We start from the raw sequence: 55,222 nt of genomic DNA, 5'->3' as shown, positions 1-55,222 counted from the left end.
TCCGTGCGTCTGCACCGTCTCGGCGAATTCCGAGCCCTTGGTCGCGGCGGTGTCGCCGAGCGACTTGGCGCGCACCGCGACGTCGTGCGCGTGCTGGCGCAGCGATTCACCGGTCGAGCTGTCCGCGGCGCCGAACGGCAGCGCCGCCGAGACCGTGGCCGCCGCGCTGCGGGCAGCGCGCTTGCCGCGCCAGCCGAGCGACGGCTTGCCCTCGGTGTCGGCGCTGGCGATCAGCAGTCCGCCGAGCAGGCTCATGTCCTTGAGGAAGGCCGCGCGCTTGGCGGCTTTCCGGTCCGGGTCCTGTTCGGCCCAGAAGTCCTGTTCGGTGACCGTGGCGGGGACGACCGTGGCCGCGAGCACGAGCGAGGCGAGGCGAGGCGCCTTGCCGAGCGCGAGCAGCACCCCACCCGAGACCTGCGCGATGGCGTTGATTCGAACCACGGTCGCCGGATCGGCGGGCAGCTTCGCGGCGATGTTGTCCGGCAGCGAACGCTCACCGCGCTCGACCAGGCTCGCGGCGGACTTCGCGCGCGGTTCGGGATGGATCAGGGTATCGACCCCGTCGGCGACGAAAGCGGTCGCCAGCAGCGGTCGGGCAAGTCGGCGCAGCAACATGAACGTCAACCCTTTCCTCGATGGCTTATCGACCGGGTTCCCGTGGCATAGAACGCCAAACACCAAGATCAGCATACGCCCGTGCATGGTCGTGCCGAGAGGAAAGTGCACGTCAGCGAGTCGACGGTGCGCGCTCCGGCCGTTTCCGGATCGGAGCGCGTCCGACCGCGCCGGTCAGGAACTCCGTGGCAACGAGGTGTCCGTGTGCGGACGGCGAGCGCCGTGCGCACGGATCTCGGGGGCGGCGAGGAAGTCCGTGATCACCGTTGTCACCGCGGTCGGGTCCTCCACCATCGGGAGGTGGCCGCAATCCGGCAGGACCACGCTGGTGTGCGGGTGCAGCGTGCGATCCAGCACGGCGCCCGCCGAAGCGGAGAGGATGTGGTTCTGCTTGCCCCAGATCGTGCAGATCGGCGGGAAGGCGGCTCCGGGGGTGAACTCGTCGAGGACGCGGAACGACGGGAAGTCCTGCACGAGACCGTGCAGGGCCTGCAACCGACCACGATCGCTCCAGTGCGCCTTGAGCCGTCGCGAATGCTGTAGGCCGAGGCGCTTGCCGCGCGCGCCGAGCTGATTGGCGATGATCAGCGAGACCACCGGATCGGGCAGGGCGAGCCGCTTGGCCAGTGGCGCGAGCGGCAGCTTGCCGTCCACCCAGGCCAGGCCGGCCTGTTCGCCCTTGCGCACGGTGTTGCGGGTGAGCGGGCTGACCAGCACCAGTGCGCGCACGTTCGACGGATGCGCCATGGCGTATCCCAGCGAGGTGGCGCTGCCGAGGCAGTTGCCGATCAGAATCACGTCGGACAGGTCGTGCGCGTCGAGGAAAGCGCCGAGCATGCGCACGTAGTCTTCGAGCCGGTAGCCCGCGGCCGGTTGGTCGGATTCGCCGTAGCCGGGCAGGTCGAGTGCGAAGACTTCGTGGTCGCGCCGGAGCACCGCCACTTGGTCGTCCCAGATATGTCGCTGCGTTCCCGCGTTGTGCAGCAGCACGATCGGCGGTCCGCTGCCGGTGCGATCGAAGACTACGGTCCGGCCCTGGTGCGCGAAAGTCGCCACGTCGCCTCCTTGCGAGTGGTGCGGCGTGCGATGTGCACGCCTGATTCACCAAGGTAGACCTCTATATGGTGGCGGGTCGAGACCTCGGCCCCAGGGCAAGCGGACCGGTCGGTTTGCCCGAATTCTCCGAGCAAACCGGACGACGTCATCCCTTCACGTCGGAGAGCGCTTCGGCAATGCCCGCGCGAACGACCTTTCCGGTCGCGTTGCGGGTCAGCGGTGCGGTGGTTAGTCGCCAGAGCGCGGGCACCTTGTAGTAGGCCAGCCGTTCCCCGGCGAACGCGCGCAAGTCCGCCTCGGTGACCGTCGCGCCCTCGTCCACCACCACGAGGGCGGCGACCTGCTGACCCAGATCGGCGTCCGGCACGCCGACGACGGCGCTCTCCCTCACCTCGGGGTGCTCGTCGAGGCACTGCTCGATCTCGGTCGGGTAGACGTTCTCCCCGCCGCGCAGGATCAGATCCGATCGCCTGCCGGACAGTCGCAGCCTGCCCTCCTCCACGATGCCGATGTCGCCGGTGCGCAGCCAGCGATCCGGGGTGATGGCCGCCGCGGTGGCCTCCGGATCGTTCCAGTAACCGAGCATCACGTAGGGGCTGCGCACCCAGATCTCGCCCTCGACGCCCTCGCCGACCGGTTCGCCGAGCGGGTCGCGGATCTCCAGGCTCACCCCGATCACCGGGCGGCCCACCGTGTCAGGGAACGCGGCGAGTTCGGCGGGCGCGGCGATGGTGGCGGCGGTCGAGCACTCGGTCATGCCGTAGCTGGTCACCAGCGCGGTCCGCGCGACCGGCAACCGCTCCCGCAATCGGTGTTGCAGCGCGGCCGAGGAGGGCGCGGAGTTGAGCGAGAAGGCGGCCAGCGAGGAGACGTCGTAGGCGGAGAGGTCCACCTCGAGCAGCCGGGTGGCCATGGTGGGCATCGCGCCCCAGTTGCTGATGCGTTCGCGTTCGATCAGCCGGAGCACCCGATCGGCGTCGAACGCGCCCTGATAGATGACAGCCGTGTCGCCGGTGGCCATCCGCGGCAGCACCAGGTTGTGCAGGCTGGCGATATGGAACAGCGGCGAGGTGAGCAGGAAGCGTCGCCCTTTGGGGCCGCCGTCGTCGACGCCGCCCGCGAAGGCCGCGGCGAGCGCGTCGTTGAAGCGGTGGTAGTCGATGACGGCCAGCAGATTTCGGTGTGTGTGCACCGCGCCTTTGGGTCGCCCGCTGGTGCCGCTGGTGTACAGGATGACGGCGGGATCGTCCTCGGCGACGGCGGCATCGGGCAGCTCGCCCGCGGCGTACTCGGCCACCAGATCCGGGATGTCGCGCTCCATCGTCAGCACCGGGACGTCGACGCCGAGAGCGGCGACCTGCGCGGCCCGCTTGGCGTCCACGATCAGCACCGTGGGCGTGGCGTGCCCGAGTCCGTAGGCGATCTCGCGCGGCGCCCACCACGCGTTGTAACCGACCGCGATCGCGCCGAGGCACTGCGTGGCCCAGAACGCCACCACCCATTCGGGCGTGTTCGCCGCCAGGATGCCGACGCGGTCGCCCTTGCCGACGCCGTAACGGTCGCGCAGCGCCCTGGCCAGCGCGCCCACCTCGGCCGCGTGCTCGGCGTAGGACAGGCGCCGATCCTCGGTCACCAGGTACTCGCGGTCGCCGAGTGCGGCAGACGCGGCGAGCACCTCGCGCAGCGCGCGGCCCCGGTGCTTCATTACCGGCAGCGGCGCGCCGAGCACGTCCTCGACAGTCATCTCGAAGGCGCCGCCCGGTCCGGTGAGCCGTCCGATGACGGTCGCCGCCAGCGCCTGCGGATCCATGGATTTCGTCATTCGATGTTCCTCGTCGTTCGTGCGCGGTTCGGGTTCACGGGATCAGTACCGCTCGCCCGCGGATCCGCCCGTCCGCCAGGCGATCGAGCGCTTCGCGGCCGTCGTCGAGCGCGAAGATCTCGACCTCGACCCGGAGTCTGCCCGATCGAGCCAGCGCCACGGACTCGATCAGATCGGATTTGGTGCCGCCGTAAGACTTTCGCACCGTGGCTCCCCACGGCCAGCCGGGTCCGCCCGCGGGGGCCGCGGTGAGTTCCGGTGCGCCGCCGCCGAGCCCGACCATCCGGTACGCGCCGTTGGGCGCGACGGACTCGACCGCGAGGCGCGCGGTCTGCTCGACGCCGACGAAGTCGAACACCGCGTCCGCGCCGCGTCCGCCGGTCCGTTCCAGGATGGCCGCGGCGGTCCCCGCGTCGGCGAGCAGTCCTTCGTCGGCGCCGCACGCGTCCGCCACCGCCAGCTTGTCCGCGCCGACGTCCACCGCGATCACCTTGGCGGCGGTGGTCGCGGCGAGGATCTGCACCGCGACGTGCCCGAGCCCGCCGACCCCGATGACGACGGCCGTCGCGCCCGGCCGCAGCTGGTCGCGCGCGCCGTCGATCGCGTGATAACTCGTCAGCGCGGCGTCGGCGAGCGGCGCGGCCTGGGCGAAGTCCAGCTCGCCGATCGGCACGAACGCCGACGCGGGGATGCGGATGTACTCCGCCATGCCGCCGTCGGGACCGAGTCCTGGGCACGGCGGCATCGCCGTGCGCCCCGCGGCCAGGCATACGTTCTCGTTGCCGCGCACACATTCCCGGCAGACGCCGCACGACCAGCACAGGTAGACGACACCGCGGTCGCCGATCCGATGGCCCGCGACCCGGTCGCCGATCTCGACGATCGTGCCCGCCACCTCGTGGCCGAGCGTCAGCGGATCCGCGCGCAGCTGGAACGGAATCTCCAGCACGTGCAGGTCGGAATGGCAGATGCCCGCCGCGCCGACCCGCAGCAGCAGATCGTCGGGGCCGATCGACGGCACCGGCACCTCGCGCAGCTCCAGCGTGCCTGGTCCGGTCAACTGGAGCGCTCGCATCGTGTCGCGCCCGGTCATGCCGCCACCTCCCGCACGGCCGCGTAGGTCGCGCGCAAATAGGCATCGGCGCGGGCCGAGCCCATGATGCCGGGCTCCATCTTGTTCATGGTGTAGGCGAACGTGAGGCGGTGGTCCAGGTCGTTCACGACGATCGCCCCGCCGTAGCCGGCCCACCAGCAGACCCGGCCCTCTGGCACCGCGGGCGCGGTCTGCCGATGCGGCAGGCCGTAGCCGATGCCGAAGCGCAGCGGCGCAAGCAGCGCCTGGTCGACGCCGTCGGACTGCTGCTCGAAGATCAGGTCGATGGTCTTGTCCGACAACAGCTTCCGTCCGTCCAGCGTGCCCCCGCAGGACACCACGGACTGCACCCGCGCCACCGAACGCGCGTTGCCATGGCCGTTGACCGCGCCGATCTCGGCCTCCTGCCACCCGGCGGTGGCGGTCTCGGCGACGTCGAGCAGCGGATTCGTGAGGGTCTTGACCAGGATGCTGTCCTGGTCCAGCGCCGACATGTCGAACTGCAAGGCGGGCGGCGGAATCAGCGGCGCGATGCGCGGGCGGTGCTCGGGTCCGGTGCCGATGTGGAAATCGGCGCCGAGCGGCCCGGCGAGTTCCTCGGCGAAGAAACGGCCGAGGCTGCGCCCGGTGACGCGATGAACCACCTCGCCGACCAGGTGCCCATAGTTGAGCGCGTGATAGCCCGAGGCGGTGCCGGGCTCCCACCAAGGCGGCTGGGCGGCCAGGCGCTCGGCGGCCGCGCGCGCGTCGTAGATGTCGGTCAGTTCGATCGGCGGCTGCCACCCGGACACGCCGGAGGTGTGCCCGAGGATGTGCCGAATCTCGATGTCGCCCTTGCCGTTCGCGCCGAATTCCGGCCAGTAGTGCGCGACCTTCTCGTACACGTCCAGCTCGCCGCGCTCGACCAGCAGCAGCGCGCACAGCGCGGTCATGGTCTTGCTGATGGAGAAGACGTTCACGAGGGTGTCGCGCTGCCACGGGTCGGTGCGGTCCTCGTCGAGGTGCCCGCCCCACAGGTCGACCACCGGCTCGCCGTCGACGGTCACGCAGACGGACGCGCCGAGCTCGGCGCCGGAGGCCAGCTGATTCTCCAATTCCTGTCGCACGCCGCCGAAGGGTTCGGCGCAGTAGCCCGAGGTGTTCGTCATGGCCTCACACCCGTTCCAGAGCTCGGGCGGGCACCGGCAGCGCGTGACCGGCCGCGGCCGCGCGCTTGGCGCCCCTGGCCATCTCCCGCTTCATATCGCGCACGTAGGCCTCGAACTCGACCTGGATCGTGTGCCGCGGCGAGTCGTAGTAGCGGCCCGTGCGCGCTTCCTCCGCGGCGCGGATGTTCTCGCGCATCCCGTCCGGATCCGGCGGCAGGTACCGCCCGGTCAGGTACGCCGCGACCAGCTTGCTCTGCTGTTCGGCGAAGTTGACCAGCGTCGGGAGCGGCTGGGCGAGACCGAGATAGAAGAGATTGTCGATGCCGGGTTTCATCATCTGCTTGAACAGCGGCAGCCGATTCTCGTTGTCCGGCAGCAGTTGCGGATCGGTGAAGAAGGGGAAGCTGATGTGATAGCCGGTGGCGCAGACGATCACGTCGGCTTCCTGCACGCTGCCGTCTGCGAAGCGCACCCGCTGCCCCTCGAGCGCGGTGATGGCCGGCTTGAACGTGATGTCGCCGCAGCCCGCGCGGTGCAGGAATTCCTCGCTGGCCGACGGATGCGCCTCGAAGGGCTTGTGATCGGGCGCGGGCAGACCGTAGAACTCCATGTCGCCGCGGAACTTGCGGACGAAGCGCTGCTTCAGTTTGAGTGCGAGCTTGCGCGGAATCCACGGCGGCACACTCCGTTTGTCGCCAACCATGCCGTGCACGTATTTCGGCAGCACCCACACGCCGCGCCGCGCCGAGACCGTCAGCTTCGCGGCGAGGAAACGCTGGGACAGCTCGGAGGCGATGTCCAGACCGGAATTGCCCATACCGACGACGATCACGCGTTTGCCGCGCATGTCGATCGGGTCGAACGGGTCGTTGTAGGCGTGGCTGTGCATGAGCACCCCGTCGAATTCGCCCGGGTAATCGGGCATCCGGGGGTCCCAGTGATGGCCGTTGCACACCACCAGCGCGTCGTAGGCGCGGGTGCGGCCGTCCGAGGCGGTCACCAGCCAGCGGCCGTCGGGCTGGCGTTCGGCCGCGGTGACCTTGGTGCCGAACAATATCTTGTCGCGCAAGCCGAAGTGGTCGACGTAGTTCTTGAAGTACTCGAACAGCTGCGAATGGTGTGGGAAGTCGGGCCATTCCTCGGGTACCGGATAGTCCTCGAAAGCCAAGCGCCACTTGGACGTATCGATGTGCAGGCTCTGGTAGCAGGCCGACATGCCGTTCGGGTTCTTGAAATACCAGTTGCCGCCGACCTCGTCGCTCGCCTCGAAACAGTCGAACGGAATGCCGTGGTCTTGCAGGCGTTTGGCGGCGGTGATCCCCGACGGTCCTGCGCCGATGACACATACCAGGGGAAGTTGCTGTGGAGTCAAAGTCGATGTCCTCGTCTCGAGCTGCCGGCGACGGCGGGCGCGGAGAAAGTGGCCGCGAGCACCGCGGGAAGCCGTCCGTCACCGAAGTGACGTACGCAACAAATTAACACTCGCTAGACTTGCTGTCTAGTGAGTGACAAGATGTCTACTGGAAGTGCCGACGAGACGGAGTTACCGTTCACCATGCCGACCAAATCGAACCAAGCCGGGCTGAGCCTGCGCGACGAACAGAAGCTGCAGACCAGGGCCAAACTGCTGGAGGCAGCCAAGACGCTGTTCGGCGCCAACGGGTACGCCGCGGTGCGAGTCGACGAGATCGCCGCTGCGGTCGGGTGTAGCCGTGCCACCTTCTACCTGCACTTCACCGGCAAGCTGGACATCCTGCGCGCGGTCGCCGCGCAGTCCACCGCGCCTACCGCGCTGCACTTCTACGAGGATCTGGACCGGGTGCTCGATGTCGGCACGCGCGAGGCCTTCGTCGGCTGGATGAACAGGGCCATCGTCTGGTTCCACGAATACAAGGACCTGCTGCCCGCCTGGGACGAGGCGACCACGCTGGAACCGGAGTTCCGCGAGATCGCCAGGCAGGGCATCGCGGCACTGCCCAACGCGATGACCTCCTATCTGGCCCGCTGGCCCGTCGAGCGCAGGGACGAGGCCCGGCTGCGCGTGGAACTGCTTGTCGCGCAACTGGAGCGGTTCTTCACCCGGTGGGCGATGCAGGGCACCATCGATGTCGACGCAGACCAGGCGGCCGAGGTGCTCACCGACATCTGGTTCCCCGCGCTGCAAGCGCCGTGACCATCGCGCGGCAGGGCATGACGTATCCGCTGTAGCCCGGTGTTTGCTGCGAAGCGTGAGCCGGGTTGCGGCGGTACGAATTCGCGACGCCGTGAGAATCTGTCGGTGGCGTGCGGCATCATCTGTGCACGCAGACATCAACGAAGCCCGCTCGGAGTGCCCCATGCCGTCGCCAAGAACCAAGCCCAAGCCGTTGTCCGACATCGAGATCGAGCAGATCGCCACGGAGATCGCGGGTGGCCGCCCGCCCATGGTCTGGTTCACCGCCGCGGCCGTCGGTGTGCCCGAAGGTCGTTCGGGCAAGGTGGTCGCACTGGGTGATCCCGCCGACGGCGACTTCCTGCAAGTGCGGCCGACCGGTTCGAAGGATGTACTGTCCTTTTCTCCGACCGAAGTGACGTTGACCAAGCCGTCGCGGGACAAGGCGGCGACCGCACCAGCCAGCCAGCCGAAGTCGACAACCAGGAAGGACTCCACTGTGACCCAGCCGTCGACCACGACGACCGCACCGGCGCCGACCGTCAGCCCCGCGCCTGCTCCGCCTGCGCCGAAACCCGTTGCGCCGGTGACGGAGTCGAGCGCCCCGGCCGCGACGCCCAAGCCGGCGGGCGCGCCGAAGCCCGCGAAGGCGGCCGCGCGCAAGCCGAAGTCGGCGGAGGTCACGGTAACGCTGTCCGGCACCGCCGACGGCGAGTGGACGGTCGAGGTGGTCAACGGCAAGAAGCGCTCGGTGCGCGGGCTTCCGGTGAACAGTTCGGCGGTCGCGCAGGCGGCGAAGATCCTGCACCCCGAGGTGGCCGAGGTGGTCTCCGGAGTGCTGGAGGCGGCGCGCGGCGCGCAGCGCGCCAAGGTCGAGCAGTTGCAGGCCGAGCTCGAGGAGGCCAGGCGGCTGCTGGAGGAACTGGCCGACTGAGCCGAATCCGGGTGTGGCGCATCGCGCCGCGATGCTCGATCGCCCGGCGTTCGCGGTATCAGACCGCGGTGCTCTCCGCGTTGGAGCGCCAATTCCGTGATCGAGTCTCGGATGCGGCGACGGGGCGGCCCGCGGGCAGATGCGGGTGCCGCAGATCGTCGTGGAAGGCGTAACCGAGCGAATACTCCTTGGCGTGGTACATCGCCGAATCCGCGTCCCTGATCAGGTCGTAGACGGTGGCCTGGGGGTCGCGTGGACTGTCGCACGCGATCCCGACGCTCGCGGTGATCGGCACTTCGCCCGCGCTCAGGTCGAAGGGGCGGACGAAGGCGCCGAGCAGTCGTTCGGCGAGCACGGCCGCGTCCTGCTTGGTCAGCGAAGCCAGCACCACGAACTCGTCGCCGCCGTATCGGGCGACCGCGTCGTCGCGGCGCACCACCCGCCGGATTCGGGAGGCGGCGTTGGCGATCAGCTCGTCGCCGACGGCGTGACCGTAACTGTCGTTGACCATCTTGAAGCCGTCCAGGTCGATGAACAGCAGGCACCGCGGCTGAGCGTGCCAATGCGCGCTGTTGCGGTCGATCACGCGGAGCAGGGCCGACCGGTTGAGCAGACCGGTGAGCATGTCGTGATCGGCCTGGTACTGCGCCCGCCGCTCGCTGCGCGCGCTGCGCTGGATGGCCCGTTCGCTGCGTACCAGCACGCCGATGAGCAGCAGCGCGGAAAGCGAGGACACCACCACCCGGTCCACCGTGCCGAGGCTGGAGCCGACCACCGGCGCCAGCGAGGCCACGATCAGCGCCACCGCGATGGAGCTGGCGCGCTGCCGGGAATGGTGTGGATGGATCTGGCGCGGTGCGCCCAGGCTCGCCATGGTCGGGTGCAGCGCGGCGATACCGACCGTGGCGTAGGCGATCAGCAGCGGCGTCAGCAGCACCTCGTGCCCGATAGTTGCGGTGCCCGCGGTGTCGAGGCTGTTGCCGAGATCGCCGACCAGCACGGCGACCATGGCCAGGTGCAGCAGCCGCAGCGAAGTCTCCGAGCGGGTGGTCGTGGCGACCGAATGAGCGACCAGGGTCAGCAGCAGGGCGTCGAGGATCGGATACGCGGCCGCGACCACCATGGTCATGGTGGCCGTGCGCGATTGCAGGATCGGGGAGATGAGAAAGGTCCACGAGGTCAGCAGTGCGCCGAGGCCGATCAGCGTCGAGTCGAGCAGCAGGTCGTAGTTGCCGCGCACCTGCCGGGGCCGCAGCCACACCGTCGCGGCCACCCCGATGCCCAGATACCCGGCCAGCGTGCAGATGTCATCGAGCGGGCTGATCGAGTCGTCGGTGAAATCGCGCAGCGCGGTGCCGAGCGCGAAGAGCACCGCCGACAGTGACAGCAGATACCAGGGCAGCGGTTGGACGGGGCGATGGCGCAGCAGCCCGCTGCCGATCATGGTGAGCGCCCCCGCGACCACCGCCAGCATCGTCAGGAGGGTGAGGGCACGTGACTCGAACACCAGCGGCACCGAGATCAGTGCTGTCCAACCCCCGAGAAGCGCTACGCACCAGATGTTTCCGGTACAGTAGCCGTGGTCGCTCGCCTGCTCTTCGCTGGATGCCATCAGCCCCCCTCGGTCGCTCCGTCCCTGGTGAACTGTGCGGCGTAGTACGTCTGTGAATCCTCCACCGCGACTTCGACGTCGATATGCTCATCGAGCACCGCGCGGATACTGTCGGCGAACGAGAGCTGAGTGTTGTTGTACGAGCAGATGTCCCAGCCGACCGCAGCGCGCTCGGCGACCAAAATCTGGACAACTGATTTGATCATGGCATGGAACGCGGCCCCTTGTCGTGCACTTGGCGCAACGAGGGTGAATCCCGCGTAGTAGATCGCGTCGCGGGCGGTGCGCTCGAGCATGGCGCGCGGAGGGATCACCGACGACAGGCGAATCAAGTTCGCATCACCCACTCCCAACTCGCGCAGGGCCGCATCGAAGGCCGACATCGCCGTCGGGCCCACCCCTGTCGCCGCGCCGATCTCGATCCTCCGTGGCGCCCGGCGGTCTGCCGGTCGTCACGCTCCGGCTGCCCGGGGCGGGAATAGTAGTCGATCGATCCACTGTAGGCCGAGCAGGCCGCGAAGTGGGTGGTGTGAATCATAGTGCCCTCCCAGACCTCTCGGCTCGATTTGCGGGCCGATATTGCTTCGGATTCGACTGTGCGGCAGGAGCGCGAATCGCGCACCCGCACCGGCCGAAAGCGATGCCGGGGCGGCGCGTCTCGTAACGTGTGCCGCGACGGGCGAGCTCCGAGTCGACAGAGCGAGGCAGCAGTGCGGACATGGGTGGCGCCGGGCCGGGTGAACATCATCGGCGAGCACACCGACTACAACGACGGTTTCGTGCTGCCCATAGCGTTGCCCCTGGTGACGCGGTGCGCGGCCGAGACGACCGCCGACGGAATCGTCCGCGTCGAGTCACGGCAGCGGCCGGGGGAGACGGTGCGGGCCGGGGTCGACGAGCTCGCCGCGGCGCGGGACCGGCTGCCGGGTTGGGCGCGGTATCCGCTCGGCGTGGTCGCCGAGTTCGTGCGGCGCGGGCATTCCGTTCCCGGTTTGATGCTCGAGCTCGACGGCGCGGTGCCGATCGGCGCGGGGTTGTCGAGTTCGGCGGCGCTGTCGTGTTCGGTGGCGATCGCGCTGCGAGATCTGTGCGCGCCGAGCGTCGCCGATCGTGAACTGATCGACATCGCGCGCGCGGCCGAGAACGACTACGCGGGCGCCCCGACGGGTGTGCTCGACCAGTCGGCCGCCGTGCTGTGCACCGCGGGGCACGCGCTGTTCCTCGACGTGCGGCGTTTCACCGCGGGCGCCGCGGGCTACGAGCACATTCCTTTCGACCTGGCCGCATTCGGTCTCGAGCTATTGGTCATCGATACCGGGCAGCCGCACGAACTGGTGGACGGCGGCTACGCCCGGCGGCGCGACCAGTGCGAGGCGGCGGCGGCCGAACTAGGTGTGCCCGCGCTGCGCGACGTCGTCACGGAGGCCGACCTGGCGCGGATCGCGGACCCGGTCGTCCGTCGCCGGGCGCGGCACGTGGTCGCTGAGAACGCCCGCGTCGTAGCGGTTGCCGACAAATTGCGGCATGGTGCGGACCCGCGCGCGATCGGCCCGATCCTGGTCGCGGGACACACCTCGCTGCGCGACGATTTCGAGGTCTCGACGGCCGCGCTGGACACGGCGGTGGCGGCCGCTCTCGACGCGGGCGCGCACGGCGCGCGGATGGTCGGCGGCGGCTTCGGCGGCAGCGCCATCGCGCTCGTCGACTGCGAGCGGACCGAGGCGGTGGCCGCCGCGGTCGGCGAACGTTTCGCCGATTCGGGTTTCGCCGAGCCACGCACGTTCGTCGTGGTTCCCGCCGACGGAGCGCGCCGGGAATCCTGAGTGCGGCGCGCGTGCGGTTCGCCCCGCGGCGAATCCTCGGACCGATCGACTCGCTGAGCAACCGTCCAAGATTTGTGCGCGATTGTGCCCCACCGGTGCGGCACAATCACGCACAGTGGATGCCACGGACACCGTACGAAGCAGGACCTAGCTCGACGCCCGGTTGCACGCCAGGAGGGACGACGCTGTGCCGCTTGCCGATTCATCTTTCCTCAGCTCCGTGTGGCCGCCGGCGGGTGAACCTTCCGGCGCGACGCCGCTGCGTTTCGAGGCGGCCACGCAGCTGCGACTGGACGCGGAACCCGTCGACTACGCCCTGGTAGCCCTGTATTTCCTGTTCGTGCTCGGCATCGGTCTGCTGGCCAGGCAGCGGGTGTCGTCCAGCATCGATTTCTTCCTGTCCGGCCGTTCGCTGCCCGCGTGGGTCACCGGTCTCGCGTTCATCTCGGCCAATCTCGGCGCGGTCGAGATCATGGGCATGTCGGCCAACGGCGCCGAGTACGGCTTCCCGACCTTCCACTACTTCTGGATCGGCGCGGTGCCCGCCATGCTTTTCCTCGGCGTGGTGATGATGCCGTTCTACTACGGCTCCAAGGTGCGCAGCGTGCCGGAGTTCATGCGCAGGCGCTTCGGCACCGGCGCGCACCTGGTGAACGCGCTGAGCTTCGCGACGGCCCAGATCCTCATCGCCGGGGTGAACCTCTATCTGCTCGGCTCCATCGTCAACGTGCTGCTCGGCTGGCCGCTGTGGGTGTCGGTGATCGTGGCGGCGGTGATCGTGCTGTCCTACATCACCCTCGGCGGGCTCTCGGCCGCCATCTACAACGAGGTGCTGCAATTCTTCGTCATCGTCGCGGCGCTGCTGCCGCTCACGTTGGTCGGCCTGCACAAGGTCGGCGGCTGGGATGGGTTGCGGGACAAGGTGGCAGCGTCACCCGGCGGCGCGGAGCAGTTGGAGTCGTGGCCGGGCAACGCACTGACCGGGTTCGGCAACGACTTCCTCTCGGTGCTCGGCATCGTGTTCGGCCTGGGGTTCGTGCTCTCCTTCGGGTATTGGACGACCAATTTTGTGGAGGTTCAAAGAGCTCTGGCGACGCACTCCATCTCAGCGGCCCGGCGCACCCCGATCATCGGCGCCTACCCGAAGATGTTCATTCCGCTGATCGTCGTCATCCCCGGCATGATCAGCGCGGTGCTCGTGCCGCAGATGGTCGAGTACAAGCAGGCGGTGACCGCCGATCCGGACTACACCGACGACGTCACCTACAACCAAGCGCTGCTCTATCTGATGAAAGACGTGCTGCCCAACGGCCTGTTGGGAGTCGGGCTGGCGGGTCTGCTCGCGGCGTTCATGGCGGGCATGGCCGCCAACGTCTCGGCGTTCAACACCGTCTTCAGCTTCGACCTGTGGCAGCAATACGTGATCAAGGACCGCTCCGACGGGTACTACCTGACCGTCGGCCGCGTCGCCACCGTCGGCGCCACGGTCGCGGCCATCTTCACCGCGTTCATCGCGAGCAGCTTCAGCAACATGATGGACTACCTGCAGACGCTGTTCAGCTTCTTCAACGCGCCGTTGTTCGCTACGTTCATCCTCGGCATGTTCTGGAAGCGGATGACGCCGACCGCGGGCTGGACGGGTCTGGTCGCCGGAACCGGTTCGGCCATAGCCATTTTCCTCCTGCACGAAGCAGGCGTCTTCGAATTGTCCGGGCAGGGAGCGAGTTTCGTGGCCGCGGGCGCGGCGTTCGTGGTCGATATCCTGGTCAGCGTCGCGGTCACTCACGTGACCCGCCCGAAACCCGCGGCCGACCTCATCGGCCTGGTCTACTCGGAGACCCCCGCGTCCATGCGCACCGACCCGGAGGCCGACACGCTGCCCTGGTATCAGCGGCCGGTTCTGCTCGCGGGGATCGCGCTGGTGCTCGTCATAGCCCTGAACATCTTCGTCGGATAAGGAAGACCGCTCATGCTGTTCGATATCCGGACAATCGTCGGGGCCCTGCTCGGCTGCTACGGCGTGATCCTGGTGATCACCGGCTTGGTCCACGACACCGCGGAGGAGGAGGCCAAGACGGGCGGCGTCGACGTCAACATCTGGGCGGGCGTAGGCATGATCGCCGTCGCCCTGGCCTTCCTCACGTGGGTCTTGCTGCGTCCGGTCAAGCCGGCGGAACCGCCTCGCGCAGAAGGCAAGCCAGCCCCGCCGGAGTGATCTGCTCAGGAACCCGGACGGGGGATATCGCCGCGCCAGGCGCCTGTTTCGTGGCCCTTGCCTTCGATGAACTTCTTGAAACGCTTCATGTCGCGGTCGACGCGGTGCTCGAGCACGCCGAGTTTGTCGGCGACGTTCTCCACGAATCCTTCGGGATCCACGTCCATTTGGGCGGTCACCCGGGTGGTGGTGTCGTTCAGGCGGTGGAAGGTGATCACGCCCGCGTGCCGGGGTCCGCTGTCGGACTTCCACGCGACGCGCTCGTCGGGATGCTGTTCGGTGATGGTCGCGTCGAATTCGCGTGTCGACGGTCCGACGTGGACGCGCCAGTGGGTGTGCCGGTCATCGATCTGCTCGACGGTCTCGACACCCTCCATGAACTGCGGGAAGGTCTCGAACTGCGTCCACTGGTTGTAGGCGGTGTGGACCGGTACGTCGACGTCCACGGTGGCGGCCATTGTGCTCATGAGTTTCCTTTCTTCTTTCTCGGGTCAGTTCAGCAATCCGGTGTGTCTGCGGCCTTCGGTCAAGCGGGGCAGTGCGAAGCCGAGGACGACCATGCCGACCCCGAGCCCGAAGTGCAGCCAGTTGTCGGCGGTGTTGACCGGAACGAAGTTCGCGCTGCTGGCCTGATCGACGATCAACCCGTACAGCCACAGGGCCAGATAGATCACGCCGCCGCCGATCAGGAAGCCCACGGCGGCGTTCGCCGTTCGGGACGCGAGCAGACCCGCGGCGCCGAAGGCGAGGTGAACGATGTTGTGCAGGATGGACACCTGGAAGACTCCGAGGAGCATGGCTTCGGAATCGTGCCCGGCCCAATCCATGGTGTCGTAGCCGGTGGTGATGCCCGGGATGAAACCGAGAACGCCGACCAGCAAAAAGACCGCGCCGACCGCGAAAGCGGCGATTCGCACGGGGGACCACAAGTTGGTCCGCGTGGTGGCGTCGAACGTTGCCATGGCAAAGCCTCTCTGTGTGCAGGCAACTGATACACCGGTCGCATACCCGGGGCATGCGGGTGCAAACGGACGGCCCGGGACGCGGCGAACCCCGCCCGGCCGTCGGCCGAACGGGGTTCGCGCAGGTGAAGCGTAGTTTCTTCAGCGGCTCACTTGCCCGGGGTGAAGGGCGAGTTGATGGTGGTGAAGTACTGGATGGCCGCACCGATCGCCACCGGAGCCGTGATGAAGATCTGGCCCGCGATGGCGCCGACCGGGCCCATCACCACCGCGCCCGCGACGCAGCCGACGGCGGCGGCGGGCAGGAAGGGGCCGAGCAGCCCGACGATGGTGCCGCCGACCGCGGCGCCGCCGATGATGCCGCCGAGCACGCAGCCGACCGCAGCGCCGCCCAGACCGCCGACCAGCGTGGCGATGCTCGCGCCCATGCTGATGGTGCTGGTCATGCGGGACCAGGCGTCCTTCTCCCTGTCGTATTCGCTCTTCCACGGCGCCTTGTCCTCGAAGGGCAGCGCGACCGGCTTGTAGACGGCCTTGTCCATGGAGATCTGCGGGGTCATCGTGACGGTGCGGCCGGAAATGTCTGCGGCGATGGGGAATTCGAACTCGTCGATGCGCAGGGTGAGCGGGGTGCCCGCGACGACTGCGCCGTCGGCGGCCTTGATCTTCAGGACGTTGTCCTCGACCACGAGCGAGCCCTCGTCGATCGAGACGATCGAGGAGGTCGCCGTGGTGTTCGCCGTGTAGCCGATCGCGGCGGGGGCGTCGTCGGCGAGCGGCGCGGCCGAGCTCGTGCCTGCGGCGATGCCGATCGCGCTGGTCATGAAGGCGGCGGCGATGGCGAACTTCGTGATCTTCATGGTGCTGTGAATTCCTTGTGTGTTGTCTGGGTGTCGCGGGCGCGACAGGACGACGGCCATACCTACGACGAACGGGAAGGCCGTGATGTGATGCGCCGGGATGGTCCGCCCGGCGGGGTTTTCAGCGGGGAATCAGGACGCGGTGGCGCGCAGCCGTCCGACGAGCCCGACCGTGAGGTCCACGGCCAGGAACGCGAGCAGGCTCAGGCCGACCAGCGGCACGAACCAGCCGACGACCGCCGCGGCGGCCAGCGCGGGCAGCGCGAGCCACGGCGAGGTGGCGCGCAACGCGCCGCGGCGCGGAGCCCGGCCGAGCGCGAAACGCGATCCGCGGGTCGGGCGACGACGCCACCACATCAGGTAGCCGAAGACGATCACCACGATCAGTCCGATCATCGCCGCGAGCAGCAGCAGCTGATTCGGCAGACCGAACAGCAGGCCCATGTGGAACGCGATGCCCCAGTTGGTGAGCTTGGCCATCAGCGGCCAGTCGGCGTAGGCCAACCGGTCGGTGATGCTGCCGGTGGCGCCGTCCACCGCGACCGCGTCGACGGTGTAGATGCCAGGCATGCGCCGTTCCTTCACCGCGAACGCCTTGTCGGGCTTCGCCGGAATCGCGATCTCCACCGCCTGGGTCACGCCCGCGGCGCGAGCGGCCTCGTACACCCGATCCAGCTGCGCGATGCGGGTCTGCGGGTCGGCGGACTGCGGCGCCGGTGCGTGCCCGCCGCCGTGGTGGTCGCCGCCCGAAGAGTGATCCGGCGCGGACGCGCCGGGCATGGCGGTGCTCACGGCAGGCGTGGTCCAGCTGAGTTGCTTGCGCAACTCGGTGATGTTCTCGCCCGCGTAGGTCGACCAGGTCATGCCGGTGGCCGAGAGCAGCAGGATCAGCGGCAGGATCCAGACGCCGATGACGCCGTGCCAGTTCATCGTCCGGCCGCGGCCGCCCTTGGAGCGGTCGGGGGCGAACAGCCAGGCGGCCGAGTTGCGCTGCCTGCGAGCGCGGACGCGGCGGAACCACAGCACCAGACCGGCCAGCCCGATGACCCACAGCCAGGAGGCGGCGAGCTCGCTGTAGATCCGGCCCGGCTCGCCGAGGTGCAGATCGCGGTGCAGCTTGTCGATCCAGGTGCGCAGCGGCAGCGCTCCCGAGCTGCCGTAGACGACGGATTCGCCGACCGGCTGGGCGGTGTAGGGGTCGACGAAGACCGCCCGGCGCTCGGATTCGCCCAGCGAAGGGTCGGTGAAGATGACCCGCGTGGTGTCCTCCGGTCCCGGCGCGGGCGAGACCGCGGCGAGCGCCAGGTCCGGCCGGGTCGCCACCGCGGCGGCGACCTGCTCGGAGAGCGGCTTCGCCGTTTCACCCGGCTCGACCGTCAGCAGGTCGCGGGAGACGAACGCCTCCAAGGTCGGGGAGATGGCGTAGAGCGCGCCGGTGACGGCCGCGATCAGGATGAAGGGCGCCACGAAGACGCCCGCGTAGAAGTGCAGCCGCATGGCCAGCGCCTGCAGGCCGCTCCGGGCCGAAGGCTTACGCCGCTCGGCGGGTTCGGGTGGCGGCGCCGAGGATTCGGCGTCGGGGGTGATGGTTTCTGTTGTGCTCACGGTCGTTTCGTTTCTGAGGTTCTGGAACCCGGTGCGCGAGACACCGCATGACGGCGCGCGGCGCATGCCGACAGCACCGAGGAGTGCTCGGCGTGCGCGAAATGTGACGTCGCCCGGGGCGAAAGCCCGGACCGGCGTGGCCGCCCCGCATCGAAGCGCGGGACGACGGCAGCACACGAACAGCGCGTTCGTGCACCGGGTGAGGGTGAAATCAGACGTGAACGAGCAGCGGCGGGCCGCGGGTGCGCAGCGTCTCGGCGGCGAGAATCCGCAGGATGACGCGGTCGCGATGGATGGTGCGCAGCGGAGCCGCGTCGGGAACGACGGGTACCCGGTGGCGCACCGGGAGCACACGGGCCAGGACGGCGGTGCCGATCCGATAGGCCGCCTCGGCGCCGCGGATGACCACCGCGGCCACGCAGGCGGCGACGATGTGCGCGGCGAGCATCTGCGGGGTCAGCTGGGAGTCGCCGTGATGCAGATGCCCGGAGCTGAAGCCCATGGCGACGTGGCCGAGCAGCTGACCGCCGACCAGCGCCGTGATCAGACCCGCCGAGGTGTCGCGCAACGGCGCGAGCCCGGCGACGAGCGCGCCGACGACCGCGGAGGCGGCGGCGAGCAGCGCGAGGGTGGTGCTGTCGGGTGCCATGCCGCCCGACGCCCAGCCGTGGGCCGCGATGGAGACGGTTCCCGAGATCGCCCCGGCCGACCCGCCGCGCAGCCGCGCGACGGCGCTGCGACGTCCCGCAGCCGACCGGTCGAACTCGATTCTCACCCGCTGATGATAACGGACCTGTTACCGGTTCCCGACCACCTCGGTGCGTTCCCGGAAGTCGGCCTCGACCAGGCATTTCCGCCTGGAATCTCGGAGGCTCAGCTCCGGTCGGCCTTGTACTGATTGATAGGGCCCTTGTCCATCCGCACCTCGACGCGGCCGTCGGGTTTCAGGGACGCCGCGGGCCGGAACTCGGAGAACCGCTTGCTGTAGAGCTCGAGGCGTTCGATGAGCACGCCCTCGGGGCGGTTGTAGACGATGCCGGGCACGCAGGTGAAGATCCAGCTGGACTTCTTCGCCTGATCGGCGGGGATCGCCACCTGGTCGGCCCCGTTCTCGATGGCGAGGGTGACCCGGTATTTGAAGAACGATCCGGTGCCGTTGTTGATCGCCGAGTACGCCACAGGCACGATCGCGACGATCTCGGGAGCGAAGCGGACCTCGATGATCTCCTCGGTCTGCCCGCCGCCGCGACGGACGTGACCACGGCCGCGGTCGCCCAGATGACGAACCAGATCGCGGTACTGCGGGTTGGCCGGGGTGTCTTTGGCGTCGAAGGTGGCCACGTGCACCACCTCGCCGGTCTTCAGCACGACCAGCGCGTAGGCCTCGTAGTCGGTGCCGCTGGCCCAGGCCACCCGTAGTCGGATCACGGGAGCCTTCTCCAGCAGGACCGGCGGGGCGTTCTTCGTCAGCGTCACCGCGCCCTTGGTGAAATTCACGCCGGGTGGCGGGGGCGGCGTCATTGGGTGGGGTGGCATCACCGGTTGCTGCGGCGGCATCGTCCCCGGCGGAGGAGCGGGTGACATCTGCGCGGGCGGGGGTGGAAACGATTGCGCGACAGAAGGAATCGCTTGCGCTGCGGGCTCGTCGTCGACAGAGATTCCGAAATCCGTTGCCAGCCCGGCCAATCCGCTGGCATAACCCTGCGCCACATTGCGTAGCTTCCAGCCGTTCGCGCGGCGATACACCTCGCCGAGGATGACCGTCGTCTCCGAGCTCAGGCCGGTGATGGGCAGATCGTGGGCGAGCCCGCCGTCCTCGGTGATGCGGACCGCGAGCGGGATGCCGCCGAACACACCGTTGTCCACCGACGCCGCGACCACCAGCCGGTCGGTCACCGCGCCGACGCTCGGTAGGTCGATGCAGATCGCGCCGTCGGTCAGGCGCACCGCACCGTCCGGCGAGACGGGCTGGTTGTAGAAGACGAATTCGCTGTCGTCGCCGACCTTCCCGTGATCGCGAACGCAAAGCACCGAGAGATCGATACCGGCGGGCGCCACGGTGACGTGCAATCGCCCGCCACCCAGCGCGACGTTCCCACCCTTGCTGATCACGCTGGACATCGGCGCCCCTGTCCTCGAATTGCCCTCCGCGCAAGCCTAATACGAGCCAACGGCGACGGTCGACGGCTCGCGCGGCGCCCGCGCTCGGTGAACACGGGCGCCGCGCGCGACATCAGCGCGAAGGTGCGCCGCTCAGCCCTCGATCTCCATCTCGATCAACGGCTTGCGCAGCAGCTTGCCGGTGGCGTTGCGCGGCAGTTCGTCGAGGAAGATCACCTCGCGCGGCACCTTGTAGCGGGCCAGGTTCGCCTTGACGTAGTCCTTGATCTCCTGCGGATCACGCTTGGAGTCCGGGCCCGGCACGACGAACGCGCGCAGCCGCTTTCCGTAGTCGCGGTCGTCGACGCCGACCACCGCGGCCTCGAAGATGTCCTCGCGCCCTGCGATCAGGTTCTCCACCTCGAGCGGGAAGACGTTCTCGCCGCCGGAGACGATCATGTCGTCGTCGCGGCCGTCGATGTAGAGCAGGCCGTCGGCATCGAAGTGCCCGACGTCGCCGCTGGACATCATGCCGTCGACGATCTCCTTGGTGCGTCCGTCGGTGTAGCCGGTGAACGCGAAACCGTTGTCCACGAAGATGGTTCCGGTGACGTTCGGCTCGGTGATCGGCTTGCGGTTCTCGTCCAGCAGCACGATGCGGATCCCGACCGGCGCGCGGCCCGCGGTGGTCGGCGCCTTGCGCAGATCCTCGGGGGTGGCCACGGTCATCACCGCGCACTCGGTGGAGCCGTACAGGTTGTAGAGGCTGTCGTTGAAGTGGTCGAGGGTGCGGGTGACCACGTCCGGCGCGATGGCCGAGCCCGCCGCGAAGATCACCTTGATGCTGCGCACGTCGTACTTGGCGAGCACGTCGTCGTCGAGGTCGAGGACGCGCTGGAGCATGGTCGGCACGACCACCAGCGAATCGGCCTGGTACTTCTCGATATTGGCCAGCGTCTTCTCGGGGTCGAAGCGGCGCTGCTGGAAGACGACCCGGTTGCCCAGCGCGAGACCGAGGGTGAACTGGGAGAGGCCGGTGCCGTGGAAGATCGGCGCGGCCATGATCATCGTGCCGTCGGCGGGCAGCGGAACCCGGTCGATGAACTGCGCCGAGGCGAACGGGCTGACCCGGTCGCGCGGCGCGCCCTTCGGGGTGCCGGTGGTGCCGCTGGTCAGGATGACCATGCCGCCCGGCTTCTCCGGCGCGGGCAGCGGCGCGGTGGAGCGGCCCGCGGACAGCGATTCGACGGTCGGAATCGACGGGTCGGCGTCGTCCTTCTCGTCGACCCAGGTGAGGATGCGCGGGATCTCGGCGGGAATGGCGCTCATCAGGTCGAGGAACTCGCTGTCGTGCAGCACGGCCTTGACCTTCTCGCGCGCGGCTACATCGGCGAACTGCGGCTTGGCGAAGCCGGTGTTCATCAGCACCGCGCGCACGCCCAGCTTGCCCGCGGCCAGCAGGCTCAGCACCATGCCGCGGTGATCGCGCGCCAGCACCGCGACCACGTCGCCGGTCCGGATGCCCTGCGCTTCCAGCCCGCGCGCGAAGGCGTTGGACTGCTCGTTCAGCTGACCGAAGGTCAACTCGCCGCGCTCGTCCACGATGGCGGCCGCCTGCGGCCTGTTCTGCGCCGCGTGCATGACGACGCCCGCGAACGGACCGAACTTCAGCACGTTGAACGCCGAGCGGGCGGCGTGGTCCGGGCGCAGCGGGTTGAACAGGCCCCGCTTGACCATGACGTTCACGCCCAGCGCGAGGTCACCGGCCTTGCGAACGGAACCGCCTAGCGCGGGAAAGGACAAAGACATAGAGGACAACTTTCCGCAGTCCATCCACCGGGACTCGGGGTGGTGTGGACCGCAACTTCGAGATCCAGTGCTGGTGCTAACAATAGCAAGCAACCGGCCTCGAATGTGTCATGCATCTCACTGCCCAGCAGTCTTGCCTTCCCGGCGGCATGCGGGTCGCGAATCCGATTGCGCCGCAACGCCCTCCGATTCGCGACCCGGCCTCGGTCACGCGTCGACCTGGTACTCCACCAGCACCCGGCGCAGCAGCTTTCCGGTGGGGTTGCGCGGCAGGTCGTCGAGGAAGACTACTTCGCGCGGCACCTTGTACCTGGCCAAGTTGTCCTTGACGTAAGCCTTGAGCTCCTCGCCGTCGGGCGAGTGGCCGGGCTCGGGAACGACGAACGCGCGCAACCGCTTGCCGAATTCCACGTCGTCCACGCCGATCACCGCCGCGTCGAACACGTCGGGGCGTTCCAGCAGCAGGTTCTCCACCTCCTGCGGGAAGACGTTCTCGCCGCCCGAGACGATCATGTCGTCGTCGCGGCCGTCCACCATCAGCAGGCCGTTGTCGTCGAAGTGGCCCACATCGCCGCTGGACATGTAGCCGTCGAGGATCTGCTTGTTCCTGCCGTCGGTGTAGCCCTCGAACGGCGCGCCGCTGCGCACGAAGATCCGCGCGGTGACATTGCGGTCGGTGACCAGCTGGTCGTTGTCGTCGTAGAGCCGCACGTCGCAGGTGATCGGCGGACGCCCGACGGTGCCCGGCGCCTTCGCCAGCTCCTCCGGCTTGGCGACGGTGGCGATCGCGACCTCGGTCGAGCCGTACAGGTTGTGCAGCACGGGGCCGAACACCTCGGCGGCGCGGACGCACAGCTCGGGCGACAGCGCGGAACCGGCCAGCACGATGGCCTTCAGCGAGGAGGTGTCGTACTTGGCGCGCACCTCATCGGGCAGCTCGACCATGCGGTGCAGCATGGTCGGCACCGCGACCAGCATGTCGGCCTTGTGGTCGGCCACCGCCTTCAGGGTGGCCTCGGCGTCGAAGCGGCGGCGCATCACGATCTTGTTGGACAGCACCGTGCCGACCAGCCAGGTGCCGAGTCCGGTGCTGTGGAAGATCGGCGAGACGATCACCATCGTGCCGAACTTCTGGAACGGCATGCGGTCGAGGAACTGCGCGGTGGCCATCGGGGTCACCTTGGTGCGCGGCGCGCCCTTGGGCAGGCCGGTGGTGCCGCTGGTCAGGATGATGAAGCCGCCGGACTTGGTCGGCGCGGGCAGCGGCTCGCTCGAGTTCGAGGCGATCAGGTCATCGAAGGTCTTGGCGCCCTCGGGCAGCTGGGCGCCCTCGTCCACCCAGGTCAGGTACCGCGGCAGGTCCGCGGGCAGCGCGTCGAGCAGCCCGAGGAACTCGCTGTCGTGCAGCACCGCCTTGACCTTCTCGCGGACGCACACCTCGGCGAACTGCGGCTTGGCGAAGCCGGTGTTCATCAACGCGACCCGGGCGCCTAGTTTGCCCGCGGCGATCATCGACATGATCAGGCCGCGGTGGTCGCGCGCCAGCACGGCGATCACGGTGCCCTGGGTGATCCCGGCGGCGTGCAGCCCGCGGGCGACGGCGGTGGACTGCTCGTCCAGCTGGCGATAGGTCAGCTCGCCGCGTTCGTCCGCGAGGGCGATCCGGTCGGGCGCCACACGGGCGGAATGCCGGACCAGGCCCGCCTGCGGGCCGTAGATCCTGGTTTCGCGCATAGTGCGCAGCGTCTCCAGCGGCGCCTTGGGATCACTCACTCCGCGAGACCTCAGCAGTCCCAAAGCTTTCACGGTTTCCAGCGCACGCGCCACGCTCACCTCGAACACCTCCACTGACCTTCGCGGCGACACTCGACGACGCGAACTCGGCTATGTGGATGCCTACCGTAGCAGCGAACGTGGTCTGGGTCACAAGTTGAAGCCGACAAAGCGGACAATGGTGCTAGCGGACAATGGTGCTAGGTGACGGGCTCAGCGGGCGCGGGTCCCTCCCGGCGGCGCAGTGTCCTGCGCCTACGACCTCGCCACCCGCCCGAACTGCCGTACGACGCCTGCCGCCAGGAAGAGCAACGAGCATGTCGAAGAACCTGACCCAACTGGAACTGCTGATCGAGCTGGAACCGGTCGCCGAGCGCGAGCTGAACCGCCACCTGGCGACGGCCAAGAACTGGCATCCGCACGAGTACGTGCCGTGGAGCGAGGGACGCAATTTCGCGGCCATGGGCGGCGCCGACTGGGAGCCGGGCCAGTCGCGGCTGTCCGAGGTGGCCAAGGCCGCCATGGTGGTCAACCTGCTCACCGAGGACAATCTGCCGTCCTATCACCGCGAGATCGCCGAGAACTTCTCCAGGGACGGGGCGTGGGGTAGCTGGGTCGGCCGGTGGACCGCCGAGGAGAACCGGCACGGCATCACGATGCGCGACTACCTGGTGGTCACCAGGGGCGTCGATCCGGTCGCGCTGGAACACGCGCGCATGGTGCACATGACCAAAGGCGCCGACACCCCGGCAACCTGGGACGACACCAACGTCCTCTACGGACTGGCGTACGTGACGTTCCAGGAGCTGGCCACGCGGGTCAGCCATCGCAACACCGGGAGGGTGTGCGACGACCCGATCGCGGACAAGATGCTGCAACGCATCGCCGCCGACGAGAACCTGCACATGGTCTTCTACCGCAACATGTGCGGTGCCGCATTGGATCTCGCGCCGGACCAGGCGTTGGAGGCGATCGCGATGATCGTGCGGAAGTTCCAGATGCCCGGCATCGGTATGCCCGACTTCCGGCGCAAGGCCGTGCTCATCGCCAAACACGGTATCTACGATCCGCGTCAGCATATGGACGACGTGCTGCTGCCGGTGTTGCGCCGCTGGAATGTGTTCGACCGCAACGATTTCAGCGCTCGCGGTGAACGGTGCCGGGAGGAGCTCGGCGCCTTCGTGGAGAAGCTGGAGCGTGATGCGGCGCGGTTCGAGGAACGGCGCGATCGCATTCTGATGGCGGAGGAGGCCCGTCGGTTGTCGGCCGAAGCGGGCGATTCCGGTCGCATCTGAGAAGACCTGGCGCGGAGGCGATTTCATGCGCCGCGGCGGCGTTGTGCCCGGCCGCCGCGACACACGAAGGGATCAGTTGTAGATGGCGCCCATCGAGGGGATGGAGATGGTGCCGCGCTGGTACTGGTAGCCGTCCGGGTTGGCGTCGCTGACGGGGACAGACCAACGGTGCCACAGGGTTCCGTACACGGCCGAGACGATCATGCCGGGGCCGAGGTCGAGCGCGCGCGAGCGGATGGTGGTGTCCACCGGGACGTCGTTGTGGTCGTAGAGCACCTCGGTGCCGCTGCGGCCGTTGGACAGGTTGACCCACAGCGCTTCCAGCTTCGCGCCGCCCTGGTTCGGCGAGATGGTGCCTGGGCCGCCGAAGAAGGCGAGGCGGAAGCCGTCGACGCCGAGCGCGATGCCCGACCCGTACACGCCGGGCCCTTGACCGCGCCCGATGTCGGACTGGGCCGGGATCTGGAACGGTTGGGCGGGCAGCGCGACCCGGCTGTTCGCTGGTATCCGGCGGGGCAACGCGAGCAGACGATCGATCGCCTCCTCCGCCATCGGATCGCCCTCCGCGGCCTCGCGCAGCTTCTGCACCGCGATGCCCCAATCCACGGCCGGAAGCTCGGGCTCCGCCGCTGCACTTCCGCTGAACACCGTCGCGATAACGGCCGAAACGACCGCCGCCGCGGTGAGATGACGCTTGAAACTCAGTCGACGCATAACCAATCTCCTTGCCAGAGTCCTTGGTACAGCACTTACTGAAATTCGCCCGCAGATCGCGGTAATGCTCGAGACCCTAGCCGATCCCCGACCTCCCACCACAACCCCACCCCGAAAGCGGAAAACCGGTGCGGGGCCACCCAACCCCGCACCGGTTCCGGCGTGTTCGTCGCTAGCGCGTCACTTCAGCTCGGCGCTGGTCTTGCCCAGCACCCGGCGGGCGACGATGAGCTGCTGGATCTGCTGGGTGCCTTCGAAGATGTCCAAGATCTTGTGGACGGTCTGGGGCGAGCTGGGACGATAGATCGAATCTGAACTGCACAGTTCATGCTCAGCTCTTCTCGCCAATTCCGGGCCGTTTCCAACCGTCCACGGCCTGGAGACAGCCTGCTCCACCCGCAGCGCTAGAAGGGCGGGTTCGCAGTCCATTTCGCCCAATTCATCGTGATCAGCGGACCGGGTTGGGTAGCCAGTTTCGCGCGAAAATCGTCCTTCCGTCCCCACCAGTCGTTGATCTCAAAGTGGATCTTGGGATCGCCCCAGTCCAAGTACTGGCCGTCCGCGACTCGCTGGTCGATGTTCACGGGCTCGACGACTGCGACGGCGATCAGCGCGAAGATCGTGTTCCACGGGAGCCGGACCTTGCCTTGTTCAACGTGAAGCTGACTCGCGATTCCGATGTGGTCGGCCCACAGTGCAATGTCTCCTGGGAGTTCGTCGCCATGGCCGTGAGCACATCGGTGCTGAACATAGATGAGGTCCGCAGTGTCGGGCCATACATTCCTCCCGAGTGTCGATTTGATCCGTACGGGCCACCGGGTCTCCGCAGTGTTCACCCCTCTGAGGGCCATTGGACCGAAGATTTCGTCGTTGTCTCGAATCAGCGCGGTGAATCGGTCACCGACCCGCCTTGTGGGATATACCTTCTTGGCGGTGCCGTCGACGGCGTTGCAAGCATGGAGCATCGCGGCTTCGATTTCGCCGCGGCCGAAGTCATCGATCGCCAAACGGATCGAATCGCCTACCTTCATGAGCAGGCAGGATACGGTCGTGTGGGTCAATCTCCCAATCGATTTCCCTATTATCAGGCAACCGGACACCGATTCAGTCTCCTGCTTCCCCCTTCTGCTCCGGAGGCAGGCTCGGACTGACTTCAGAGGTATCGGGCTGCCGTTGAAGTCGCGTGTCTTGGCGGTTCGGTACTCGGCTGTCCGGCTGTGTACGGGGCTCTTGTGTCACTCTGGTGGCATCGTCACCACGGCATGGCCCTGCTGGGTGGTGGGCTGCACACACCGGGGGCTGGCTCACCGCCTGCCCAGAAGGCCTGCCCTTCGCGCGTAGAGGCTCCGCGGTCAAGGGTGGCGAATGCCATCAGCGAAGCTGACGCCGCAGGCGCCCTTGACGGTGGAGGGCCGCGGGAACACAATGCAGGCCACCGCCCAGGAGGGCCACGCGACCGTAGGTCGCAAAGATCATCGTCACCAGGTGCTACCACACGATCGAGGAGAGTTTGGTGTCGCGACTTGAATGGACTCGTTTCAATGGAGATGACGTTGAGGCGGTAGTTTCAATGTTTGTCTGCCGCGAAAGGGAGAAGGCCTTTCGAATCCGCCCGTCTCAAGGCGATGGCGGAATAGATGTTTGCGTTCCTATTTCGCCAGGACACGTCGAGATCTACCAGGTGAAGAAATTTGCCAGCAACTTGGAATCCAACGAAAAGCGCCAGATTGAAAAGTCGCACAAGCGCATTCAAGAATACGCCAAGAGGCGTAACTGGGTTGTGGATAATTGGTACCTAACCATGCCGCTGGATAGGACGCCAGAGAACGATGAGTGGTTTAACGAACTTGAAGATGGCGGACCGTTTCCATGCACATGGTTAGGCCTTACCGAGGTTGAAAATTGGGTCTCCGCACATCCTGATATTGTGGACTATTACTTACGCGATGGGAAAGCTCGCCTCATTGAAGAAGTTGCACGCTTCTCTGCAATCGCAGGACTGTCCCTGCCGGGGATTCCGGCAGTCACGCCCGATCAGTTCGCCGGACTTGAGCCAGCAATGATTTCGCAACGACTTGCTGCGTTGCGGACAGCGCTCAATGACCGCGATCCCCATTTCTTGTATGACGTGGCGATTGGGCGTGAACCAGTTGTTCCGCAGTCGAAGGCCAAAGGATACCCAGCCTTGGCGGCCGTCAACTCGCAATGGTTTGGAGACACTTGCGTCACGTTCCACATATTTGCACGATGTGCTGAGTCGCTGCACGAACGGCCGATCGAGTTCCGTGGGACACTGGTGGCCGAAGCTGGTTCGGATGCACAGCGCGAGATCGAAGAATTCTTTCGTTACGGCAGAACTCCTTCGATTCCCCTGGAGATGCGCAACCTAGATGCCAACCTGCCCGGGGGCCTGGGCGGGCGCTCCGATGTCGTTAGGGTACGAATCGGGCAAGCCTCCGGCAATGGAGTTGAAGAAACATTCGAGCGTATATATGCAATAATCTCACCCGGCGGTGAATCATTGGCAGAATTGGAGGTCTCCGTTAGCGCCGCAGCCATTAGCATAGACCGGAAGGGACTCTGCAATAGAGGTAGCGATGCTTCGGGAATCTTCAACATAGAGATTCTATCGTTGCTAAACGAAGATGGTACGAACGATACGACCGTTCGCGTAAACCGCGGGGACGTTACTGGAAAGTTTCCGGACGACGCGGAACAACCGTTGGCGTTTATGCAATACTTCCACAGCCCAAACAAGCTTAAGATCGGATCCAAGCGCGCGCGTCGCCAACACGTCTTGCAGGACATTCCTACCGGCATGCGAGATGAAGAGGCGGCCCAATGGAACGAGTTCCTGCTTCGCTACGTACGGGCGCTGAGAAAGATTCAGGACTTCTCGATTGAGGAAATAGTGATACCAGATCTTGACACTGAGCCTCGCGCACAGATCGAGCAAGTCTTTCGAGCAGCTCGGCTTCTGAACGGAGAGAGCATAGCGGTGAGATGGAACACCGTTCAATTGTCGATGTATTCTGCTCTGCCGGAAACGGACGGACCATTTCCAGTTGAGTTTACCGAGCCATACACCATTAAGATCGGTTCTCAGAACATAGAACTGGGATCTCTCCGTACTTCTATCGAATCAGCACAGTTGACGCGGATTTGGGACGCCGACGAAGGCGTTAAGGTAGTCGAATTGATTCCTGGTGGATCATCGGCCGTGGCACAGTTGTCATGGCATGGTGAAACTTCGCTGGAAGCTGAGGGCGCAGAGGATTTGGGCGTGGTCTGACGGCGGGCCATCGGTGTCGACGCTCCCCGCGGCGAGTTCTGCGGGTGACGATCGGCTGGGACTTCGACTCCGACGAGTTCTTCGAACGGGACCACGGCCAGGCCGCACGAACGATGCCGGCCGATTCGGGCTCGGCTGCGGAAGGTCGGCCCGGTAGGGCAGGCGGCGTGCCCAGCACTGCTCGATCGTTACGGAAAGCGATCAGACAGGAATGGGTGCCGTGCTACCCCGTCGCCAAAGCGGATGCCGTTGACGCTGAACAGGACCCACTGCGCCCGCGGCGGCGCGTAGCGCCGCCACCGCGCTCTTGAATCTCGGATTTATCCGGCGTTCGGCAATCTTCCGGTGGGGCGCATTCTCGCGTCCACGGTGCGTGATCGGGTGAGTGAGCTGGAGGAACGGAAGTACTCCGACAACTACATGGCTGTGCTGTTCGACATCGTCGCCAGCGTTATGGACACAGCTGTAGATGACAAGTTGATTCGGCAGAACCCGTGCAATGCGAAGACTGTGCGCCGACCTGTGCGGCGTAGTCCGAAGGTCGTCGTGTGGGCCGATGACCGTGTGACGGCTGTGCGACGTGGGCTGAGCAGCGTGGGGGAGCGGTATTCGATCGTGATCCCGGTCGGTGTGGGGCTGGGGCTACAGCAAGGCGAATAGCTCGGGCTCTCGCCTGACGATATTGATCGAGAGGCCATGACGATGCATATCCGGCGTCAGGTGAAGTACGTCAAGGGAACGCTGATGTTCGCGCTTCCGAAGCGGGAGAAGACCCGCTATGTCCCGCTGCCCAGGGCGGTGCTCGCTGCGATGGACCAGCACATGGAGTTGTTCCCGCCGCCGTCGGTGACGCTGCCGTGGGGTTCAGCCGATGGTGATCCGGCCACGGTTCGGCTGCTGATCGTGAACGAGCAAGGCGGCACGATGAGTGGGGACCTATTCACCAAGATCGTGTGGAAACCGGCGTTCGGCAAAGCTGGGTTGGACTACAAGAATCGGGCGGACGGGATGCATTCCGGGCTTCGGCATCTGTACGCGTCCAAGTTGCTCGCGCGTGGAGTGTCGGTCAAGGAGCTGGCTGACTACCTCGGGCATGAAGATCCGGGATTCACTCTCCGGGTCTACACGCACCTGCTTCCCTCCAGTCATGAGCGCGCTCGCCAGGCCGTGGACGAGGCGGCCCGAATCGGGGAGCTTCCCGGCGATGACGGCCTACAGGCGGCCTGAGCGAGCGGTGGACCGATGAGCCCAGTGTCGGACACGAAAAAACCGGTGCGAGTTGATGAGCGGACTCACACCGGTTTTCTGTTGTCTACCAGGTCACTTCAGTTCGGCGCTGGTCTTGCCCAGCACCCGGCGCGCGACGATGAGCTGCTGGATCTGCTGGGTGCCTTCGAAGATGTCCAGGATCTTCGAGTCGCGGCCCCACTTCTCCAGCAGGGTGCGCTGGGAGTAGCCGATGGTGCCCGCCAGTTCGACGGCCTTGAGGGTGACGTCGGTGCCGGTGCGGCCCGCCTTGGCCTTCGACATGGAGGCTTCCAGCGAGTTGGGCTTCTTGTTGTCGGCCATCCACGCCGCGCGCAGCGCGAGCAGGTAGGCGGACTCGTAATCGGCTTCCATGCGCAGGAATTCGGCCGCGGCGGCGTGCTGGTTGATCGCCGGGGTGTCGTAGGAGATCTCGATGCCGGCGCCGGTCAGGATGGCGCGCAGCTCCTCGAGCGCGGCGCGCGCCACGCCGACCGCCATGGCGGCAACCAGCGGACGGGTGTTGTCGAAGGTCTGCATGACCCCGGCGAAACCCTTCTCCACATTGACTTCCGGGCTGCCGAGAATGTTGTCGGCGGGAATCCGGCAGTCCTGCAAGAGGAGCACGGCGGTGTCGGAGGCCTTGATGCCGAGCTTGTGCTCGAGCCGCGCCACCGACAGACCGGGAGCGTCCCGGGGCACGACGAACGACTTGATCGCCGCGCGGCCGAGGCTCTTGTCGACGCTCGCCCACACCACGATGTGGGTGGCGCGCTGGCCCGCGGTGACGAAGATCTTCTCGCCGTTGAGCACCCACTCGTCACCGTCGCGCACGGCGGTGGTGGTGACGGCGGCGGAGTCGGAGCCGAAGGACGGCTCGGTGATCGCCATCGCGGCCCACACCTTGCCGAACCGCTTCAGCTGCTCGTCGGTGGCGACCGCCGCGATGGCCGCGTTGCCCAGGCCCTGGTAGGGGATGGACAGCATCAGGCCGACGTCGCCCCAGGAGGTCTCCAGCGCGTTCAGCAGCGCGGACATGTTGCCGCCGTTGGTGTTTCCGAGCAGCTCGGTGGCGTGCGGGTCGGACTGGTCGGAGCGGCCGCCCGCGGCGCCGCCGATCTTCTGGGTGCCGGAGTCGGCGAGGCCCTCGACCATGGCGGCCATGGTGTCCAGCTCGACCGGGTACTCGTGCTCGGCGAGGTCGTACTTGCGCGAGATCGGCCGGAAGATCTCCGAGGCGACCTGGTGGGCCTGGTTGGCGCTGGCCCGCAGCTTCTTGGGGAGTTCGAGATTGATCATGGTTGAAGGTCTCCTGAGGAAAGGAACGAGCCGGTCAGATGAGCACGACACCCTCGGCGACGCCGATGGCCCGCAGATCGCGGTACCAGCGCTCGACCGGGTGTTCCTTGGTGAAGCCGTGGCCGCCGAGCAGTTGCACGCCGTCCAGGCCGATCTGCATGCCCTTGTCGGTGGCCAGCTTGCGGGCAAGCGCCGCCTCACGGCCGAAGGAAAGGCCCTGCTCGGCGCGTGACGCACCCCGCAGGGTCACGAGCCGCAGACCGTCGAGTTCGATGGCGATGTTGGCGACCATGAACGCGACCGCCTGGCGGTGCGAGATCGGCTCGCCGAACGCCTCGCGCTCGTTGACGTAGGGGATCACGTAGTCGAGCACGGCCTGACCGGTGCCCGCGGCGAGCGAAGCCCAGCCGAGGCGCGCGAGGCGCACCGCGTCGGCGTACTCCTCGGCGCGGGTCGTGGCGTCGCCGTCTCCGAGCACGGCCTCCGTGCCGACGGCCACGTCGTTCAGCAACAGACGGCCGATGCCTGCGGCGCGCAGACCCATGCTCGGGTCGGCCTCGACGACCAGACCCGGCGCGTTGGACTCGACGATGAACAGGGCGGGGCGGCCGTCGAGTTCGGCGGCGATCAGGAACAGCTCGGCGTCCGCCGCGGCGGGCACCAGGCTCTTGACGCCGTTGAGGCGGTAGCCGCTCGGTGAGCGGGTGGCCTTGGTCTGCAAGGCGAACGGGTCGAACAGCGCGCGCGGCTCGTTGATCACGACCGAGGCCTGCGGCACGTTCTCGCCGGTGAAGGCGGGCAGGTAGGTTTTCTGCTGGGAGTCGGTGCCCCACTGGGAGAGCGCGACCGCGACGCCGCTCGGCGCCAGGATCGGCAGCGCGAGGCCCATGTCGCCGTGCGCGAGCGCCTCGGCGACCATCGAGTTGGTGACCGCGCCGCGTTCGGAGGCCGCACCCTCGAGCTCCTCGGGCACGTTGATCAGGGTGATGCCGAGTTCGGCCGCGCGCTCGAGCAGGTCGCGCGGCGCCTCGGCGGAGTTGTCGGCCTCGTAGGCCGCGGGACGCAGGATCTCGGCGGCGAATTCGCGCACCGTCTGGACGATCATCTGCTGCTCGTCGGACGGGGTGATGTCGAAGAGGTCCTTCTTCTTCGACTCGTTGTCCGCGAGCCGCTTCGGCGCGCCGCCGCCCGCGATTTTGTTGAACGCGCGGGTGGCCGCACCGAGGGTGCGGAAGCCGGTCTTGGTGCTTTCGTAGGTGACTCGCTCGATCGGCTTGCGCAAGTTGTACTTCTCGGCGAGCTCCGACCCGGTGAGGGTTGTCATGGCCCGCATCGCCGCGCCCATCCAGTCCCGCTTGGGCTGGTTGAGGCCGACGGCGGACGTGTCTGGACGTCGCGTCGTTGCGCTGTCTCGAGTGCTCATCATCACCTGTTTTCTCGGATGGGTGGGGTGGTCTTGTCCCAGCTATCTTACTCCTGAGTAAGACGACCTTACTCCAGAGTAAGAAGACCGTCGAGCGGCCGTCAACCCGATGCTGCCCGAGGTTGGCGGTGGTCGGCGATCCGGTAGCCGAATCGTGTCTCTATCCCAGGTGCCTGGCCGATTTTCCGTGACGGTTCACGATTGCCAAGTAGTGAAACGAATCTACTTCACAATGCCCGAGATTCGGCTACGGTGTCGACACGTTTGTCTGCCCCCGAGATGGAGGTCTTGTTCATGAAGCGGCTTGTGGTATTGGCCGGGTTCGCGGTGGCGGTGGGATTGGGCGCACCGGCGGCGGTCGCCGCGCCCGGATTGCCGCTGGTGCCCATCGATGTGGATCCGGGCGGGCCGCCGCGGGTCGATTTCGGTTCCGGCGCACCGGTGCTGGACTTCGGCTCCGGTGAGGCGGGGACGGGCATCGACCTCGGTTCCGGCGAGGTCGGTTTCCCGTCCGGGTCGGCTGGCTCGGGCTCGGGCGGGTCCGGTTCCGCCTCGGGATCGGGCACCGGCTCCGCGCGGCCCGGTAGCGCGGGCTGACAGGGCGCCCCGCGAGACTGCCGGGTCGGATGACGCGGTGGTCTCGCGGAGTGGTGTCGTGGAGTCCGTGTTGCCGGGTCGCTCTGATTCCCGGGCCGCTGTGGTCGGTGAGTCACGAGCGGCCGTCGAGGCCGTGCTGGACGGCCCGATGTTCGGCTCTGTGTCATGGTGGCGAGATGTACTGGGTGGCGGGACTTTTCGCCGCCGTGCTGGTCGCGTTCTCGAATCGGTACGGCTACCACCGCGATGAGCTGTACTTTCTCGCGGCGGGCAGGCATCCCGCGTGGGGTTATGCGGATCAGCCGCCTTTGACGCCGCTGGTGGCCAGGGCGATGGCGGCGATCGATCCCGAATCGTTACCGCTGCTGCGGGCGCCCGCCGTGCTCGCGGCGACCCTCGTCGTGGTCTGCGCCGGGCTGATGGCCGGGGAATTCGGCGGTGGTCGCGCGGCGCGGGGGCTGGCCGCGGCGGCGGTCGCGAGCGCCGCGCTGGTGCAGGGCGCGGGGCATCTGCTGAGCACGGCGGTGTTCGATCTGGCGGCATGGTCGGTGCTGGGGTTGTTGCTCTTGCGGTTGCTGCGTTACCCCGCTCGGCCCGGCCCCGGCGCGAAATCCGTGACGGTCGCGCGATATGCGGGCCCGGTCGCTGTGGCGGACCCAGCCGTCGTGGAATCCGCCGATGCGCTCATAGTCGCGGAATCGGCCGTCGACGGCGCGGCGATCGACCTTCGTGCTGATCCCCGCTGGTGGCTTGCGATCGGGCTGGTGGCCGGGCTCGGCCTGCTGAACAAGTCGCTGCTGATCTTTCCTGCCGCGGCGCTTGTGGTCGCGCTGCTCGTGGGCGGTCCGCGAAAAGTCCTGGCGACCAGATACTTTCCGGCAGCAGTCGGGCTCGCGGCCGTGCTCTGGCTGCCGTATCTGTGGTGGCAGGCGCGCAACGGCTGGCCACAGTGGGACGTCGGGCGGGCGATCGCGGGCGGGTCGTCCGGCACGTCCGATTCGCCGATCATGTTCGTGCTGTTGCAATTCGGGCTGATGGGTCCGCTGCTGACGCCGCTGTGGATCTACGTACTCTGGCGGCTCTGGCGGGAACCGCGCTATCGCGCTTTCCCCGTCGCTTACGGTCTGCTGTTCGTCGTCTTCTTGCTGACCGGCGGGAAGGCCTATTACCTGGGCGGGATGTATCCGATCCTGCTCGCGGCGGGCGCGGCGCCGCTGGCCGCCCTGCTCGGTCGGCGGCGTGGGCGCTGGGCCGCGGCCTGCGCGGTCGTGACGGTGAACGCGATCGGCTCGGCCGTGTTGTTCCTTCCGGTCCTCCCGGTCTCGTCGCTGCCGGGATCGCCGGCGCTCGCGGTGAACTACGACGCGGGGGAGACCATCGGATGGCCGGAGATCGTCCGCCGAATCGGCTCAGTACGTGCGGATTTGGGGCGCGATGTAGCCGTGCTCACCGCCAACTACGGCGAGGCGGGCGCGATCGAGCGTTTCGGCGCGCCCTACGACCTGCCGACACCGCACTCCGGCCACAACGCCTACTGGTGGTGGGGCCCACCACCAGACACCGCAACCGAGGTGCTCACCGTCGGAATCGAGCGCGACGAGCTGGCCGAACTGTGTGCCGTCGTCGAACCGGCGGGCCGCATCGACAACGGCCTCGGCATCGACAACGACGAGCAGGGCGAGCCGCTGTTCGTCTGTCGCGGGCCGCGCGTGCCGTGGCACGAACTCTGGGCGCGCGCAAAGCATCTCGGCTGAACCTACAGCCGATATCGACGCACAGCGCTGCCGAACTCGGCAAGAAGATCGCCGAACTCGGCAGACAGCGGGTTCTGCTCGCGGTGCAGCGCGACGCCGCCAGGGACCGGCGTCGCCGAGAAGTGATTCGAGCGATGCGATTTCGGCCAGGTCATCAGCTGTGCGGCGGTGTTAGCGTATGCCGCATGCTTTCCGGGATAGGGAGTAAGCGTTTCAGCTCCACGGTCTTGATGATCGCGGCTGGAGTGATGATCGGATCACCTACGGCGCGAGCCGATTTCGTGCCCGCATCGTGCGCTCAGGGATGGGTCGCGGAGACCGTGGTCGAGGGCGTGGGCAATCTGGAGAATCTCGACAGCGACGGGGCGGGCGGTTTCTACGTCACCGGCATCGCCGATGGATTCTTCGCCCACGTCGACGCGTCCGGCCACTTCGAACCGCTGCTCACCGGCCTCGATCACCCAGCGGGCGTACGTGTGGTCGGCCGCTCGGTGTACTTCCTGACCGGTGACGGTTTGGACGCCCCGCCCGGCACGTTACAGCGCTACGACCTCGACACCGGCGCGGTCGAGGTGCTGCTGACCGACCTCAACGGACCGAACGGCCTGCTGGTACTTCCCGACGGTGACCTGCTGTTCACCACCCTCGGCATCAAGTCCGCGCCGACCGGCATCGCGCGCTACCGTCCGTCCACCCGCGAGTACACCAAAACGTGGTCGCCGCTGCCGCTGACCAACGGACTGGCGCTGGCGCCCGACGGCCGGTCCGTGTTCACCGACAGCCTGGAGCTGAAGGTCTTCCGTATCCCGCTGGACGCCCCTCGCGACTGGACCGTCGTCTCGGGCATTCCGCAGCTGCTCGCGCTACCCGACGACATGGAGGCCACCCGTGACGGTCAGCTGTTCGTCGCCGACCACGCGCTCGGCGCCGTCTATCGGGTCGACACCGCGACCGGCGTGGCCTGCGCCATCATCACCGGACTGATCAAGCCGAGCCCGTTGCGCAACCCGCCGGACGGCGCGACCTCGGTGCGCATCGTGCGTGAGGCCGGCGGCTGGGCGCTGTACGTGACGAGCATGGACGGCGCACTGCGCCGATTGCGTCCGCCTGCCGGGCTCGACCTAACTCCCGCCGACGAACGGCGACGATAGCCGGGAACACGCGCCCCGGGCGGCAGTAGGTTGGCTGGCATGGTGGATTCCCGCGCGCTCGAACCCCTCGACATGGTTCCGGCGACCACGGCCGACGCCGCCCCCCTCATCGCCCTGCGCGACGGCTTGGCGCGCTGGATGGTGGCCAACGGCATCAGGCAGTGGCTACCCGGTGAGTATCCCGTCGCGATTCTCGCGCGGGAGGCGACCCGCGGCGAGTGGTACGTCCGACGTGAGCCGACCGGCGAGGTGGTGGCGGCCGTGCGGCTGGTCTGGCGCGATCCCGACTTCTGGGGCGAGGGCGAGATCGAGGCCGGGTACGTGCACGGACTCATGGTCGCGCCCGGCCACCGCGGTCACGGCCTCGGCGCGCGGGTGCTCGCGTTCTGCGCCGAACGCACCCGCGCGCGTGGGCTCGACCGGCAGCGCCTCGATACCGCCGCGGACAACCGGGCGCTCCGGAAGTATTACGCCGAACAAGGTTTCACCGAGCTGCGGGAGACGACGCTGCCGCCGCAGTTCCACGGCACCGACCGCGTGGTGCTGATGGAGAAGCTGCTCTAGCGCGCGAAGCGGGACAGCACCGCCTCGTGCAGCAGACCGTTGCTGGCGACGGCGTCGCCGCCGTGCGGACCCGGCGCCCCGGACAGCGACGTGAACACGCCGCCCGCCTCGCGGACCAGGATGTCGAGGGCGGCCAGATCCCACAGCGACACTTCGGGTTCGGTCGCGATGTCGACCGCGCCCTCGGCGAGCAAGCAGTAGCTGAAGAAATCGCCGTACCCGCGCACCCGCCACACGTCGTCGGTGAGCGCGAGGAAGTCCTCGCGCATCCCGCGCTCGCGCCAGCCGGAGAGGCTGGAGAAAGCCAGGCTCGCCGAGTCGAGCTCCGCGACGGCGGACACCGAAATCGGGTGGGGCGCACCGGGATGGAAGGTGGTCCACGCGCCCGAACCCGCCGCCGCCCACCAGCGCCGCGCCAGCGCGGGCGCGCTCACCACGCCCACCACCGGAACGCCGTCTTCCAGCAGCGCGATCAGGCTGGCCCAGATCGGCACACCGCGTACGAAGTTCTTGGTGCCGTCGATCGGGTCGACCACCCACTGGCGTCCGCGGAATTCCGCGTCGCCGCCGAACTCCTCGCCGAGCACCGAGTCCTCCGGCCGCTCGTGCGTCAGCATCTGGCGGATCGCCCGCTCCACCGCGAGGTCGGCGTCCGAGACCGGCGTCAGGTCCGGCTTCGCGTCGACCTTCAGATCCAGCGCGCCGAACCGCGCCTTGGTGATCGTGTCGGCCGCGTCGGCCAGCCGCAACGCGAGCTCGAGGTCAGAGGAGTGAGCAGCCACGTCAGCAAACCCTAGTGGACAGAGCCGGACGCGGTCCGCCGACAGCCCGCGCGCGGCCGAGCGCTTCAGGCGGCGACCGACGCCGTCCGGGCGGCGGCAAGCGCCTCCGCCCACCAGTGCAACCGGTCGAGCATCGTCTGCGCCGCGGCCGCGGGCTCGTTCGGTTCGCGCAGCCGGCCCTCCTCGTCGAAGAGCAGGTAGTAGCGCGGGAACGAGACGTATTCGCGGACCGTGTGCGCGTTCAGTTCGTTGAAGACCTGCCGCAGGTGCTCGATCGCGAGCAGGCCGCCGCTTGCTCCGCTGTATCCGACGAATCCGATCGTCTTGGCGTCCCACTGGGTGAAGTGCCAGTCGATGGCGGCTTTCAGCGCGGCCGGGTAGCTGCGGTTGTAGTCGGGCGTGACGATGACGAACGCGTCGGCGGCGGCCAGTCGCGCGCTGAGATCGACCATGCCCTCGGGGCGCGGCGGGTTCGGTTCCATGGCGGGCGGGATCGCGGGCAGTGCGAGCGGCAGGTCCGCGTCGGCGAGATCGATCACGTCGACCTCGAAGCCGCCGTGCCGGGCGGCCTGTTCGGCGAACCAGGCGGCCACCGTCGAACCGAACCGTCCCTCGCGGACGCTGCCGATGATCACCGCGAGCTTGAGTGACGACATGGTGTTCTCCTTCGATCGAGTGCGGCCGGTGCGACCGCCGCATCCCAATCTGCTGCGCGAGAGCGTCGGGCTGGTAGACCGCGCGGAGAGTGGTAGTGCCAGGGCCACTCTCGCGTCGGGGCCGTCCTTGTACCGTTCGAAGGGTGAGCGACAACGAGCTTGGCCTGTTTCTGCGGAGCAGGCGCGAGGCGGTCAGTCCGGCGCGGGTCGGCCTGCCCGCGGGGCCGCGCAGGCGCACGCCCGGCCTGCGCCGCGCCGAACTGGCCACCGTGGCCGGGGTGAGCGTCGAATACATCACCCGGCTGGAGCAGGGGCGCGACCGTCATCCCTCGCCGCCGGTGCTTTCCGCGCTGGCCGACGCGCTTCAGCTCACGCCGAGCGAACGCATCCATCTGCATCGCCTGACCAAGTCCGCCGACCCCGGGTTCAGCTGCATGGGCGGCGCGTCGCCGACGCGCCAGGTGCGCCCGACCGTGCGCGCCGTTCTCGATCATCTGGACCCGGCGGCCGCGGTCGTGGTCAACCGGCTCGGCGAGGTGCTCGCCTGCACCGAGGGCTACCGCAGGTTGATGGGCCCGACCGGGCTGCTCGACGACGACCCGCCGGCCAATCTCGCGCGCTTCGTCTTCGCCGATCCGCGCGCCCGTGCCGTCTATCCCGACTGGGACGACGTGGCCGATCAGCGGGTCGCGGCCCTCAAGCAGGGCCCGTTCCGCGCCGACCCGGCCATCGCCGCGCTCGCCGACGAACTCACCGTGATCGCGGGCGAGGAGTTCACCCGGCGCGTGGAGAGTGTGCCGAGCCTGCCCGCCGCCACCGGCATCACCCGGCTCGCCCACCCGGCGGCGGGCGCACTGCGCTTGGCCTACGAAACCCTCGACCTGTTCGCCGACGACGACCAGCAGCTCGTCGTCCACCTGCCGGCCGACGACGCAACGGCCGCGGCGCTGGACGAGCTGGCGGGCCGCCGCCCAGGGCAGCTGCGGGCGGTCTCCGGCTGAGGAATCCCTCCGCAATCGGCGGGCGCGCGTTTTCCCGCCTCGGCGGGGCCGGTAGCCTAGTACATCGTGCATCCTGACGTTTCCGCTGATCTCGCCGAACTCGACGCCACGCTGAAGACGGTCGAGTCGGTCCTCGACATCGAGGAACTGCGCCGCCGCATCGATGAGCTCGAGCACCAGGCGGCCGATCCCGAGCTGTGGAACAACCAGGACCACGCCCAGCAGGTGACCAGCCAGTTGTCCCACGCGCAGGGCGAGCTGCGCCGGGTCGAGGAGCTGCGCCAGCGGCTCGAGGACCTGCCCGTGCTCTACGAACTCGCCGAGGGCGAGGAGGGCGAGGCCCGCACCCAGGCGCTCACCGAGGCCGACGCCGAACGCGCCGCGCTACACGCCGACGTGGAGGCGATGGAGGTCCGCACCCTGCTCTCGGGCGAGTACGACAAGCGTGAGGCGCTGGTCAACATCCGCTCCGGCGCCGGTGGCGACGACGCCGCCGACTGGGCCGAGATGCTGATGCGCATGTACATCCGCTGGGCGGACCGGCACAAGTACCCGGTCGAGGTGTACGACACGTCCTACGCCGAAGGTCAGGGCATCAAGAGCGCCACCTTCGCCGTGAAGACTCCCTACGCCTACGGCACCCTGTCGGTCGAGATGGGCACCCACCGTCTGGTGCGGATCAGCCCGTTCGACAACCAGGGCCGCCGCCAGACCTCGTTCGCCGAGGTCGAGGTGCTTCCCGTGGTCGAGACCACCGACCACATCGAGGTGCCGGAGACCGAGATCCGCGTCGACGTGTACCGCTCCTCGGGTCCCGGTGGCCAGAGTGTCAACACCACCGACTCCGCGGTGCGCATCACACACATCCCGACCGGCATCGTCGTGACCTGTCAGAACGAGAAATCGCAGCTGCAGAACAAGATCTCGGCCATGCGCGTGCTGCAGGCCAAGCTGCTGGAGCGCAAGCGGCAGGAGGAGCGCGCCGAGATGGACGCGCTGAAGACCAACGAGGGCGCGTCCTGGGGCAACCAGATGCGTTCCTACGTGCTGCACCCGTACCAGATGGTCAAGGATCTGCGCACCAGCCACGAGGTCAACAACCCGACCGCGGTGCTGGACGGTGACATCGACGGTTTCATCGAGTCCGGCATCCGGTGGCGCATGCGCGAACAGCAGGCGAATTGATTTGTGGTGCGCGGCATTCCGATGCGACGCGCGGCCGAGCTCGTTACTCCGTTGTAGCCTGTCTGGCGTGCGTGTTGCGGATGGTGTGAAACGGCAACCGGGATGGGCGAGGTGATCGCGGCGGCGTCCGCCGCGGATTCCACGGCCTGGCTGCGATCCAGCGGTCTGGAGATCGTGCTGCTGATCCTGGGAGCGATGCTGTTCAGCCGGTTCGCCACTTTCGTGCGCGACCGGGTCACCAGCAAGATCGATGCCGGCTTCCGCAGCAGCGACGCGCTCGTGCGGACCGAGGCGGCCAAACACCGGCACGCGCTGGCCCAGGTGCTCACCTGGGTGGTGCTGACCATCGTCTACGTGCTGGTCGGCATGGAGGTGTTGCAGCGCCTCGGCTTCCAGGTGACTGGACTGGTCGCGCCTGCCGCGGTGCTCGGCGCCGCGCTCGGTTTCGGCGCGCAGCGCATCGTGCAGGACATTCTGGCCGGGTTCTTCCTGATCACCGAGCGGCAGTACGGATTCGGTGACGTAGTTCGCATCGCCGTGGCGGGCTCCGCGGAGATGGCAGAGGGTACGGTCGAGGATGTCACGCTGCGGATCACCACGCTGCGCAACGCGGACGGTGAGGTGATCACCGTGCCGAACGGGCAGATCGTGAAAGTGACCAATCTGTCCAAGGATTGGGCCCGCGCCGCGATCGACGTTCCGGTGGCGGCCAGCGCCGACATCACCCGGGTGAACGAGATCTTGCACAAGGTAGGAGCCGAAGCGTTCCGCGACCGCAGGCTCGAGCCGCTGTTGCTGGACGAACCCACCGTGATGGGCGTGGACGACCTCACGATGGAGCAGATGAACATCCGAATGGTTGCTCGAACGTTGCCAGGCAAGCAGTTCGAGGTCGGACGTGAGCTGCGGGTCCGAGTGGCCGCGGCCTTGCGCCGGGAAGGTATCAGTGAAACCACGTAAGTCGACCGCGATCCTGGGGGCCGCCTGGGTCGCGACATTCGTGTTGTACCTGTTCGTCAAGCCCGATCAACCGGCTGCGACGGGAATCACCCAGGTCGTGAACACCGTACCCGCGCTGGTGAACGCGGAGCCGTTCGGGCAGTAGCCAGAGCCGCGGGGGTGGTGCTCGGGTTTAGCTGCTCGGTCGCTGCAACCGGAGGGAGTCCGCGCTCAAACCTGCGCCCCGCCGTGCGGAAGCGAGGCAGCCGCTTACACTGGCTCCCCGTGATCACCATGCGGAACGTCACCAAGTCGTACAAGACGTCGACGCGACCCGCGCTGGACAACATCACGGTCGATGTGGGTAAGGGCGAGTTCGTCTTCATCATCGGACCGTCCGGTTCAGGCAAGTCGACCTTCATGCGTCTGCTCCTCAAGGAGGAGGCGCCGACCGCCGGGGAGATCCGCGTCGCGGACTTCCGCGTCGATCGGCTCCCCGGGCGGAAAGTACCGAAACTGCGCCAGCGCATCGGCTGCGTTTTCCAGGACTTCCGGTTGTTGCAGCAGAAGACGGTCCAGGAGAACGTCGCGTTCGCCCTCGAGGTGATCGGTAAGCGTCGCCAGGTCATCGACCGCACCGTGCCCGAGGTGCTGGACATGGTCGGTCTCGGCGGCAAGGGCGACCGGCTGCCCAGCGAGTTGTCCGGTGGCGAGCAGCAGCGGGTGGCCATCGCCCGCGCGTTCGTGAACCGGCCGCTGGTGCTGCTGGCCGACGAGCCGACCGGCAACCTGGACCCTGATACCAGCGGCGACATCATGATGCTGCTCGAGCGCATCAACCGCACCGGAACCACGGTGGTGATGGCCACCCACGACAACCACATCGTCGACTCGATGCGCAGGCGGGTGGTCGAGCTCGACCGCGGCCGGCTGGTGCGCGACGACGCGATCGGCGTGTACGGAGTAGATCGGTAATGCGCGCGAGTTTCCTTTTCAGCGAGGTCGGCACCGGTCTGCGTCGCAATGTGACGATGACCGTCGCGATGATCCTGACCACCGCGGTGTCGCTGGCCATGCTCGGCGGCGGCCTGCTCTCCGTGCGGATGGCAGACAAGACCGAGCAGTACTTCACCGGCCGCCTCGAGGTGCGCTTCTATCTCGACGAGAACATCTCCGCCAACGATCCGGACTGCGCCACCGATCCGTGTCGCTCGCTGCTGGCCGATATGAAGAACACCTCGGGCGTGGTGAGCGTCCAGTTCCTCAATCGCGCCGCCGCGCTGGAGGAGGCGAAGAAACTCTTCGCCGATCAGCCGGAAATGGTGCAGTACATCTCGGAGACGCCGCTGCCCGCCTCGATGCGGGTCAAGATGACCGATGGCGACCAGTACGAGCGCATCTACGACCGCTACCACGCCCGAGAGGGCGTGCGCACCGTCGCCAACGACCGCGAGTTCGTCGACCGGCTGCTCCGGCTGTTCGACGGTCTGCGCAACGCGGCCTTCGGCCTGGCCGTGGTGATGGCGCTGGCGGCGCTGCTGCTGATCGCCAACATGATGCAGATCGCGGCGTTCACCAGGCGCACCGAGGTGGGCATCATGCGTTTGGTCGGTGCGACGCGCTGGTACACCCAGCTGCCGTTCCTGCTCGAGGCCGTCGTCGCGGCCGTGGCGGGCTCGGCGCTGGCGATCCTCGGGCTGCTCATCGCCCGGCCGCTGGTCATCGACCGGGCGCTCGGGCCGCTGTTCGACAGCAATGTGTTTCCGCGGATCACCGGCGACGACATCGCCACGGTCGCGTTGACGATCGCGCCGGTCGGCGTCCTGGTCGCGGCCGTCGCGGCCTACGGCACCCTGCGGTACTACGTCCGCGAGTGAGACGGTGGTCGCGGGCGGGACGGCCGGTGTCGGTGCGCCGTCTCACTCGCGAGAAGTCGTTCATCCCCATGGGGAGAACTCGGCCGATACGGCCCGATCCACCGCAATGTAGCGGCGCGATGGTCGGGGGTCGCTCGTAGGATGGGCCCCGTGAATCCACCCGAAACCCTCTCTGCCGACGTGACCGGTCCCGGCGCTACCGCGCGCGCCGAAAGCGCTGCGGCGCAAGAGGTTCTAAGCAGGGTCTTCGGGTACGACAGTTTCCGCGGCGACCAGGCCGAGATCGTCCGGCACGTGATCTCCGGCGGTGACGCGCTGGTGCTGATGCCCACCGGCGGGGGCAAGTCGCTGTGCTATCAGGTGCCCGCCCTGGTGCGGCCCGGCGTCGGCGTGGTGGTCTCGCCGCTGATCGCGTTGATGCAGGATCAGGTGGACGCGCTCAGCGCGCTCGGCGTACGCGCGGGCTTCCTCAATTCGACGCAGTTCCCCGACGAGCGGCGCATGGTCGAGGCGCAGTTCCTCGCTGGCGAACTCGACCTGCTGTACCTGGCGCCGGAGCGGCTGCGGCTCGAGTCGACCGCCGAGTTGCTCGATCGCGGCAGGGTCGCGCTGTTCGCCATCGACGAGGCGCACTGCGTGTCGCAGTGGGGTCACGACTTCCGGCCCGACTACCTGGGGCTGTCGATGCTGCACGAGCGCTGGCCCGATGTGCCACGCATCGCGTTGACCGCGACCGCCACCGAGAAGACCCGCGACGAGATCATCGAGCGCCTCGATCTGGGCGGCGCTCGCCGGTTCGTGGCCAGCTTCGACCGGCCCAACATTCAATACCGGATCGAGCCGAAGAACCGCCCGGACCGGCAGCTGCTGGATTTCATCCGCGCCGAGCACGCCGGTGACGCCGGCATCGTCTACTGCCTGTCGCGCAATTCGGTGGAGAAGACGGCGGCCTTCCTCAACGAGAACGGCGTCGGCGCGGTGCCATACCACGCCGGACTCGACCACCGCACCCGCGCCGAGAACCAGGCCCGGTTCCTGCGCGAGGACGGACTGGTCGTGGTCGCCACCATCGCCTTCGGCATGGGCATCGACAAGCCGGACGTGCGCTTCGTCGCCCACCTGGATCTGCCCAAGTCCGTCGAGGGCTACTACCAGGAGACCGGTCGCGCGGGACGCGACGGTCAGCCGTCCACCGCGTGGATGGTCTACGGGCTCAACGACGTGGTGCAGCAGCGCAGGCTGATCGACTCCTCCGAGGGTGACGCCGCGCACCGCAGGCAACTGCAACTGCATCTCGACGCCATGCTGGCCCTGTGCGAGACCGTCGCCTGCCGCCGCACCCAGCTGCTCGCCTACTTCGGGCAGGCGGGGCTGCCGTGCGGCAACTGCGACACCTGCCTCACCCCGCCCGAATCATGGGACGGCACCGTCGCATCGCAGAAGTTGTTGTCCGCCGTCCTGCGCCTCAAGCGCGAACGTGGTCAGAGCTTCGGCGCGGGCCACGTCGTCGACATTCTGCTCGGCAAGAAGAACCCCAAGGTCGTTCAGTACGACCATCACGAGCTGAAGGTCTTCGGCATCGGCACCGATCTGCGCGACACCGAGTGGCGCGGTGTCATCCGGCAGCTGCTCGCGCAGGGGCTGCTCGCGGTGCACGGCGACTACGGCGTGCTGACCTTGACCGAGGCCAGCCAGGAGGTGCTGTTCGACGGTCGTCAGGTGCGGTTGCGCCGCGAGCCGGAGCGGGTCACCAAGCCGGCGAGGTCCGCCAAGGCGGGTAAGGCGGCCGCGGCGGCCGATCTCGCGAGCTCCGACATGCCGCTGTTCGAGAAGCTGCGCGAGTGGCGCGGCGCCACGGCCAAGGAGCAAGGCGTGCCCGCCTATGTCGTGTTCCACGACGCGACGCTGCGCGAGATCGCCACCCGCAAGCCGACGAGCTTGGCGCAGCTGGGCGCGATCGGCGGCATCGGTGAGAACAAGCTCGCAAAATACGGCGAACAGGTGCTCGAGGTGCTCGCCGCCGAGTGACCGGATTCCACCTCCCGGTGCACGGACTGTGAAATGTTGACCCCTCAGATCGACGCGCTCGCCGCCGTGGGCCAGGATGGTCCGGGATATCGGAGTTGCGGAGGTCGGCATGAGTGGTGCGCAGGGGATCGGTCGTCGGGAACTACTGGCGGGGGCCGCGGGAATCGCGGCGGGAGCGACACTGGTTGGTCTCACGCCCGCCCAAGCGGTTCCGGTCGCCGCGGGGGTCACCAAGTTCGGTCTCCCGGCTGATCCGGCGGTGCGCGTGCTCGTCACCGGCGACGCGGGCACCGGCACGCGCACCCAGTGGGCGGTCGCGGACGCCGCCCGCGCGTTCCATGCTCGCGAACCGTTCTCGCTGGCGCTCGGCCTCGGCGACAACATCTACGAGAGCGGCCCGAACAGCGGTGACGACGCCCAGTTCGCGACGAAGTTCGAGAACCCGAACAGCGGGCTGGACTTCCCGTGGGCGATGGTGCTCGGCAACCACGACAACAGCTCGGTCATCGGCGGTGACGGCGGCTGGCTGCTGCGCGGCAACCACGAGGTCGAGTACCACGCGAACTCGCCGCGCTGGTGGATGCCGAGCCGCTATTACTCCGTCCGGGTGCCCGAGGAACGGCCGGTCGTCGAGTTCTTCGTGCTCGACCTCAACCCGCTGGCCGCGTATCTGCCGCCGCTGTTCGCGCCGTACTGGGCGGTCGACGGTGAATTCATGAACGCGCAGCGCGCCTGGCTGGACCGGGCCATCGCCGAATCGCCCGCGCCGTGGAAGATCGCGTGCACGCACCACCCCTACCTGAACAACGGCCCGCACGGCGACGCGGGCAATTACGAAGGCCTGTCCATCGAACCCCTCAACGGCGTCCATGTGCGGCGGTTCTTCGAGGACCACGTGGTGGGCAAGTGCCACTTCATCCTCTCCGGCCACGACCATTCGCTCCAGGTGCTCGAGCCGACCGCGGCGGCCAAGGGCACCCGCCAGCTGGTGTCCGGCGCGGCGGCGAAAACCGTCGGCGCCGAACCGCGCCTGACGCCCGCCGGAGCCGGAACGCCCGCGCTCTACGAGAACTATCACCAGCTGGGCTTCATGGTCATGGACCTCAGCCCGAGCGCGGTGGATCTGCGGGTGATCACCGTGGACCCGGCGACCGGCGTCGGCTCCGAGGTCTTCGGCCGCCGCCTGGCATAGGCGCGGCGGCCACACGACCCATATCACCGAATCACAACGCCTGAGGCCTGCGCCGGTAATTTTCCGCCCCGCCGATTACCGTGCAGGCATGGCACCCGGTGATGACCCGCCCGAGGGCAGCTCCGACATGTCCGGTGGATCGCCGCCACCCGACACACCCGCTCTCGCGCCGCACGGCCCGATGGATCCCGTGGTGGAATCGGTGTGGCTGGGTCGTCGGCGCACTCCCGTGCACCTCGGCCGCCCGCGCGTGTCCACCCTGCTCATGCTCGCCGCCTTCGTCGCGGTCTTGGTGATCTACATCGCGCTGCGCCCCGGCGGCTGAGCGCGCGGCGCCGTCTCGCCGCAGCGCCGGAATAAAACGATTGCCGCGTCACTTAGAGTTGACCGTTATGAAGGAAAAGGGGCGCAAGGTCATCGCGACCAACCGCCGGGCGCGGCACAACTACACGATCCTGGACACCTACGAGGCCGGGATCGCGCTGGTCGGTACCGAGGTCAAGAGCCTGCGCGAGGGCAAGGCCTCGCTGGTGGACGCCTTCGCCACGGTCGACAACGGCGAGGTGTGGCTGCGCGGGCTGCACATTCCGGAGTTCAGCCACGGCACCTGGACCAACCACGCGCCGCGCCGGGTGCGCAAGCTGCTGCTGCACAAGCGAGAGATCGAGCGCCTGGTGGGCAAGTCGCGCGAGGGCAACCAGACGCTGGTGCCGCTGTCGATGTACTTCTCCGACGGCAAGGTCAAAGTCGAGCTCGCGCTGGCCAAGGGTAAGCAGGACTACGACAAGCGCCAGGATCTGGCTCGGCGAACCGCCGAACGTGAAGTGACTCGTGAGCTGGGACGCCGCGTCAAGGGCATGAGCTGACACCGTAGGCCGGAAACATGGGAACCCCCGGGTGCGATCGAGCGGATCGCACCCGGGGTTCCGTCAGTTCGTTCTCACAATCGCGCGCACGGTCCGTGCAGCGTCACGCGTTGCAATGTCGGCCCGCGGAAGTCGGGCAGGAGGGTGCGCGACCCCATCGGGGCGTTCGCGTCGGGCACGCCGATGACCGCCCGCTGGGCGGTGAGGTCCGGTTCGCCCGCGCCGTAGTTGTGCACGGCCGCCATGCCCTCCGAATCCACCGAGAGCCCGTTCAGCGCGCCGCGCACACCCGCACGGGTGAGATGGCCGTTCGCCGCGGCGCGGCTCAGCACCGCCTTCATCGGGTAGGAGATCGCCCAGCCGAGGTTGTAGCCCCAGTTGGTCGGCGGCTGTAGCGCCGCGGCGCGGGCATGCTGGGCGCCCACGCTGCGCCCGTCCCAGCCGTCGTAGGGTGAGGTGTAGTTGTACAGCGAGGTGATCGCCGCCGCGACGGGCGTCTTCAGCAAGGCGCCGTTCCAGGTCGGGGTGGAACCGAGGAATCGGCCGTCGTAGCCGCCCGCGACGAGCTTGCCGATGATCTCGGCGGTTTCGCCGGGACCGGTGGCCAGCAGCACCACGTCCGGCGGGTTGGCCAGGATCTCGGCGACCGGTCCGTCCTGGTTGCCCACCTCGGTATTCGGGCCGGTGTCCACGCGCGCGGTGACTATCGCGTTGTTCTCCGAGGCCCAGCGCAGTGCGCCGCTGGCGTAGTCGCCGCCGTAGTTGCCGCGGAAGGCGACGACGGCGAGCGTGCGCGGCCTCGACTGGAACTGAGCGAACCAGTCCAGGCCCATGATCGCCTCGGTGCAGTACGAATACCCCGTGTCCAGCACCAGATTACGGTCGGTGTCGCGATACTGCCAGCCCGACCAGAGGGTGCCCGCTCCGGTCAGCAGATCCCCCGCGTCCATCTCCGGCAGCACCGAAAGCGTCTGCGCCGTACCGAAACTCATCGCCAACGCCAGAACGTGCGGTTCGATCTGACGGAACTGATCGCGGTGCCGGTGCGGATCGTAGGCGGTGTCCCTGGCGTAGGTCGTGATGTCGACCTCGTAGTTGCCGATGCCGCCCGCCTTGTTGACCTCACGCCAGAAGGCCAGCTGGCCGTCGTTGAGCGCCTTGCCGAGCGGGGCGAAGGGTCCGGCCTCCAGGTCGGACAGCACGCCGAGATAGATACAGCCCTTGCTCTTGTCGACCGCCTGCGGGCAGGGCGCGCTGGTGACGCCTTGTCCCGTCTCGGTCGACGTCGTCGAACAGGCCGCCAGTGCGAAGCCGAAGGCGATCGCGGCCGCGGCGGCGCGGAACAGCCTGCGGCGATGGCGGATTGGTCCCAAGGTTCACTTCCTTCGATGGAAACGGAAATGTGTTGCCCGGTGGCCGGTCGGTTCACAGCCGGACGCACGGCCCGTGCATCGGCAGTTGCGGCAGGGTCGGTCCGCGATAATCGATGGCCACCGTGCGCGAGCCTAGCGGCGCGGACGGATCCGGGGCGCCGATCACGGCACGCTGGGCGGCGTAATCCGGTGCGCCCGTGTTGTAGGTGTGCGGCGCCGCCATTCCCTCGAAGTCGACCGCCAGCGCCTCTTGCGCCGCGCGCACGCCGACCCGGTTCAGCGGGCCGTGCGCCGCCGCCTTCGTGAGCAGCGCCCGCATCGTGTAGGAGAGCGCCCAGCCGAGGCTGTAGCCCCAGTTCGCCGGCTCCTGGGGCGCGGCGGCGCGTGCCCTGCGCGCACCCGCGCTGTCCCCGCCCCAGCCGTCGACCGGCGAAGTGAAGTTGTAGAGCGCCGAGAGCGCCGGTCCGGCCGGCGTTTTCAGCAGCGCGCCGCTCCAGGTCGGCGCCGAGCCGAGGAAACGACCCTTGTATCCCGCCGCGACGAGTTTGCCTACGATCTCGGCGGTTTCGACAGGCCCGGTGGCCAGCAGCACGAGATCCGGTGGGTTGGCCAGGATTTCGGCGACCGGCCGGTCCTGGTTGCCGACCTCGGCGTTCGGTCCGGTGTCGATCCGCGACGTGACCAGCACGTTGTTGTGCGCCGCCCAGCGCAGTGCGCCGTTCGAGTAGTCGCCGCCGTAGTTGCCCCGGAACCCGATCACGGCCAGGTTGTGCGGCCGGTACTGGTGCTCGGTGAACCAGTCCAGACCCATGATCGCCTCGGTGCAGTACGAATACCCGCTGTCCAGAACCAGATTCAGGTCGGCTTCTGGGTACGCCCAGCCCGACCACAGCGTGCCCGCCGAGGTCACGATGTCGGCCGCGTCCATCTCCTGCAGCACGGCCAGGGTCTGCGCGGTGCCGAGGCTCATCGCCAGCGCCAGCACGTTCGGCCGGATCTCGCGGAACGCCTCCAGATGCCGGTGCGGATCGTAGGCGGTGTCCCTGGCGTAGGTCGAGATGTCGACCTCGTAGCCGCCGATGCCGCCCGCCTTGTTGACCTCGGTCCAGAACGCGGTCTGCCCGTCCTGCATCGCCCTGCCCAGCATGGCGAACGGCCCGCCGCCGAGATCGGACAGCACGCCGAGGTAGATGCAGCCCTTCTCCCTGTCGATCGCGTTCGGGCACGGCGCGCTGGTGACGCCGGGTCCGATGGTTTCACTCGGCGTGGAACACGCCGCGGCCAAGACGAGCCCGACGATGATCGGAACCGCCGCGGCGTGGAACAGGCGGCGACGCCGCCTGCTGGTGTTGCCCATTATTGCTCCCTGTCCCGGCCGCCGGACGCCCGAATCCGGTACGGCCGAACAGGAACAGTACCGGTCAGTGGGGCGGTGAGAAGGTGGTTTCGCAGTTGCGGTGGCGACCCCTGGCGTAAAGTCGGCAAGTTGGACAAATGACCGACAGGGTGGAAGTGGGTTTGCGCAGGCGGCGGGCGAAGCTCGGATGGTGGAAAACCCGGCCCTACCAGCGGTGCATCCTCCGTGGCGGTGACTCTCACCGATCTCTCGGAACTGTTCCGGCGGTGCGGACGTTGGACTTGTCGGCACTTGCTCGACGGGAGGCCCTCGGTCTGCCGGGGCGGCTCCGTCTGTGACCGGACCTGATTGATACAGGTGAGAACGCGCACAAATAATCGGGATGATCCGGCGTGTGGCGAGTGTTAGCATTACTAGCCCGCAGGGTGCGGGTGCGTACGGGGCTGAACGGTTTCGACTGCGTACGTTGATTCAGGGGAAGCGTGTCGGTGCAGGCAAGAGACCACCGTAAGCGTCGTTGCAACCAATTAAGCGCCGATTCTCATCAGCGCGAGTACGCTCTCGCTGCCTAAGCGACAGCGTCTCTGTCGGCCCGGGATATGCCCTCGGTCCCGGTGCCGGCATCAGCTAGAGGGCTCACCGTCCGACTCGGTCGCGGAGCCGGACGGGACATCCAACAGCGACTGGGATCGTCATCTCGGCTTGTTCGCGTGACCGAGAGATCCAAGCAGAGACACAGCGAACTGCACACGGAGAAGTCCTGAAGACACGGCGGAGGACCCGGGTTCGATTCCCGGCAGCTCCACGAGTGCGAGGCCCATGCCCATGGAGGGCATGGGCCTCGCTCGTTCTGCTGAGTGTTTTGTGGGGGCGAAGCCCCCCACGCCCCACCCGGCGGGCTTCGCCCCCGGACCCCCACCTCACGGCTGCCTGCCCAATGCCGCGCCCCCCGGACCTCTCTCACGGCTGCTGCCCAATGCCGCGCATCCGGACCCGAACCCATCGCTGCCTACCCCATGCTGTGCTCCGGACCCCATCCCATGGCTGCTGCCTCCCCACTGCCTCGCCGCCACTGGCGCCCATCCGCCCAGAGCGCCTAGCCAATCGGAACCGCCAGATCCGGCGGCACCTTATGCGATGCCGTACCCACGGATCCCCATGAGGAATGGGGAGGTGCCCGGCCCAGGCCTTCGCATACGCCCCGTCCAACCTATGGCTGCTTATCATGTAGTGGCGCGCCGCCCTCGGGCCTTCCATCGCCTACGCAAGCCGTGCCACGTCTGCGAGCCGATCACAATGGCGCCCCTCCAGACGTCGGCGCGCCGCCGGAATCGAGTCGGAGGATCAACTTGTCCAGTCCCGCAAGCGCATCGCGATCCGCTGGTATCTCGGGTCGCACGGTCGCTGTGCTCGTCGCCGCGGCAGTGGGACTCGGCGCGGCCTTCGTCGTAGCCCCACGCACGCTGGCGGCGGGCTGGGCGGGTGGTGGTTTCGCTGATGAGCGCGAGCTCGGCGACGCATTGGGGGAGGCATTCGTCGGGTACTGGGCCTCCGGTGCAAAGGATTTCCCTCCGGGGCTACAGGGCGTTGTCGATTACTGGTTTCGCTACCACGTGGCCAAGGCTGTGATCGCGGCGATCTTGTTGATTGTGCTTGTTGCGCTTGGCGTCCTGCTCTGGCGGGCCTTCCTCGAGGCAGGTGGGAGGCGGGGCGTCCTGGGAGCGGGCGGTGTCCTTGTCACGATGTGCGCGTTGTTTTCGTTGATGTTGGTGATGGCCAACGTCCAAGGTGCGATAGCGCCTTTCGCCTCGCTGTTGCCGATGTTGACCGGCGGTGCGGCGGAGGGGGAGCTCGCCGATACACTCGATGAAATCAGGCAGCGGTTGGCCGAATCGCTGGGTGCGGGTGGGCAAGCCACGCCCGCGCTGGAGCTGATTATCGGTGACTTTGCTCGGTATCACGTGGCGATGGCTGTGATTGCCGGGGTTTCGGCGGTCGTCTTCGTCGGCATGAGTGCGGTGCTGTGGAAGCGGTTTGCGGGTAAGGAGTCTGGGCGGGCGAGGTGGGTGTTGGGCTCGTTCGGTGGGCTCTCAGTGGTGCTGTCACTGGCCTGGATCGTTGTCGCCGTGGCGAATACGTCCACTGCGGCAGACCCGGGACCGGCGCTGTTGGCCTTCTTCGACGGCGGGTGGTGACGAACAACCCCCCGAGCCGCCCGTCACGATGGTCGGGGCCGACTGGAACGCATGGTGTCGTCGTTCCGCGAGCATGCGCCGGACTGGATCGAGTCGGTCCCGATGGTCGTCCAACTGCTGGCGGCGGGTGTGCGCACCGGGCAGACGTATGCCGAGTCGGGTCGCGACGAAACCGAGATCGATAGCAGACTCGACCAACTGCTGCGGTTGATCGAGGATCGGATCTGCTGACCGACAGCCCGGTGCTCATGGTCTTGGACGACCTGGCATTGGACCGACGGAACGATCGACCCGATCTAGTAGCTGCGCGAGTTCATCGACGCGGTCGACCAAAGGAGGCGGCGCAAGAAGGCGCGACAAAACTATCCCCTCCCACTCGTGCGGCACAAGCGACGATGAATGGTACTTCACGGCAGGAGGATTCGCCGTGAAATGGCGTAGTCGAATTCGGTTCGTGGGGGGTGCTGGCTCTGAAATAAGGTTGGTGCAAGATCGATTGCGTTCGGAGTTCACGGTAGGGGGACAAGTTCATGGCACTGTCGCGGCGACGGTTCTTGGCGGCGTCGGCGGGGGGCGGGGCTGCGGCTGTGGTGGGGGCGCCGGAGGCGGGAGCGGCCGATGTGCGGGCGGTCGGGGTGGGGGATCCGGACTATGCGGCGTTGGTTTCGCGCGGGTACAACCGGCGGTTCATGGCGCAGCCGGAGCAGATATACGTGCCGACGTCGGCCGAGGAGGTGCGGATCGCGGTGGCGCGGGCGGTGGCGGCGGGGTCGCGGCTCGCGGTGCGGTCGGGTGGGCACTGTTTCGAGAACTTCGTCGACTCGGCGCAGACGCGGTCGATCGTCGATCTCGGCCGGATGAACCAGGTGCGCTGGGACGAGGAGCACCGGGCGTTCTCGGTGGACGCCGGTGCGGAACTGGGCGCGGTGTACGACGCGCTGCGCCGTTGGGGCGTAACGCTTCCGGCGGGGATCTGCCTCGGCGTCGGCATGGGCGGGCATGTCAGCGGCGGCGGATACGGACCGCTGTCGCGGCGGCTCGGGTTGGTCGCCGACTATCTGTACGGGGTCGAGGTCGTCACGGTCGACGCCGACGGTTCGGCCAAGGTCGTGGTGGCGCTCGAGAACGGGCCGGACGCGGATCTATGGTGGGCGCACACCGGCGGTGGCGGAGGTAATTTCGGTGTGGTGACGCGCTTTCTGCTGCGAGCGCCGCAGTCGGACGGTTCCGATCCTGCGACGGCGCTGCCGAAACCGCCCGGCGCCATGCTCAATTCGCGGGTGATCCTGCCGATGATGAGCGAAGCGGCTTTCGTGCGGTTGCTGAGTAACTACCTGACCTTCTTCGAGCGGTACAGCGCACCGGGCAATCGGTTCGCGGGACTATACGCGCCGTTGAGTTTTCGGACGGTCGGCACCGCGTTCGCACAGTTGATCGTTCTGCTGGATGCCGATTCTCCGGACGCCCGAGCGCAATTCGACGAGTTCCTCGGCGCGGTGCTGGACGGCGTCGACGCCGTTCCGGTGGTGCAGCCGGTCGCGCAACTGTCCTACCCGGACACGGTGGCGCAGGTGTACTACCCGAAGGGGCCGATGCCGCCTCGGGTCAAGGTGAAGGCCGGCTATCTGCGGCGCGTGTACTCCGAGGAGCAGCTGCGCATCTTCTATCGGTACCTGACCGATCTCGCGGTGCTGGGCGAGACGGAGGTCGAGTTCCTGCCCTTCGGCGGCGCCATCAAAGCCGTCGCGCCGGACGCCACCGCCATTCCGGCCCGGAATTCCTTCGCGCAGATGCTCATTCACGCCGCTTGGCGACTTCCCGAAGGCGACGAGCCGCACCTGCGCTGGGCGCGCGAGCTGTTCCGCGATGTGTACGCGGCGACCGGCGGTGTGCCGGTTCCCAATGCGGACAACGGCGGTAGCTACGTCAACTATCCCGACCCGGATCTGGCCGACCCGCACTGGAACAGCTCCGGCCTGCCGTGGCACCGCTTCTACTACGGCGACAACTACCCGAGACTGCTGCGCGTCAAGCAACAGTGGGATCCGCGCGATGTCTTCCAGCACGCTTTGTCGATCGGTCGACCGGACTGGTAGTCCGCGATCACCCGGCGGGGCATAGCGATCGAACGGCTTGCGACGGTTGACAACTGGTGCACGGTGGGCATTCAGGTGAGCGCGAGCACCCGGCACGGCCCGCCGGTCCCGCCGAGATGCTTCGGCGCGCCGATCACCACCGTCGCCCCCGACGCAGGCGCCGTACCGAGATTCGCGAGCATCTCCACCCCGTAGCGGCCCGCACCCAGGATCGCCGTGTGCGCGCCATGATCGCGGCTGAGGGCGTGGTCCAGGCTCAGCGTGTCCACCCCGACGCCGACGACTCCGCACCGCTGCACCAGATACGCGGCGGCGTCGGGTGAGACGCCCGGTGCGTGCGGCACGCCCTCGGCGTCGAGGTTGAGGAAGGCCGCGGCGTCGTCGATGTGGCGCTCCCATCCGGAATGCACTGCGACGAAGGCCCGTTCGGGGATGCGGCCGTGCTCGGTCTGCCAGTTCTCGATGTCGTCGATGGTGAGCGCGGCGTCTGGGTCGCGTTCGGCCCGCGTGCTGATGTCGATGACGACCAGTGGCGCAACGAGATCCGCGACGGCGAGCGCGTCGGTGGTGGCGCCGCCGGGCACGCGATGCGCGGGCGCGTCGAGGTGGGTGCCCGAGTGTTCCCAGTAGGCGAGCGCGTTCTGGCCGAAGCCGCCGATGGCGTGCCAGGCGACCGGGACCGTCGTGAACGGCGGGGTGCCCGGCCACCTCGGCAGCCCCGGGCCGAGGGTGTGCGTGAGGTCGAGAACGCCGCGTGCCGCC

The 55,222-nt window shown here is 67.8% G+C and carries 52 protein-coding genes and 1 other RNA gene; 27 read left to right on the top strand and 26 right to left on the bottom strand.

Annotation, left to right across the window (positions count from 1 at the left end):
* From NX1_RS29995 to NX1_RS29970, 6 genes are all read right to left on the bottom strand, one after another.
* On the bottom strand, positions 1-615 hold a 615-nt coding region (locus NX1_RS29995; protein WP_157120210.1), incomplete at its 3' end, for a DoxX family protein.
* A 174-nt stretch (positions 616-789) separates the two neighbouring features.
* Positions 790-1,671, bottom strand: coding sequence for an alpha/beta fold hydrolase (locus NX1_RS29990; RefSeq protein WP_068066754.1), 882 nt, complete (start codon positions 1,669-1,671; stop codon positions 790-792).
* Between the two features lie 145 nt (positions 1,672-1,816).
* On the bottom strand, positions 1,817-3,493 hold the full coding sequence (casG, locus tag NX1_RS29985; protein ID WP_068066750.1) for a steroid-24-oyl-CoA synthetase: 1,677 nt from the start codon (positions 3,491-3,493) through the stop codon (positions 1,817-1,819).
* 34 nt (positions 3,494-3,527) lie between these two features.
* On the bottom strand, positions 3,528-4,568 hold the full coding sequence (locus NX1_RS29980) for an NAD(P)-dependent alcohol dehydrogenase (protein ID WP_068066788.1): 1,041 nt from the start codon (positions 4,566-4,568) through the stop codon (positions 3,528-3,530).
* 14 nt (positions 4,569-4,582) lie between these two features.
* Positions 4,583-5,734 carry a serine hydrolase domain-containing protein gene (locus NX1_RS29975; RefSeq protein ID WP_068066747.1) on the bottom strand — a complete coding sequence of 384 codons (1,152 nt, stop codon included), beginning with the start codon at positions 5,732-5,734 and terminating at the stop codon, positions 4,583-4,585.
* A gap of 4 nt (positions 5,735-5,738) precedes the next feature.
* On the bottom strand, positions 5,739-7,106 hold the full coding sequence (locus NX1_RS29970; RefSeq protein WP_068066745.1) for a flavin-containing monooxygenase: 1,368 nt from the start codon (positions 7,104-7,106) through the stop codon (positions 5,739-5,741).
* A 183-nt stretch (positions 7,107-7,289) separates the two neighbouring features.
* On the opposite strand from NX1_RS29970, the gene NX1_RS29965 reads away from it, so the two are divergent.
* Together NX1_RS29965 and NX1_RS29960 are read left to right on the top strand one after the other, a co-directional pair.
* Positions 7,290-7,907 carry a TetR/AcrR family transcriptional regulator gene (locus NX1_RS29965; RefSeq protein WP_068066743.1) on the top strand — a complete coding sequence of 206 codons (618 nt, stop codon included), beginning with the start codon at positions 7,290-7,292 and terminating at the stop codon, positions 7,905-7,907.
* 163 nt (positions 7,908-8,070) lie between these two features.
* Positions 8,071-8,820, top strand: coding sequence for a DUF6319 family protein (locus NX1_RS29960; RefSeq protein WP_068066741.1), 750 nt, complete (start codon positions 8,071-8,073; stop codon positions 8,818-8,820).
* A 58-nt stretch (positions 8,821-8,878) separates the two neighbouring features.
* Here NX1_RS29960 and NX1_RS29955 read toward each other — a convergent pair whose 3' ends face one another.
* On the bottom strand, positions 8,879-10,432 hold the full coding sequence (locus tag NX1_RS29955; RefSeq protein ID WP_068066738.1) for a GGDEF domain-containing protein: 1,554 nt from the start codon (positions 10,430-10,432) through the stop codon (positions 8,879-8,881).
* Positions 10,432-10,830, bottom strand: coding sequence for a pyruvoyl-dependent arginine decarboxylase (locus tag NX1_RS29950; RefSeq protein ID WP_218024203.1), 399 nt, complete (start codon positions 10,828-10,830; stop codon positions 10,432-10,434). The genes NX1_RS29955 and NX1_RS29950 overlap by 1 nt, the downstream gene beginning before the upstream one ends.
* A gap of 312 nt (positions 10,831-11,142) precedes the next feature.
* Between NX1_RS29950 and galK the strand changes: the two genes are divergently transcribed.
* From galK to NX1_RS29935, 3 genes are all read left to right on the top strand, one after another.
* Positions 11,143-12,255, top strand: coding sequence for a galactokinase (galK, locus tag NX1_RS29945; RefSeq protein ID WP_084501852.1), 1,113 nt, complete (start codon positions 11,143-11,145; stop codon positions 12,253-12,255).
* A 283-nt stretch (positions 12,256-12,538) separates the two neighbouring features.
* Positions 12,539-14,212 carry a sodium:solute symporter family protein gene (locus NX1_RS29940; protein WP_157120208.1) on the top strand — a complete coding sequence of 558 codons (1,674 nt, stop codon included), beginning with the start codon at positions 12,539-12,541 and terminating at the stop codon, positions 14,210-14,212.
* 12 nt (positions 14,213-14,224) lie between these two features.
* Positions 14,225-14,470 (top strand): hypothetical protein, encoded by a 246-nt coding sequence (locus NX1_RS29935; RefSeq protein WP_068066736.1) that lies wholly within the window; start codon positions 14,225-14,227, stop codon positions 14,468-14,470.
* A gap of 5 nt (positions 14,471-14,475) precedes the next feature.
* On the opposite strand, the gene NX1_RS29930 is transcribed toward NX1_RS29935, so the two are convergent.
* The 8 genes from NX1_RS29930 to NX1_RS29895 form a co-directional block, all read right to left on the bottom strand.
* Positions 14,476-14,937 (bottom strand): SRPBCC family protein, encoded by a 462-nt coding sequence (locus NX1_RS29930; protein WP_068066733.1) that lies wholly within the window; start codon positions 14,935-14,937, stop codon positions 14,476-14,478.
* Positions 14,938-14,961: 24 nt separating this feature from the next.
* Positions 14,962-15,432 (bottom strand): DUF4383 domain-containing protein, encoded by a 471-nt coding sequence (locus NX1_RS29925; protein WP_068066730.1) that lies wholly within the window; start codon positions 15,430-15,432, stop codon positions 14,962-14,964.
* Positions 15,433-15,581: 149 nt separating this feature from the next.
* Positions 15,582-16,292, bottom strand: coding sequence for a DUF8020 domain-containing protein (locus NX1_RS29920; protein WP_068066779.1), 711 nt, complete (start codon positions 16,290-16,292; stop codon positions 15,582-15,584).
* A 132-nt stretch (positions 16,293-16,424) separates the two neighbouring features.
* On the bottom strand, positions 16,425-17,897 hold the full coding sequence (locus tag NX1_RS29915; RefSeq protein WP_068066776.1) for a PepSY-associated TM helix domain-containing protein: 1,473 nt from the start codon (positions 17,895-17,897) through the stop codon (positions 16,425-16,427).
* Between the two features lie 211 nt (positions 17,898-18,108).
* Complete coding sequence (locus NX1_RS29910; RefSeq protein ID WP_084501851.1) at positions 18,109-18,672, bottom strand: hypothetical protein; 564 nt, start codon at positions 18,670-18,672, stop codon at positions 18,109-18,111.
* Between the two features lie 98 nt (positions 18,673-18,770).
* The gene (locus NX1_RS29905) at positions 18,771-20,018 is read right to left on the bottom strand and encodes a TerD family protein (protein WP_068066727.1); all 1,248 of its coding nucleotides are present in this window, start codon (positions 20,016-20,018) and stop codon (positions 18,771-18,773) included.
* A gap of 132 nt (positions 20,019-20,150) precedes the next feature.
* Entirely contained in the window at positions 20,151-21,806 is a 1,656-nt protein-coding gene (locus NX1_RS29900) for an acyl-CoA synthetase (protein ID WP_068066722.1), read from the bottom strand.
* Between the two features lie 207 nt (positions 21,807-22,013).
* The gene (locus tag NX1_RS29895) at positions 22,014-23,540 is read right to left on the bottom strand and encodes an acyl-CoA synthetase (protein WP_373864930.1); all 1,527 of its coding nucleotides are present in this window, start codon (positions 23,538-23,540) and stop codon (positions 22,014-22,016) included.
* Positions 23,541-23,896: 356 nt separating this feature from the next.
* On the opposite strand from NX1_RS29895, the gene NX1_RS29890 reads away from it, so the two are divergent.
* Positions 23,897-24,874 (top strand): acyl-ACP desaturase, encoded by a 978-nt coding sequence (locus NX1_RS29890; RefSeq protein WP_068066719.1) that lies wholly within the window; start codon positions 23,897-23,899, stop codon positions 24,872-24,874.
* Positions 24,875-24,946: 72 nt separating this feature from the next.
* Here the strand turns inward: NX1_RS29890 and NX1_RS29885 are convergent, their stop codons facing one another.
* The 3 genes from NX1_RS29885 to NX1_RS29880 all read right to left on the bottom strand — a co-directional run bounded on the left by NX1_RS29885 (position 24,947) and on the right by NX1_RS29880 (position 26,619).
* Complete coding sequence (locus tag NX1_RS29885; protein WP_068066715.1) at positions 24,947-25,588, bottom strand: hypothetical protein; 642 nt, start codon at positions 25,586-25,588, stop codon at positions 24,947-24,949.
* A 180-nt stretch (positions 25,589-25,768) separates the two neighbouring features.
* Positions 25,769-25,936 carry a hypothetical protein gene (locus NX1_RS35675; protein ID WP_157120200.1) on the bottom strand — a complete coding sequence of 56 codons (168 nt, stop codon included), beginning with the start codon at positions 25,934-25,936 and terminating at the stop codon, positions 25,769-25,771.
* A 56-nt stretch (positions 25,937-25,992) separates the two neighbouring features.
* Entirely contained in the window at positions 25,993-26,619 is a 627-nt protein-coding gene (locus NX1_RS29880) for an Rv1289 family protein (protein WP_068066713.1), read from the bottom strand.
* Positions 26,620-27,101: 482 nt separating this feature from the next.
* Between NX1_RS29880 and NX1_RS36630 the strand changes: the two genes are divergently transcribed.
* The 3 genes from NX1_RS36630 to NX1_RS37510 all read left to right on the top strand — a co-directional run bounded on the left by NX1_RS36630 (position 27,102) and on the right by NX1_RS37510 (position 30,107).
* A complete protein-coding gene (locus NX1_RS36630) occupies positions 27,102-28,880 on the top strand; it encodes a hypothetical protein (RefSeq protein ID WP_157120198.1) in 1,779 nt (592 codons plus the stop codon).
* Between the two features lie 381 nt (positions 28,881-29,261).
* Positions 29,262-29,540, top strand: a complete 279-nt coding sequence (locus NX1_RS37515; RefSeq protein ID WP_218024202.1) for a site-specific integrase — start codon at positions 29,262-29,264, stop codon at positions 29,538-29,540.
* A gap of 36 nt (positions 29,541-29,576) precedes the next feature.
* Positions 29,577-30,107 (top strand): tyrosine-type recombinase/integrase, encoded by a 531-nt coding sequence (locus NX1_RS37510; protein ID WP_218024201.1) that lies wholly within the window; start codon positions 29,577-29,579, stop codon positions 30,105-30,107.
* Positions 30,108-30,200: 93 nt separating this feature from the next.
* On the opposite strand, the gene NX1_RS29870 is transcribed toward NX1_RS37510, so the two are convergent.
* A complete protein-coding gene (locus NX1_RS29870; RefSeq protein ID WP_068066710.1) occupies positions 30,201-31,424 on the bottom strand; it encodes an acyl-CoA dehydrogenase family protein in 1,224 nt (407 codons plus the stop codon).
* 34 nt (positions 31,425-31,458) lie between these two features.
* Entirely contained in the window at positions 31,459-32,853 is a 1,395-nt protein-coding gene (locus tag NX1_RS29865) for an acyl-CoA dehydrogenase family protein (RefSeq protein WP_373864929.1), read from the bottom strand.
* Positions 32,854-33,141: 288 nt separating this feature from the next.
* Here NX1_RS29865 and NX1_RS29860 point away from each other — a divergent pair, with 288 nt between their 5' ends.
* The 4 genes from NX1_RS29860 to NX1_RS29845 all read left to right on the top strand — a co-directional run bounded on the left by NX1_RS29860 (position 33,142) and on the right by NX1_RS29845 (position 36,913).
* The gene (locus NX1_RS29860) at positions 33,142-33,444 is read left to right on the top strand and encodes a hypothetical protein (RefSeq protein WP_157120196.1); all 303 of its coding nucleotides are present in this window, start codon (positions 33,142-33,144) and stop codon (positions 33,442-33,444) included.
* A 176-nt stretch (positions 33,445-33,620) separates the two neighbouring features.
* Positions 33,621-35,198, top strand: a complete 1,578-nt coding sequence (locus NX1_RS38205) for a glycosyltransferase family protein (protein WP_245668727.1) — start codon at positions 33,621-33,623, stop codon at positions 35,196-35,198.
* 185 nt (positions 35,199-35,383) lie between these two features.
* Positions 35,384-36,349, top strand: coding sequence for an SMP-30/gluconolactonase/LRE family protein (locus NX1_RS29850; RefSeq protein ID WP_068066703.1), 966 nt, complete (start codon positions 35,384-35,386; stop codon positions 36,347-36,349).
* 39 nt (positions 36,350-36,388) lie between these two features.
* Entirely contained in the window at positions 36,389-36,913 is a 525-nt protein-coding gene (locus NX1_RS29845) for a GNAT family N-acetyltransferase (protein WP_245668726.1), read from the top strand.
* Here the strand turns inward: NX1_RS29845 and hisN are convergent.
* Together hisN and NX1_RS29835 are read right to left on the bottom strand one after the other, a co-directional pair.
* Positions 36,910-37,695 (bottom strand): histidinol-phosphatase, encoded by a 786-nt coding sequence (hisN, locus tag NX1_RS29840; RefSeq protein WP_068066699.1) that lies wholly within the window; start codon positions 37,693-37,695, stop codon positions 36,910-36,912. The genes NX1_RS29845 and hisN overlap by 4 nt on opposite strands.
* A 65-nt stretch (positions 37,696-37,760) precedes the next feature.
* Positions 37,761-38,351 carry an NADPH-dependent FMN reductase gene (locus NX1_RS29835; RefSeq protein WP_068066696.1) on the bottom strand — a complete coding sequence of 197 codons (591 nt, stop codon included), beginning with the start codon at positions 38,349-38,351 and terminating at the stop codon, positions 37,761-37,763.
* Between the two features lie 143 nt (positions 38,352-38,494).
* Between NX1_RS29835 and NX1_RS29830 the strand changes: the two genes are divergently transcribed.
* From NX1_RS29830 to smpB, 10 genes are all read left to right on the top strand, one after another.
* Complete coding sequence (locus tag NX1_RS29830) at positions 38,495-39,352, top strand: helix-turn-helix domain-containing protein (protein WP_068066693.1); 858 nt, start codon at positions 38,495-38,497, stop codon at positions 39,350-39,352.
* Positions 39,353-39,418: 66 nt separating this feature from the next.
* Positions 39,419-40,537 carry a peptide chain release factor 2 gene (prfB, locus tag NX1_RS29825; RefSeq protein ID WP_068066690.1) on the top strand — a complete coding sequence of 373 codons (1,119 nt, stop codon included), beginning with the start codon at positions 39,419-39,421 and terminating at the stop codon, positions 40,535-40,537.
* Between the two features lie 102 nt (positions 40,538-40,639).
* A complete protein-coding gene (locus NX1_RS29820; protein ID WP_068066687.1) occupies positions 40,640-41,497 on the top strand; it encodes a mechanosensitive ion channel family protein in 858 nt (285 codons plus the stop codon).
* On the top strand, positions 41,484-41,642 hold the full coding sequence (locus tag NX1_RS36625) for an Rv3103c transmembrane domain-containing protein (protein ID WP_157120194.1): 159 nt from the start codon (positions 41,484-41,486) through the stop codon (positions 41,640-41,642). Before NX1_RS29820 ends, NX1_RS36625 begins: the two co-directional genes overlap by 14 nt.
* A 119-nt stretch (positions 41,643-41,761) precedes the next feature.
* Positions 41,762-42,451, top strand: a complete 690-nt coding sequence (gene ftsE / locus NX1_RS29815; protein WP_068066684.1) for a cell division ATP-binding protein FtsE — start codon at positions 41,762-41,764, stop codon at positions 42,449-42,451.
* Complete coding sequence (gene ftsX, locus NX1_RS29810; RefSeq protein WP_068066682.1) at positions 42,451-43,353, top strand: permease-like cell division protein FtsX; 903 nt, start codon at positions 42,451-42,453, stop codon at positions 43,351-43,353. The genes ftsE and ftsX overlap by 1 nt, the downstream gene beginning before the upstream one ends.
* A 180-nt stretch (positions 43,354-43,533) precedes the next feature.
* Positions 43,534-45,381, top strand: a complete 1,848-nt coding sequence (recQ, locus tag NX1_RS29805) for a DNA helicase RecQ (protein WP_068066768.1) — start codon at positions 43,534-43,536, stop codon at positions 45,379-45,381.
* A 109-nt stretch (positions 45,382-45,490) separates the two neighbouring features.
* Complete coding sequence (locus tag NX1_RS29800) at positions 45,491-46,573, top strand: metallophosphoesterase (RefSeq protein WP_068066763.1); 1,083 nt, start codon at positions 45,491-45,493, stop codon at positions 46,571-46,573.
* Positions 46,574-46,661: 88 nt separating this feature from the next.
* Positions 46,662-46,898 carry a WLR motif membrane protein gene (locus tag NX1_RS29795; protein ID WP_068066680.1) on the top strand — a complete coding sequence of 79 codons (237 nt, stop codon included), beginning with the start codon at positions 46,662-46,664 and terminating at the stop codon, positions 46,896-46,898.
* Between the two features lie 67 nt (positions 46,899-46,965).
* Positions 46,966-47,439: an SsrA-binding protein SmpB gene (smpB, locus tag NX1_RS29790; protein ID WP_068066678.1), complete on the top strand. Its 474-nt coding sequence runs from the start codon at positions 46,966-46,968 to the stop codon at positions 47,437-47,439.
* Positions 47,440-47,513: 74 nt separating this feature from the next.
* On the opposite strand, the gene NX1_RS29785 is transcribed toward smpB, so the two are convergent.
* Together NX1_RS29785 and NX1_RS29780 are read right to left on the bottom strand one after the other, a co-directional pair.
* Positions 47,514-48,812 (bottom strand): ABC transporter substrate-binding protein, encoded by a 1,299-nt coding sequence (locus tag NX1_RS29785; RefSeq protein ID WP_068066675.1) that lies wholly within the window; start codon positions 48,810-48,812, stop codon positions 47,514-47,516.
* Between the two features lie 52 nt (positions 48,813-48,864).
* Entirely contained in the window at positions 48,865-50,169 is a 1,305-nt protein-coding gene (locus NX1_RS29780) for an ABC transporter substrate-binding protein (RefSeq protein ID WP_068066673.1), read from the bottom strand.
* A 439-nt stretch (positions 50,170-50,608) separates the two neighbouring features.
* Here NX1_RS29780 and ssrA point away from each other — a divergent pair.
* The 4 genes from ssrA to NX1_RS29760 all read left to right on the top strand — a co-directional run bounded on the left by ssrA (position 50,609) and on the right by NX1_RS29760 (position 54,460).
* Positions 50,609-50,977: a transfer-messenger RNA gene (ssrA, locus tag NX1_RS29775) on the top strand.
* Between the two features lie 598 nt (positions 50,978-51,575).
* Positions 51,576-52,364: a hypothetical protein gene (locus NX1_RS29770; protein ID WP_218024200.1), complete on the top strand. Its 789-nt coding sequence runs from the start codon at positions 51,576-51,578 to the stop codon at positions 52,362-52,364.
* Positions 52,365-52,415: 51 nt separating this feature from the next.
* Positions 52,416-52,595 carry a hypothetical protein gene (locus tag NX1_RS29765; protein WP_068066670.1) on the top strand — a complete coding sequence of 60 codons (180 nt, stop codon included), beginning with the start codon at positions 52,416-52,418 and terminating at the stop codon, positions 52,593-52,595.
* Between the two features lie 299 nt (positions 52,596-52,894).
* Positions 52,895-54,460, top strand: coding sequence for an FAD-binding oxidoreductase (locus NX1_RS29760; protein WP_084501848.1), 1,566 nt, complete (start codon positions 52,895-52,897; stop codon positions 54,458-54,460).
* Between the two features lie 71 nt (positions 54,461-54,531).
* Here NX1_RS29760 and NX1_RS29755 read toward each other — a convergent pair.
* The coding region (locus NX1_RS29755; RefSeq protein ID WP_068066667.1) for a cyclase family protein at positions 54,532-55,222 on the bottom strand (691 nt) is incomplete at its 5' end.

Source organism: Nocardia xishanensis NBRC 101358, from assembly GCF_001613365.1.
Taxonomy (GTDB): domain Bacteria; phylum Actinomycetota; class Actinomycetes; order Mycobacteriales; family Mycobacteriaceae; genus Nocardia; species Nocardia xishanensis.
The sequence above is the reverse complement of the archived record's forward strand: the minus strand, read 5'-3'. Positions and strand labels throughout refer to the sequence as shown.

Bases quoted from the DNA above. Each gene is read 5' to 3' on its own strand.
- casG (WP_068066750.1), bottom strand. From the start codon at position 3,493: ATGACGAAATCCATGGATCCGCAGGCGCTGGCGGCGACCGTCATCGGA.
- NX1_RS29980 (WP_068066788.1), bottom strand. From the start codon at position 4,568: ATGCGAGCGCTCCAGTTGACCGGACCAGGCACGCTGGAGCTGCGCGAG.
- NX1_RS29975 (WP_068066747.1), bottom strand. From the start codon at position 5,734: ATGACGAACACCTCGGGCTACTGCGCCGAACCCTTCGGCGGCGTGCGA.
- NX1_RS29965 (WP_068066743.1), top strand. From the start codon at position 7,290: ATGCCGACCAAATCGAACCAAGCCGGGCTGAGCCTGCGCGACGAACAG.
- NX1_RS29960 (WP_068066741.1), top strand. From the start codon at position 8,071: ATGCCGTCGCCAAGAACCAAGCCCAAGCCGTTGTCCGACATCGAGATC.
- NX1_RS29955 (WP_068066738.1), bottom strand. From the start codon at position 10,432: ATGGCATCCAGCGAAGAGCAGGCGAGCGACCACGGCTACTGTACCGGA.
- NX1_RS29935 (WP_068066736.1), top strand. From the start codon at position 14,225: ATGCTGTTCGATATCCGGACAATCGTCGGGGCCCTGCTCGGCTGCTAC.
- NX1_RS29930 (WP_068066733.1), bottom strand. From the start codon at position 14,937: ATGAGCACAATGGCCGCCACCGTGGACGTCGACGTACCGGTCCACACC.
- NX1_RS29925 (WP_068066730.1), bottom strand. From the start codon at position 15,432: ATGGCAACGTTCGACGCCACCACGCGGACCAACTTGTGGTCCCCCGTG.
- NX1_RS29920 (WP_068066779.1), bottom strand. From the start codon at position 16,292: ATGAAGATCACGAAGTTCGCCATCGCCGCCGCCTTCATGACCAGCGCG.
- NX1_RS29905 (WP_068066727.1), bottom strand. From the start codon at position 20,018: ATGTCCAGCGTGATCAGCAAGGGTGGGAACGTCGCGCTGGGTGGCGGG.
- NX1_RS29900 (WP_068066722.1), bottom strand. From the start codon at position 21,806: ATGTCTTTGTCCTTTCCCGCGCTAGGCGGTTCCGTTCGCAAGGCCGGT.
- NX1_RS29895 (WP_373864930.1), bottom strand. From the start codon at position 23,540: ATGCGCGAAACCAGGATCTACGGCCCGCAGGCGGGCCTGGTCCGGCAT.
- NX1_RS29890 (WP_068066719.1), top strand. From the start codon at position 23,897: ATGTCGAAGAACCTGACCCAACTGGAACTGCTGATCGAGCTGGAACCG.
- NX1_RS29885 (WP_068066715.1), bottom strand. From the start codon at position 25,588: ATGCGTCGACTGAGTTTCAAGCGTCATCTCACCGCGGCGGCGGTCGTT.
- NX1_RS29880 (WP_068066713.1), bottom strand. From the start codon at position 26,619: ATGAAGGTAGGCGATTCGATCCGTTTGGCGATCGATGACTTCGGCCGC.
- NX1_RS37510 (WP_218024201.1), top strand. From the start codon at position 29,577: ATGACGATGCATATCCGGCGTCAGGTGAAGTACGTCAAGGGAACGCTG.
- NX1_RS29870 (WP_068066710.1), bottom strand. From the start codon at position 31,424: ATGATCAATCTCGAACTCCCCAAGAAGCTGCGGGCCAGCGCCAACCAG.
- NX1_RS29860 (WP_157120196.1), top strand. From the start codon at position 33,142: ATGAAGCGGCTTGTGGTATTGGCCGGGTTCGCGGTGGCGGTGGGATTG.
- NX1_RS38205 (WP_245668727.1), top strand. From the start codon at position 33,621: ATGTACTGGGTGGCGGGACTTTTCGCCGCCGTGCTGGTCGCGTTCTCG.
- NX1_RS29850 (WP_068066703.1), top strand. From the start codon at position 35,384: ATGCTTTCCGGGATAGGGAGTAAGCGTTTCAGCTCCACGGTCTTGATG.
- NX1_RS29845 (WP_245668726.1), top strand. From the start codon at position 36,389: ATGGTGGATTCCCGCGCGCTCGAACCCCTCGACATGGTTCCGGCGACC.
- NX1_RS29835 (WP_068066696.1), bottom strand. From the start codon at position 38,351: ATGTCGTCACTCAAGCTCGCGGTGATCATCGGCAGCGTCCGCGAGGGA.
- NX1_RS29820 (WP_068066687.1), top strand. From the start codon at position 40,640: ATGGGCGAGGTGATCGCGGCGGCGTCCGCCGCGGATTCCACGGCCTGG.
- ftsX (WP_068066682.1), top strand. From the start codon at position 42,451: ATGCGCGCGAGTTTCCTTTTCAGCGAGGTCGGCACCGGTCTGCGTCGC.
- NX1_RS29800 (WP_068066763.1), top strand. From the start codon at position 45,491: ATGAGTGGTGCGCAGGGGATCGGTCGTCGGGAACTACTGGCGGGGGCC.
- NX1_RS29795 (WP_068066680.1), top strand. From the start codon at position 46,662: ATGGCACCCGGTGATGACCCGCCCGAGGGCAGCTCCGACATGTCCGGT.
- smpB (WP_068066678.1), top strand. From the start codon at position 46,966: ATGAAGGAAAAGGGGCGCAAGGTCATCGCGACCAACCGCCGGGCGCGG.
- NX1_RS29780 (WP_068066673.1), bottom strand. From the start codon at position 50,169: ATGGGCAACACCAGCAGGCGGCGTCGCCGCCTGTTCCACGCCGCGGCG.
- NX1_RS29765 (WP_068066670.1), top strand. From the start codon at position 52,416: ATGGTGTCGTCGTTCCGCGAGCATGCGCCGGACTGGATCGAGTCGGTC.
- NX1_RS29760 (WP_084501848.1), top strand. From the start codon at position 52,895: ATGGCACTGTCGCGGCGACGGTTCTTGGCGGCGTCGGCGGGGGGCGGG.